This window comes from Paenibacillus sp. GM2FR (genome assembly GCF_002803325.1).
GTDB lineage: Bacteria > Bacillota > Bacilli > Paenibacillales > Paenibacillaceae > Paenibacillus_AQ > Paenibacillus_AQ lautus.
The window spans coordinates 4,549,129-4,603,979 of sequence record NZ_MKZM01000008.1; the positions used below are offsets into that span (position 1 = coordinate 4,549,129).

Annotated in this window: 59 protein-coding genes, 16 tRNA genes, 1 rRNA gene, 1 riboswitch and 1 other annotated feature; of the genes, 17 read left to right on the top strand and 59 right to left on the bottom strand. The window is 49.4% G+C overall.

Annotation, left to right across the window (positions count from 1 at the left end):
- Positions 1-93: 93 nt before the first annotated feature.
- Complete coding sequence (locus tag PAEVO_RS20730; protein ID WP_100539228.1) at positions 94-756, bottom strand: YheC/YheD family protein; 663 nt, start codon at positions 754-756, stop codon at positions 94-96.
- A gap of 221 nt (positions 757-977) precedes the next feature.
- On the opposite strand from PAEVO_RS20730, the gene PAEVO_RS20735 reads away from it, so the two are divergent.
- Complete coding sequence (locus PAEVO_RS20735; RefSeq protein WP_100539229.1) at positions 978-1,187, top strand: hypothetical protein; 210 nt, start codon at positions 978-980, stop codon at positions 1,185-1,187.
- A 176-nt stretch (positions 1,188-1,363) separates the two neighbouring features.
- Here the strand turns inward: PAEVO_RS20735 and PAEVO_RS20740 are convergent, their stop codons facing one another.
- Positions 1,364-1,723, bottom strand: coding sequence for a HesB/IscA family protein (locus PAEVO_RS20740; RefSeq protein ID WP_076324840.1), 360 nt, complete (start codon positions 1,721-1,723; stop codon positions 1,364-1,366).
- A 392-nt stretch (positions 1,724-2,115) separates the two neighbouring features.
- Here PAEVO_RS20740 and mqnE point away from each other — a divergent pair, with 392 nt between their 5' ends.
- Together mqnE and PAEVO_RS20750 are read left to right on the top strand one after the other, a co-directional pair.
- Entirely contained in the window at positions 2,116-3,222 is a 1,107-nt protein-coding gene (mqnE, locus tag PAEVO_RS20745) for an aminofutalosine synthase MqnE (protein ID WP_100539230.1), read from the top strand.
- 157 nt (positions 3,223-3,379) lie between these two features.
- On the top strand, positions 3,380-4,438 hold the full coding sequence (locus PAEVO_RS20750) for an NAD(P)/FAD-dependent oxidoreductase (RefSeq protein ID WP_100539231.1): 1,059 nt from the start codon (positions 3,380-3,382) through the stop codon (positions 4,436-4,438).
- A 57-nt stretch (positions 4,439-4,495) separates the two neighbouring features.
- On the opposite strand, the gene PAEVO_RS20755 is transcribed toward PAEVO_RS20750, so the two are convergent.
- On the bottom strand, positions 4,496-4,744 hold the full coding sequence (locus PAEVO_RS20755) for a YuzB family protein (RefSeq protein ID WP_100539232.1): 249 nt from the start codon (positions 4,742-4,744) through the stop codon (positions 4,496-4,498).
- Positions 4,745-4,826: 82 nt separating this feature from the next.
- Here PAEVO_RS20755 and PAEVO_RS20760 point away from each other — a divergent pair, with 82 nt between their 5' ends.
- Positions 4,827-5,072 (top strand): NifU family protein, encoded by a 246-nt coding sequence (locus PAEVO_RS20760; RefSeq protein ID WP_006212609.1) that lies wholly within the window; start codon positions 4,827-4,829, stop codon positions 5,070-5,072.
- A 200-nt stretch (positions 5,073-5,272) separates the two neighbouring features.
- Here the strand turns inward: PAEVO_RS20760 and PAEVO_RS20765 are convergent, their stop codons facing one another.
- From PAEVO_RS20765 to PAEVO_RS20795, 7 genes are all read right to left on the bottom strand, one after another.
- Positions 5,273-6,046: an SDR family oxidoreductase gene (locus PAEVO_RS20765; RefSeq protein ID WP_100539233.1), complete on the bottom strand. Its 774-nt coding sequence runs from the start codon at positions 6,044-6,046 to the stop codon at positions 5,273-5,275.
- A gap of 205 nt (positions 6,047-6,251) precedes the next feature.
- On the bottom strand, positions 6,252-7,094 hold the full coding sequence (locus tag PAEVO_RS20770; protein WP_100539234.1) for a MetQ/NlpA family ABC transporter substrate-binding protein: 843 nt from the start codon (positions 7,092-7,094) through the stop codon (positions 6,252-6,254).
- 68 nt (positions 7,095-7,162) lie between these two features.
- Positions 7,163-7,831, bottom strand: a complete 669-nt coding sequence (locus tag PAEVO_RS20775; RefSeq protein WP_076324846.1) for a methionine ABC transporter permease — start codon at positions 7,829-7,831, stop codon at positions 7,163-7,165.
- Positions 7,831-8,847, bottom strand: a complete 1,017-nt coding sequence (locus PAEVO_RS20780) for a methionine ABC transporter ATP-binding protein (RefSeq protein WP_100539235.1) — start codon at positions 8,845-8,847, stop codon at positions 7,831-7,833. Before PAEVO_RS20780 ends, PAEVO_RS20775 begins: the two co-directional genes overlap by 1 nt.
- Before the next feature lie 107 nt (positions 8,848-8,954).
- A riboswitch (SAM riboswitch) is annotated at positions 8,955-9,101 on the bottom strand.
- Positions 9,102-9,222: 121 nt separating this feature from the next.
- Positions 9,223-9,942: a Cthe_2314 family HEPN domain-containing protein gene (locus tag PAEVO_RS20785; RefSeq protein ID WP_100539236.1), complete on the bottom strand. Its 720-nt coding sequence runs from the start codon at positions 9,940-9,942 to the stop codon at positions 9,223-9,225.
- A 449-nt stretch (positions 9,943-10,391) separates the two neighbouring features.
- Positions 10,392-11,366, bottom strand: coding sequence for a COX15/CtaA family protein (locus PAEVO_RS20790; protein ID WP_100539237.1), 975 nt, complete (start codon positions 11,364-11,366; stop codon positions 10,392-10,394).
- 240 nt (positions 11,367-11,606) lie between these two features.
- Positions 11,607-11,951 carry a thioredoxin family protein gene (locus tag PAEVO_RS20795; protein ID WP_100539238.1) on the bottom strand — a complete coding sequence of 115 codons (345 nt, stop codon included), beginning with the start codon at positions 11,949-11,951 and terminating at the stop codon, positions 11,607-11,609.
- Between the two features lie 137 nt (positions 11,952-12,088).
- Between PAEVO_RS20795 and PAEVO_RS20800 the strand changes: the two genes are divergently transcribed.
- The gene (locus tag PAEVO_RS20800; protein WP_165789693.1) at positions 12,089-13,483 is read left to right on the top strand and encodes a DUF2515 family protein; all 1,395 of its coding nucleotides are present in this window, start codon (positions 12,089-12,091) and stop codon (positions 13,481-13,483) included.
- Positions 13,484-13,631: 148 nt separating this feature from the next.
- On the opposite strand, the gene PAEVO_RS20805 is transcribed toward PAEVO_RS20800, so the two are convergent.
- From PAEVO_RS20805 to PAEVO_RS20815, 3 genes are read right to left on the bottom strand one after another with little or no spacing between them, the layout of a single operon-like run.
- Positions 13,632-15,257: a putative polysaccharide biosynthesis protein gene (locus PAEVO_RS20805; RefSeq protein ID WP_100539239.1), complete on the bottom strand. Its 1,626-nt coding sequence runs from the start codon at positions 15,255-15,257 to the stop codon at positions 13,632-13,634.
- A gap of 56 nt (positions 15,258-15,313) precedes the next feature.
- The gene (locus tag PAEVO_RS20810) at positions 15,314-15,793 is read right to left on the bottom strand and encodes a DUF456 domain-containing protein (protein WP_100539529.1); all 480 of its coding nucleotides are present in this window, start codon (positions 15,791-15,793) and stop codon (positions 15,314-15,316) included.
- 7 nt (positions 15,794-15,800) lie between these two features.
- A complete protein-coding gene (locus PAEVO_RS20815; protein ID WP_100539240.1) occupies positions 15,801-16,547 on the bottom strand; it encodes a Cof-type HAD-IIB family hydrolase in 747 nt (248 codons plus the stop codon).
- Positions 16,548-16,805: 258 nt separating this feature from the next.
- Here PAEVO_RS20815 and PAEVO_RS20820 point away from each other — a divergent pair, with 258 nt between their 5' ends.
- Positions 16,806-17,267: an SRPBCC family protein gene (locus PAEVO_RS20820; protein ID WP_100539241.1), complete on the top strand. Its 462-nt coding sequence runs from the start codon at positions 16,806-16,808 to the stop codon at positions 17,265-17,267.
- 61 nt (positions 17,268-17,328) lie between these two features.
- Here the strand turns inward: PAEVO_RS20820 and PAEVO_RS20825 are convergent, their stop codons facing one another.
- The 3 genes from PAEVO_RS20825 to PAEVO_RS20835 all read right to left on the bottom strand — a co-directional run bounded on the left by PAEVO_RS20825 (position 17,329) and on the right by PAEVO_RS20835 (position 21,228).
- Positions 17,329-19,383, bottom strand: coding sequence for a peptidoglycan D,D-transpeptidase FtsI family protein (locus PAEVO_RS20825; RefSeq protein WP_100539242.1), 2,055 nt, complete (start codon positions 19,381-19,383; stop codon positions 17,329-17,331).
- A gap of 143 nt (positions 19,384-19,526) precedes the next feature.
- Positions 19,527-20,675: a transglutaminase domain-containing protein gene (locus PAEVO_RS20830; protein WP_100539243.1), complete on the bottom strand. Its 1,149-nt coding sequence runs from the start codon at positions 20,673-20,675 to the stop codon at positions 19,527-19,529.
- A gap of 106 nt (positions 20,676-20,781) precedes the next feature.
- Positions 20,782-21,228, bottom strand: a complete 447-nt coding sequence (locus PAEVO_RS20835; RefSeq protein WP_100539244.1) for a hypothetical protein — start codon at positions 21,226-21,228, stop codon at positions 20,782-20,784.
- 181 nt (positions 21,229-21,409) lie between these two features.
- Here PAEVO_RS20835 and PAEVO_RS20840 point away from each other — a divergent pair, with 181 nt between their 5' ends.
- Complete coding sequence (locus tag PAEVO_RS20840) at positions 21,410-22,579, top strand: MFS transporter (RefSeq protein WP_100539245.1); 1,170 nt, start codon at positions 21,410-21,412, stop codon at positions 22,577-22,579.
- A gap of 433 nt (positions 22,580-23,012) precedes the next feature.
- Positions 23,013-23,360, top strand: a complete 348-nt coding sequence (locus PAEVO_RS20845) for a toprim domain-containing protein (protein WP_100539530.1) — start codon at positions 23,013-23,015, stop codon at positions 23,358-23,360.
- Positions 23,361-23,485: 125 nt separating this feature from the next.
- On the opposite strand, the gene PAEVO_RS20850 is transcribed toward PAEVO_RS20845, so the two are convergent.
- The 3 genes from PAEVO_RS20850 to PAEVO_RS20860 all read right to left on the bottom strand — a co-directional run bounded on the left by PAEVO_RS20850 (position 23,486) and on the right by PAEVO_RS20860 (position 25,625).
- Positions 23,486-24,103, bottom strand: a complete 618-nt coding sequence (locus PAEVO_RS20850) for an SCO family protein (protein WP_100539246.1) — start codon at positions 24,101-24,103, stop codon at positions 23,486-23,488.
- A gap of 79 nt (positions 24,104-24,182) precedes the next feature.
- A complete protein-coding gene (cyoE, locus tag PAEVO_RS20855) occupies positions 24,183-25,121 on the bottom strand; it encodes a heme o synthase (protein WP_100539247.1) in 939 nt (312 codons plus the stop codon).
- Positions 25,122-25,406: 285 nt separating this feature from the next.
- Positions 25,407-25,625 carry an alpha/beta-type small acid-soluble spore protein gene (locus tag PAEVO_RS20860; RefSeq protein WP_015737431.1) on the bottom strand — a complete coding sequence of 73 codons (219 nt, stop codon included), beginning with the start codon at positions 25,623-25,625 and terminating at the stop codon, positions 25,407-25,409.
- A gap of 121 nt (positions 25,626-25,746) precedes the next feature.
- Between PAEVO_RS20860 and PAEVO_RS33915 the strand changes: the two genes are divergently transcribed.
- A complete protein-coding gene (locus PAEVO_RS33915) occupies positions 25,747-25,914 on the top strand; it encodes a hypothetical protein (RefSeq protein WP_164817467.1) in 168 nt (55 codons plus the stop codon).
- A gap of 12 nt (positions 25,915-25,926) precedes the next feature.
- Here PAEVO_RS33915 and trpS read toward each other — a convergent pair whose 3' ends face one another.
- Entirely contained in the window at positions 25,927-26,913 is a 987-nt protein-coding gene (gene trpS, locus PAEVO_RS20865; protein ID WP_100539248.1) for a tryptophan--tRNA ligase, read from the bottom strand.
- A gap of 90 nt (positions 26,914-27,003) precedes the next feature.
- Positions 27,004-27,246 (bottom strand) — a binding site (T-box leader).
- A gap of 177 nt (positions 27,247-27,423) precedes the next feature.
- Between trpS and PAEVO_RS20870 the strand changes: the two genes are divergently transcribed.
- Positions 27,424-28,407 (top strand): aldose 1-epimerase, encoded by a 984-nt coding sequence (locus PAEVO_RS20870; RefSeq protein WP_100539249.1) that lies wholly within the window; start codon positions 27,424-27,426, stop codon positions 28,405-28,407.
- A gap of 223 nt (positions 28,408-28,630) precedes the next feature.
- Positions 28,631-28,852 (top strand): alpha/beta-type small acid-soluble spore protein, encoded by a 222-nt coding sequence (locus tag PAEVO_RS20875; protein ID WP_100539250.1) that lies wholly within the window; start codon positions 28,631-28,633, stop codon positions 28,850-28,852.
- A gap of 93 nt (positions 28,853-28,945) precedes the next feature.
- On the opposite strand, the gene PAEVO_RS20880 is transcribed toward PAEVO_RS20875, so the two are convergent.
- Together PAEVO_RS20880 and PAEVO_RS20885 are read right to left on the bottom strand one after the other, a co-directional pair.
- Complete coding sequence (locus PAEVO_RS20880) at positions 28,946-29,350, bottom strand: O-methyltransferase (RefSeq protein ID WP_071222373.1); 405 nt, start codon at positions 29,348-29,350, stop codon at positions 28,946-28,948.
- Positions 29,351-29,636: 286 nt separating this feature from the next.
- On the bottom strand, positions 29,637-31,430 hold the full coding sequence (locus tag PAEVO_RS20885) for a M3 family oligoendopeptidase (protein ID WP_100539251.1): 1,794 nt from the start codon (positions 31,428-31,430) through the stop codon (positions 29,637-29,639).
- Positions 31,431-31,574: 144 nt separating this feature from the next.
- Between PAEVO_RS20885 and PAEVO_RS20890 the strand changes: the two genes are divergently transcribed.
- Positions 31,575-31,760, top strand: coding sequence for a YycC family protein (locus PAEVO_RS20890; protein WP_100539252.1), 186 nt, complete (start codon positions 31,575-31,577; stop codon positions 31,758-31,760).
- Positions 31,757-31,987: a hypothetical protein gene (locus PAEVO_RS20895; protein ID WP_071222370.1), complete on the top strand. Its 231-nt coding sequence runs from the start codon at positions 31,757-31,759 to the stop codon at positions 31,985-31,987. The genes PAEVO_RS20890 and PAEVO_RS20895 overlap by 4 nt, the downstream gene beginning before the upstream one ends.
- Before the next feature lie 78 nt (positions 31,988-32,065).
- Here the strand turns inward: PAEVO_RS20895 and PAEVO_RS20900 are convergent, their stop codons facing one another.
- The gene (locus PAEVO_RS20900) at positions 32,066-32,761 is read right to left on the bottom strand and encodes a DUF2225 domain-containing protein (RefSeq protein ID WP_243390836.1); all 696 of its coding nucleotides are present in this window, start codon (positions 32,759-32,761) and stop codon (positions 32,066-32,068) included.
- Positions 32,762-32,818: 57 nt separating this feature from the next.
- Positions 32,819-33,196 (bottom strand): globin domain-containing protein, encoded by a 378-nt coding sequence (locus PAEVO_RS20905; RefSeq protein WP_071222368.1) that lies wholly within the window; start codon positions 33,194-33,196, stop codon positions 32,819-32,821.
- A 409-nt stretch (positions 33,197-33,605) separates the two neighbouring features.
- Between PAEVO_RS20905 and ylbJ the strand changes: the two genes are divergently transcribed.
- Both ylbJ and PAEVO_RS20915 read left to right on the top strand, forming a co-directional pair.
- A complete protein-coding gene (ylbJ, locus tag PAEVO_RS20910) occupies positions 33,606-34,835 on the top strand; it encodes a sporulation integral membrane protein YlbJ (protein ID WP_100539254.1) in 1,230 nt (409 codons plus the stop codon).
- 64 nt (positions 34,836-34,899) lie between these two features.
- On the top strand, positions 34,900-35,703 hold the full coding sequence (locus tag PAEVO_RS20915; RefSeq protein WP_009591431.1) for an NAD kinase: 804 nt from the start codon (positions 34,900-34,902) through the stop codon (positions 35,701-35,703).
- A 61-nt stretch (positions 35,704-35,764) separates the two neighbouring features.
- On the opposite strand, the gene PAEVO_RS20920 is transcribed toward PAEVO_RS20915, so the two are convergent.
- Both PAEVO_RS20920 and lipA read right to left on the bottom strand, forming a co-directional pair.
- Entirely contained in the window at positions 35,765-36,304 is a 540-nt protein-coding gene (locus PAEVO_RS20920; RefSeq protein ID WP_100539255.1) for a YutD family protein, read from the bottom strand.
- 27 nt (positions 36,305-36,331) lie between these two features.
- Positions 36,332-37,225: a lipoyl synthase gene (gene lipA, locus PAEVO_RS20925; protein WP_071222365.1), complete on the bottom strand. Its 894-nt coding sequence runs from the start codon at positions 37,223-37,225 to the stop codon at positions 36,332-36,334.
- 257 nt (positions 37,226-37,482) lie between these two features.
- On the opposite strand from lipA, the gene PAEVO_RS20930 reads away from it, so the two are divergent.
- Positions 37,483-38,529: a M23 family metallopeptidase gene (locus PAEVO_RS20930; protein WP_394057295.1), complete on the top strand. Its 1,047-nt coding sequence runs from the start codon at positions 37,483-37,485 to the stop codon at positions 38,527-38,529.
- Between the two features lie 106 nt (positions 38,530-38,635).
- Here PAEVO_RS20930 and yunB read toward each other — a convergent pair whose 3' ends face one another.
- The 6 genes from yunB to PAEVO_RS20960 all read right to left on the bottom strand — a co-directional run bounded on the left by yunB (position 38,636) and on the right by PAEVO_RS20960 (position 42,909).
- Positions 38,636-39,598 carry a sporulation protein YunB gene (gene yunB, locus PAEVO_RS20935; protein ID WP_100539257.1) on the bottom strand — a complete coding sequence of 321 codons (963 nt, stop codon included), beginning with the start codon at positions 39,596-39,598 and terminating at the stop codon, positions 38,636-38,638.
- 149 nt (positions 39,599-39,747) lie between these two features.
- Positions 39,748-40,092, bottom strand: a complete 345-nt coding sequence (locus PAEVO_RS20940; protein WP_100539258.1) for an ArsR/SmtB family transcription factor — start codon at positions 40,090-40,092, stop codon at positions 39,748-39,750.
- 3 nt (positions 40,093-40,095) lie between these two features.
- Positions 40,096-40,521 (bottom strand): SRPBCC family protein, encoded by a 426-nt coding sequence (locus tag PAEVO_RS20945; protein ID WP_100539259.1) that lies wholly within the window; start codon positions 40,519-40,521, stop codon positions 40,096-40,098.
- A gap of 190 nt (positions 40,522-40,711) precedes the next feature.
- On the bottom strand, positions 40,712-41,137 hold the full coding sequence (locus tag PAEVO_RS20950; protein ID WP_100539260.1) for a DUF1801 domain-containing protein: 426 nt from the start codon (positions 41,135-41,137) through the stop codon (positions 40,712-40,714).
- Positions 41,138-41,374: 237 nt separating this feature from the next.
- The gene (locus PAEVO_RS20955; RefSeq protein ID WP_100539261.1) at positions 41,375-42,172 is read right to left on the bottom strand and encodes a TrmH family RNA methyltransferase; all 798 of its coding nucleotides are present in this window, start codon (positions 42,170-42,172) and stop codon (positions 41,375-41,377) included.
- Positions 42,173-42,246: 74 nt separating this feature from the next.
- Positions 42,247-42,909 carry a potassium channel family protein gene (locus PAEVO_RS20960; RefSeq protein ID WP_076324879.1) on the bottom strand — a complete coding sequence of 221 codons (663 nt, stop codon included), beginning with the start codon at positions 42,907-42,909 and terminating at the stop codon, positions 42,247-42,249.
- Positions 42,910-43,049: 140 nt separating this feature from the next.
- On the opposite strand from PAEVO_RS20960, the gene sspI reads away from it, so the two are divergent.
- Positions 43,050-43,286 (top strand): small acid-soluble spore protein SspI, encoded by a 237-nt coding sequence (gene sspI / locus PAEVO_RS20965; RefSeq protein WP_100539262.1) that lies wholly within the window; start codon positions 43,050-43,052, stop codon positions 43,284-43,286.
- 82 nt (positions 43,287-43,368) lie between these two features.
- Here the strand turns inward: sspI and PAEVO_RS20970 are convergent, their stop codons facing one another.
- The 27 genes from PAEVO_RS20970 to PAEVO_RS21100 all read right to left on the bottom strand — a co-directional run.
- Positions 43,369-44,949, bottom strand: coding sequence for a peptide chain release factor 3 (locus PAEVO_RS20970; protein ID WP_100539263.1), 1,581 nt, complete (start codon positions 44,947-44,949; stop codon positions 43,369-43,371).
- A 121-nt stretch (positions 44,950-45,070) separates the two neighbouring features.
- Positions 45,071-46,618 (bottom strand): glucose-6-phosphate dehydrogenase, encoded by a 1,548-nt coding sequence (gene zwf, locus PAEVO_RS20975; protein WP_100539264.1) that lies wholly within the window; start codon positions 46,616-46,618, stop codon positions 45,071-45,073.
- Positions 46,619-46,755: 137 nt separating this feature from the next.
- Positions 46,756-47,604, bottom strand: coding sequence for a YwmB family TATA-box binding protein (locus tag PAEVO_RS20980; RefSeq protein WP_100539265.1), 849 nt, complete (start codon positions 47,602-47,604; stop codon positions 46,756-46,758).
- A gap of 305 nt (positions 47,605-47,909) precedes the next feature.
- Entirely contained in the window at positions 47,910-48,560 is a 651-nt protein-coding gene (locus PAEVO_RS20985; RefSeq protein ID WP_036644768.1) for a response regulator, read from the bottom strand.
- Positions 48,538-49,611: a sensor histidine kinase gene (locus PAEVO_RS20990; RefSeq protein ID WP_100539266.1), complete on the bottom strand. Its 1,074-nt coding sequence runs from the start codon at positions 49,609-49,611 to the stop codon at positions 48,538-48,540. Before PAEVO_RS20990 ends, PAEVO_RS20985 begins: the two co-directional genes overlap by 23 nt.
- Before the next feature lie 41 nt (positions 49,612-49,652).
- The gene (gene liaF, locus PAEVO_RS20995; RefSeq protein WP_100539267.1) at positions 49,653-50,297 is read right to left on the bottom strand and encodes a cell wall-active antibiotics response protein LiaF; all 645 of its coding nucleotides are present in this window, start codon (positions 50,295-50,297) and stop codon (positions 49,653-49,655) included.
- Positions 50,298-50,467: 170 nt separating this feature from the next.
- On the bottom strand, positions 50,468-51,154 hold the full coding sequence (locus PAEVO_RS21000) for a PspA/IM30 family protein (protein WP_100539268.1): 687 nt from the start codon (positions 51,152-51,154) through the stop codon (positions 50,468-50,470).
- A 1-nt stretch (position 51,155) separates the two neighbouring features.
- Positions 51,156-51,635, bottom strand: a complete 480-nt coding sequence (locus tag PAEVO_RS21005) for a PspC domain-containing protein (RefSeq protein ID WP_100539269.1) — start codon at positions 51,633-51,635, stop codon at positions 51,156-51,158.
- 2 nt (positions 51,636-51,637) lie between these two features.
- Positions 51,638-52,315, bottom strand: coding sequence for a PspA/IM30 family protein (locus tag PAEVO_RS21010; RefSeq protein ID WP_100539270.1), 678 nt, complete (start codon positions 52,313-52,315; stop codon positions 51,638-51,640).
- Positions 52,316-52,383: 68 nt separating this feature from the next.
- Entirely contained in the window at positions 52,384-52,683 is a 300-nt protein-coding gene (locus tag PAEVO_RS21015) for a hypothetical protein (RefSeq protein ID WP_100539271.1), read from the bottom strand.
- A gap of 229 nt (positions 52,684-52,912) precedes the next feature.
- Positions 52,913-52,992, bottom strand: a tRNA-Leu gene (locus tag PAEVO_RS21020).
- 8 nt (positions 52,993-53,000) lie between these two features.
- Positions 53,001-53,077 (bottom strand) — tRNA-Arg (locus tag PAEVO_RS21025).
- Between the two features lie 12 nt (positions 53,078-53,089).
- A tRNA-Cys gene (locus PAEVO_RS21030) sits at positions 53,090-53,163 on the bottom strand.
- Positions 53,164-53,174: 11 nt separating this feature from the next.
- A tRNA-Gly gene (locus PAEVO_RS21035) sits at positions 53,175-53,249 on the bottom strand.
- Positions 53,250-53,264: 15 nt separating this feature from the next.
- Positions 53,265-53,339 (bottom strand) — tRNA-Gln (locus PAEVO_RS21040).
- A gap of 16 nt (positions 53,340-53,355) precedes the next feature.
- A tRNA-His gene (locus PAEVO_RS21045) sits at positions 53,356-53,431 on the bottom strand.
- Positions 53,432-53,455: 24 nt separating this feature from the next.
- Positions 53,456-53,529: transfer RNA gene (locus PAEVO_RS21050), tRNA-Trp, on the bottom strand.
- Positions 53,530-53,535: 6 nt separating this feature from the next.
- Positions 53,536-53,620 (bottom strand) — tRNA-Tyr (locus PAEVO_RS21055).
- 4 nt (positions 53,621-53,624) lie between these two features.
- Positions 53,625-53,700, bottom strand: a tRNA-Thr gene (locus tag PAEVO_RS21060).
- 22 nt (positions 53,701-53,722) lie between these two features.
- Positions 53,723-53,798, bottom strand: a tRNA-Phe gene (locus PAEVO_RS21065).
- 68 nt (positions 53,799-53,866) lie between these two features.
- Positions 53,867-53,943 (bottom strand) — tRNA-Asp (locus PAEVO_RS21070).
- A 30-nt stretch (positions 53,944-53,973) separates the two neighbouring features.
- Positions 53,974-54,050, bottom strand: a tRNA-Met gene (locus PAEVO_RS21075).
- A gap of 87 nt (positions 54,051-54,137) precedes the next feature.
- Positions 54,138-54,213: transfer RNA gene (locus PAEVO_RS21080), tRNA-Val, on the bottom strand.
- Between the two features lie 176 nt (positions 54,214-54,389).
- Positions 54,390-54,464, bottom strand: a tRNA-Glu gene (locus PAEVO_RS21085).
- A gap of 16 nt (positions 54,465-54,480) precedes the next feature.
- Positions 54,481-54,572: transfer RNA gene (locus PAEVO_RS21090), tRNA-Ser, on the bottom strand.
- A 5-nt stretch (positions 54,573-54,577) separates the two neighbouring features.
- Positions 54,578-54,653 (bottom strand) — tRNA-Asn (locus PAEVO_RS21095).
- A gap of 71 nt (positions 54,654-54,724) precedes the next feature.
- Positions 54,725-54,851, bottom strand: a 23S ribosomal RNA gene (locus tag PAEVO_RS21100); the annotation flags it as partial.

Consider the following 54,851-nt stretch of genomic DNA (forward strand, 5'->3'; position numbering starts at 1 on the left):
ATCAATTATAATATCGGTAGATTGTGGTTATTTTTTTATTACCCTATTAAAAAATCATATAAACGATTTCATTTGGGATTATTAAACAAAAATTCAGCCTGGTCTTGTATTAACCTCCAAAATCCAAATCTTGCCCTCGTTGTCTAATCCGTAATCAAATCCCAATTCCCCGATCCCTGGAAAATGGGATTCCAGTATCGCTATGCACTGTCTGGTTACGTGGCGCATTTCATTGCGCTTTTCCTTTGCATTAATATGGGGCAGTGACAGCCGGAGTGCAGGACCACAACGAAGCAGCGTCCCCCCTTTACAAATATTCGTCACGAAAAGCCCTGGGCTCGCGAGCCGCCCAAGCATGGCCCGGAATACCCATCTCCCTCGATCCTTGACTACCTTTACACGGTAATCCAGCGGACGTCCCTGAATTTTAGCCAGATGAATACCCTGCTGTATCATATAGCGCCGTCTCAGTCTCATTCTGCTCAATACGTATAACAGGGAATTCAATGTATCTACATGAACAGTACGCCTCTTATGGGTTACCAAGTATCCCGTTCCGTCCTTCTGTATTCGGATGACTCCGTTACCACCGGTTCCTATAATCGGCTTGATCACGACCATTTCGTGTTCGGCCAGCATTGAGACCAGGGTATCCCCTCCATACGACTGGGTAGCCGGAATGTAGGGAGCAACCTGCGGATCGGTCAGCAGCGCTTCCGTCTTCAGCCACTTGCTGGCCAGTTGTCTTCCCGCCATGCTGCTTTCGCCTCCTTTTATTCATGACATACGTTATCCTATTCCCCTATCCGCTTTTTGTCTTGGATGATTGTCCGTGATGGTATGCCTAATAATTGGGGTTCTTGTGGCCTCACGGCAGCCTCCCTTTGCAAATGATGTGATCTATCGTATAGTAAGAACAGAGCTTTGTCCGTAATACATCCATCACCAGGGATACCCATAAAGGAGGCTTTGTCACCTTGGCAGCGTTGTTTGAAATATTGTACTGGATTGCCATTGTCGGCATGTCGGTTGCCCTTGCCGCCATCACCGTTCTTATCTTTATTATGGGCTTCAAGTTCATCAAGGATAAGCGCAGAGGACTCGGAGCGGGCTGCATCGTATTTTCGCTTGTGGCCGCCGGCATGATTGTGCTGATGCTGAACGATACCTTCTTCTTTCCGGTTTGATCGGATAGGTAGAACCCAAAAAAAAGCAGCCTCCCCTTTACACGGAGTTGGCTGCTTTTTGGGTTCAAATGGCTCTAGCTAATGTTTCCCATAGCGCAAAAAAGACCTCTCCGACAAAGATTGTCGGGAGAGGTCTTTAACTGTTGACTTAGGCTTAACCCTCTAGAGCGTCCTTATTAGCAAGGCTCTTCGTTCGGTTTGCCCGCATCCGTTGCCGTACGGAATGACGAACCGCAGCCGCAAGTTACGGTCGCGTTCGGATTGTGGATGGTGAAGCCGCCGGTCATGCCGGATTCCTCAAAATCGATTTCCAGGCCGTTCAGGTATTTCAGATCGTCCTTCTCGACAACGACCTTCATATCCTGCAGATCCATATATACGTCTGCTTCCGTTTCATTATCGTCAAAGCCCATTGCATATGAAAAACCACTGCAACCGCCGGCAGTGACACCCAGTCGAAGGAACATATTGGGCGTTTCCTGTTCAGCAAGCATTTCTTTTAAACGTTCTGCAGCTGAGTCGCTGATTGTAATCATAGGTCACCCTCCTTTTCGTTCACTCTTTAAGTATACTCCTCTTCGCGAATTCGCTCAAGGTTGTTATGATGGCTTTTGATATGTAATGACAAACCTATTTTCAATTCCTCTATTTGTGTTGCTACCCCGAGGGGTCAGGTTTATAATAGGGAAGGAACATGGGCGGCAACTGTTGGATAATTGTCACATACCCCGGTTAAAAAGCGGCAAAGGTTATGGCTGGTCCACAGTTGTATATTTTTTCACAAACTTATTTAATTATTCAGCCCATTATTGATGTTTGTTGTTATACCACTATAAACGGACCGTTCCCTTAGGGGAGTGATTCACTTTATGATCGCTTTTTCTGCTGGATCTTCTATGCAGGTCAAGTGTGAACAGGAGGATTGAACATGTCCACAATTGTGACACCATTTACCGATCAGAGAATGGCCGAGATCGTTGCGAAAGTCCAAAGCGGCGAACGCCTGAATCTTGAAGACGGTGTGTATTTGTATCAAACCGATGACCTGCTGACCCTCGGGCAGCTGGCTAATGAAGCCAATTTGCGCAAGAACGGGAAAAAAGTTTACTTCATTGAGAACATGAGTCTCTATTTCACGAATGTATGCGAATCCCACTGCGCTTTTTGCAATTTCCGGAAAGATCAAGGCGAGGAAGGCTCCTATACCCTGTCCGGCGCTGAGATGATCGAGTATGTCGAGCAGCATATTCATCCCGGCATTCGTGAATTTCACATCGTTGGCGGACATAATAACCATGTGCCGTTCCAGTACTATGTAGATTCCCTGAAGGCATTGAGCGAGCGTTTCCCGGAAGTAACTCTGAAAGCCTATACCGCGGCAGAGATTGAATTCTTCACTCGCATTAGCGGACTTAGCACAAAGGAAGTACTCCAAGAACTGCAAAAAGCAGGTCTCCAATCCTTAACAGGCGGCGGCGCCGAAATTCTGTCTGACCAATATCGTCAGAAGATGAAGGTGGACAAAGCCAACGTCGATCAATACCTCGATGTTCACCGTACCGCACATAAGCTTGGTATGAAGACGCACACCACCATGCTGTACGGATCGATCGAAAGCCATGAGGACCGGATCCGCCATATGCTGCAAATTCGGGAACTTCAGGATGAAACCAATGGATTCATGGTATTCATTCCGCTGTCCATGCAGCCGAAGAATAAGAATGCAGGCATCATGCGCCGCAACTCGGCCTACGAAGATTTGAAAACCATTGCCATCAGCCGTCTGATGCTCGATAATATCGACCACATCAAAGCGTACTTCATTAATATCGGGCCGCAATTAACTCAAGTGGCTCTCAGCTTCGGCGCTTCCGACGTCCATGGTACGATCCTGAAAGAACGTATCAGCCATGCTGCAGGAGCTTTAACACCGGAAGGGCTGACACGCAAAGAGCTCGTCTGGCTCATTCAAGGCGCAGGCCGGATTCCGGTTGAACGCGATACCTTCTACAACGAGATCAAGGTTTACGAATAAGTCTTACCAGCAGGGATTTAAGCAAACGAGAGACGTTCCAAAAAACGGAAAACAGGTTAAAGAGATAATATAGCGTGGGTAACCTAAGCCGCTTCTAGCGGCGTTTTTCTTGCGAATCGGCGCTCACCTTCTTATCTCTTGAGAAAGGAAGAAATTTATGAAAAAGCTCGTCATTCTCGGCGGAGGCTATGGTGGTCTTGCCCTAATTCAAGAATTATTCAGCAGCTATCTTCCTCCGGACGTGGAGGTCGTGCTCATCGACCGCATGCCGTACCAAGGACTCAAAACCGAATATTACGCGCTGGCAGCAGGCACCGTGGCCGATACCGCCGTTCGTGTTAAATTCCCGGTGTATGACCGCCTCCAAATTGTATATGGTGAAGTCACATCCATTGATCTGGAGAAGAGGCTTGTTAACCTGACGAACAACGATCCCGTGGAATACGATCAACTCGCCATTGCTCTGGGATGTACGGACCGTTATCATGGCGTACCGGGCGCTGAAGAATTCACGTTCAGCCTGCAATCTTTCTCTGCATCCCGGGAAACCTATTTGCACCTGAACAACCTCAGACCTTATGGTCATGTTCATATCATTGGCGGAGGCTTAAGCGGCATCGAACTCGCTGCCGATCTTCGTGAAAGCCGGCCTGACCTTAATATCGCCATCTTGGACCGGGGACAGCGGGTACTTTCTTCTTTTCCTAACCGTTTGTCTGCTTATATTCATCGCTGGTTTGAGGAACACCATGTGGATATCCACAGCGGCGTTTCCGTATCCCGAGTCGAGAAGGACGCCGTGTACAATCTGGATGTGCCTATCCCAACCGACTTGGCTGTATGGACGGCGGGCATTCAGCCCGTAAAGGTCGTACAGGATCTCGATCTGCCAAAAGATCGCAGCGGACGTATTCTGCTGAACGAGTGGTATCAGGTTCCGTCCCATCCGGAAGTATACGTGATCGGCGACTGCGCAAGCCTCCCGTTCGTCCCGAGCGCGCAAGCGGCCGGGGCTCAAGCCGAGCAAGTGGGACATGTCATGAAAGCTATATGGCGTGAGGATACGCCAAAGGTATCTCCGCTGAAGCTCAAGGGAACCCTCGGCTCCCTCGGCAAACATGCAGGCTTTGGACTCATGGGCAGCACTTCTGTGCTGGGCCGGGTACCAAGGATATTGAAGAGCGGTGTTCTCTGGAAATCCAAGCGTCACTACTAGCTCCCGGTAGGTTGCAGACGCGTTGTTGCTCCTTACGGAATATGCCAGGTATCAGCGTCAGCTTTCCTCTTCGCTGTCCTGAAAGCTTTCGAGCCTAGCTTTGACAACGTCAAGCAGTTCTTCTGCCGTAGGGGCCTCGACCCATTCGCCATCCACATAAGCGAAGGGCATCAGGTAGCACTGACCGCAGCTGGTCAGACAGCCGTATTCGATGACTTGACAATCGTACTCGGCTTCAAGCGTCTGGAGAACTTTATCCGTGCCGAAATAGGAATTGCTTGTGCAAAACTCAATGATAATGGACATTGTTATAAGACCTGCCTTAAGATTGGCATTTTATTTTGCCGGTTTATGTACTATAATATAGGGAGGAAAGGAGTTGAACAAGATGAGTGAAAACACGCAAACCACTGTATATGATGAAGTGGCTGAAGTGCTTGATAAACTTCGTCCGTTCCTGCAGCGCGACGGCGGTGACGTGGAACTGGTTGACGTTGAAGACGGCATCGTTAAGCTGAAATTGATGGGTGCATGCGGCAGCTGCCCTAGCTCCACCATTACTCTGAAGGCAGGGATTGAACGCGCCCTGGTTGAAGAAGTAGAAGGCATTCAAGAAGTAGTTCAAGTATTCTAAATCTTCTTTAACTATAAAGAGTCTTGGTTCCCTCGTGGAATCAAGACTCTTTTTTTTGAGATTAAAGAATGTATAAGTTTTCAGCGAAGCGTAAGCCATTCTTTAATCGCATTTATGTGTTTTGGGGTCCCCTCAAAGTATTTGGAATAAGAATCGGAAGCATAGGCTCCACTTTGTGGAGCTATTTAGAGAATGATATGTTATTCCGGTTTAATCAACGGGCGGATCGGGTCCAGCCCGCCGGATATATCCATAATATTGCCGGTAATGAAATCCGACTTATCCAGGCATAGGTATTCGATCACTCTCGCAACGTCTTCCCCGCTTCCCGATCGTCCGCGCGGGGTCAGCCCATCTTGAATGCCTGACACTTCATCGATGGTCTTCTCTTTATTTGCTCCGCGGATGTCCCCCGGACATATCATATTCACGGTGATTCCATACGGTGCTTCTTCCACCGCAAGCGTCTTCGTAAAGGAAACCAGGCCCACCTTGGCAGCCGCGTAGGCTGAACGTTGAGGCCACGCGCGGGCTTCTCCGGCATGTCCGAAACCGAAGTGGATGATGCGTCCCCACTTTTTCTCCCGCATGGCTGGCAGAACGCGGTGGTCCAGCAGCATGACGCCGGTTAAATTGCCATTCACCATATGTACGATTTCGTCGCGGCTGTACTCTGAGAACAGACGACGCTCCCGAATGAACGGTCCCGCATTATTAACAAGGATATCGATGCTGCCCAGCCGCTCCTCCGTCTGATCGACCAATGAATACAGCTCACGTTCGCTGGCGATATCGGCTTTAATTGCAATGGATTTCACGCCAAACCCCTCAATCTCACGGGAAAGCGCCTCCGCTTCATCCTTGCTGTTTACATAATTTATGGCTAGATGACATCCCTGCCGGGCTAACGACAAAGCTGTCATTTTTCCCAAACCTGTCGCACTGCCTGTAATCAGCGCCACTTTTCCCTTCAAGGCTTTCCCTCCTTAGATGGATATCCTTCCTTCAGTATAAAAGATTTGATAAGGCCTAACAACTTGCAACCCGGCAGAGATGGGCGTTGACACAAAAAAAGAAAGGGCTTATCCTTCAAGACCGATAGGTCTCTTTTGGGATAATGCCCTTTCTTTACAAATACGAAAAATTTATATTCAGCATATTCGAGCTTTGGAACTCGAATTAGAATGCCGGGATGACGGCGCCTTTGTACTCTTCTTCAATGAAGGTTTTCACGTCCTCGGAAGTCAGCGCCTTCGCCAATTTTTGAATGGCGTCGGAATCCTTGTTGTCCGGACGAGCTACCAGCAGGTTGGCATAAGGGTTCTCTTTGTCTTCGATAAAGAGTGCATCCTTCGTTGGGTCCAGTCCCGCTTCCAGCGCGTAGTTCGTGTTGATGACAGCCAGATCCAGCTCATCCAGCATACGCGGCAGCATGGCGGCTTCAACTTCCTTGAACTCCAGGTTCTTCGGATTTTCCACGATATCCTTGGCGGTAGCTTCAAGCTTGGTTTCATCCTCGAGCTTAATGACGCCATTCTTGGACAGCAGGGTCAATGCACGGCCCGCATTCGAAGGATCATTCGGGATGGCTACAACAGCTCCATCCTTCAGCTCATCCGCAGATGTAATGGTTTTGGAATACGCACCCAGCGGCTCCACATGCACGGCGATCACGGACTCAAGATCCAGTTTGCGCTCTTTGATCTCGTTATCCAGGTAAGGCTTGTGCTGGAAGAAGTTCGCGTCGATTTCTTTGGAATCCACTTGCGTGTTAGGCAGAACATAATCCGTGAACTCTACGATTTCCAGGTTCACGCCTTCTTTTTCAAGCGCTGGTTTGACATGCTCCAAAATTTTGGCGTGCGGTGAAGGTGAAGCACCTACTTTCAAGGTTACCGTCTCTTGAGCACCGCCTCCTGTTGTTCCCCCTGGCTCAGCTGCGTTATCCGCAGGCTTGCTGCCGCACGCAGCCAGCACCGTAACCAAGGTCAAGCTGATCAATGCTAATGTCCATTTTTTCATTCTAAAAGTCTCCCTCCGAAAAAATATATTATTTATATGTTGTCTTCCTTGAAGCCTCATCAATCCCGTTATTTTCTTGTAAAATGCCGCACCAGGCGATCTCCTGCCATTTGCAGCAGCTGTACCAGCACGATCATCAACACAACGGCCAGAATCATGATCTCGGTCTCATAACGGTAATAGCCATACTTGATGGCCAAATCCCCTAATCCGCCGCCCCCGACTTGACCGGACATCGCGGTATAAGATACCAGGGTTACAATCGTGATGGTCATCCCCGCCAGCAGACCCGGACGTGCCTCCGGGAGGAGAACCCTCCATACGATTTGGCTTGTCGAGGAGCCCATGGCATGAGCCGCCTCAATCACGCCTTTATCCACTTCATTCAAAGCCGTTTCCACGAGCCTGGCGAAGAATGGGGCAGCGCCGATCACGAGCGGCGGAATGGTTCCCAGCACGCCGTACGAAACACCTACGAGCGACTTCGTAATCGGGATCATCGCAACGATCAGGATAATGAACGGAACCGAACGCAGGATGTTCACAATGAACGACAGGATCGTGTAACCAAAGCGCACCAAACCGGATGTAGATCTTGCAGCCATGTAGAGCAGCACGCCAACCGGCAGTCCGATGATGAAGCTGAACAATGCCGAAGCCCCCAGCATCCGAAGGGTATCCAATGTTGCCGTCCATATCTCTTTCCAGTCGATCTGGGTAAAATCAAGCCCGAACATTAATGAATCACCTCCACGTCTAATCCTTGTTCCAGCAGCTTCCGGATCGTATCTTCTATGGCACGCTCTTCCCCTTCGAAACGGACGATGAGCTGGCCATACGGCGTTTCTTTGATCGTGGAGATCGTGCCCTGCAGAATCGCAAAATTCACGCCCGTCTCATGAACGGTATGGGACAGAATCGATTCGTACGTTCTCGAACCAAGGAACGTAATCTGCACCGCCTTTGAAGGTCCATTCGCCTGGCCCTGAATGGCCAGCCGCAGCGCTTCGCCGCTGTCCATCTCCTGGCGGATAAATTCCTGGGTCACTTCATGCTTCGGCTTCAGGAACACTTCCGTTACCGGCCCTTGCTCCACAATGCCGCCTTGATGAATGACGGCGACCCGGTCGCATATGCTCTGAATCACATGCATCTCATGGGTAATCAGCACGATCGTCAGATGAAACTTTTTATTAATGTCCAGCAGCAGGCGCAGGATCGAATCGGTCGTCTGCGGGTCAAGCGCCGAAGTGGCCTCGTCGCACAGCAGCACTTCGGGATCGCTTGCGAGCGCTCTGGCTATGCCAACCCGCTGCTTCTGCCCGCCTGATAGCTGGGACGGGTATTTGTCCCGATGGGCCTCCAAGCCGACCAAAGCCAACAGTTCGGATACCTTGCGTTCCATTTCAGCCTTCGGCGTCTTGATCAGACGCAGCGGAAACGCAATGTTATCGTACACCGTCGCGGAAGATAACAGGTTAAAGTGCTGAAAAATCATGCCGATTTTGCGGCGTTCCGTCTGAAGCTGCTTCTTGCCAAGCGACGTTAAGTTCTTACCGTTCACCCACACCTCGCCCGAGGTGGGACGCTCCAACAAATTGATACAACGGATCAATGTACTTTTACCTGCACCGGAGTGTCCAATCACTCCGAAAATTTCTCCTTTTTCAATCGACAAATCCAATTCGGACAACGCAGTGGTTAAGGTTCCGGCTTTTCCGTACTGCTTCGTCAATTGCTTGAGCTCAATCAATCCGATAATCCTCCTTTTTCCGAAGCTTCATATCTATTTACCCAAAAGAAAAGAGCCTCTTTTTGTAGAATCAAAAAGGGCCCTCTTTACGTAAAAGTCAACGCCTTTTCTCATCTGTCAAAGCCAAGGGATATCCTGCAGCTTTGAAGGAATTAGCACCATGTCACTCCAAGCGCCACTGCGTTAAGCAATTACACGCTGGAGTCGGTTGCCGGGCTTCATCGGGCCTGTCCCTCCGCCTCTCTCGATAAGAAAACATCGATATGAAATTTTTCCGATTAATTTGATCTGATTTAATTACATTTAATGAATGCAATAGTTAGTATAGATTCTTTTCAGGTTTTTGTCAAAAGGAATTTCATGGCGATTTTGTGCCTAAGCCCTGACTCCATTTTTCCCCCAAAGCTCGTTCGTATATTTATAAGAGGCCGCCAGACTCCGGCATACCATATCGACACCTTGTTTGAGATCGTCCAGGTGCTGATCGATATCCTCCAGCTCGATCTTGTCCGACAGCCCTTGATGACGCTGCCATAAATCATCCTGCATCTCGGAATTCATGTAATGGATTTCGGCGTTGCGCCGTTTCCGAAGTGTGTTCAGCGGTGTTTTGTAACGCTCCTTGATCGCTTCCAGCTCTTTGGCCAGCTCTCCGTGGGCCTTCAGGAATTTAAACTGCCGCAGGACCGTAAAATAAGAGAAATGCGCCTTCACCTTGGAGGTATGAAGATCGTACAAATCGTTCAACACCGTCCCCAGCTTGTCAAGGATCGAGAATACCCGTATGAAGCCGTTTTTGTAAAAATACACATATCGTTGATATTCCCCTTGCTCCTGAATCGACATGTCATCGATGTAACCCGATTTGACCGATTGACTGAAATGCCTTGCCGCATTCCAGCTCTGTTCCAGCTCATCCAGGGAAACGATCAACCCCCGGGTCCAAATCTCAAGCTTGCGAAAGTCATGCGTCGGATCCTGATTTTTCTCCATTTCCTTCTGCAGCAGCCGGGTTGTCTTGACCATCGATTCGATGGCTTCCTCAAGCAGTCCGTTATTGTGCCGGGGCTGTTCCCCAAGTAACATACGAAGCATGGCGGTACCCCCTCGCGTCATCAAATTAATCTTGGTTCTTCTTGGACCGCTATTTGTCTAAATAGTGATTCCACCGCGTTCAACCGTCTTCACGTTATCCTCACGCGGGAATAACTCACCGGGGTATCCCGGTTGTGTTTCAGTTCGTTCACATAGAATGCCCACGAAACGACCAGACAACCCCCACAGAATGGAGCGACTTGAGATATTCCCTGGTTATCGGCTTCGTCAATCTTAATAAATATAAACAAATCCGCTGCCGAATCAAACCTTTCCAGTACCGCTTCGAGCGTCTTCCTTAAATCAGACAGGTTGAGCGGACGGTTAGACGGTTGGTATATCAATTCCCTCTCTATACAACAAAGCCCTCGAACGTTGGCCCGGGGACTTTGCTTAACATATGTTGCCTTACATTCGATCTCTTTGTTTCATGGTTTTTGCTTCTTTACTTATACGATCTTTTCACGAGGCATGTTGTGACCCGGCCGCATCTCAGCTTCAAGCGGCTTGCTGAGCTGCCATACCCGGACACTTAAATAACAGAGTACGCCGAATAAGGCCGAGATCAGCAGCGTGTGTCCCAGTGCGGAGAATACGTAAACCTCCTCGTTATGCATCGTTGCCATAATGAGGGCACCGCTAAACACCTGCAGCAGACAGAGCACGGTTGCCGAAATGCCCAGCATCTGTACCTCCCGGTTGTCGCGATTGCGCCAATATGCAAAATGCCCCATCACCGCCACCACGATCAGCAGCAGAAGCGCTGCCACCCGGTGCATAAAAGCGATGCCGACTCCACCGCTCAGCTCCGGGATCACTTCCCCGTTACACAGCGGCCAGCCGGAGCAGCCTTCCCGGGAATCGGTGTGGCTAACGAATGCACCAATATAAACGACGATATAGCTATACAGGGTTGTGCCCCAGACTAGATTACGGAAACCCTTGCTTACCCGAGGCAGACGTTCCAAGTCTACGGGCCCCTTCGCCTGTTCTACCCGCCGCATACCCAGAGCCAGCATGACGGAGCTCGCAAAAGCAATTAGCGAGAAGCCAAAATGCAGCGCCATAATCGCGGCCGATTGAGGCTTAACCACCGCTAGCGCCCCCATGATCGCCTGCACCACGACGAATACCGAGGTCCCGATAACATAAGCCATCAAATCCCGGCGATCCCGCTTGTACTTCCAGAACGCAATCAGCGAAGCCAGCGCCGCCAAACCCGCCATTCCGCTGACAGCCCGGTGGGAATACTCAATCATGGAGGATACCGTGTAAGCGGGAACAAATTTACCATTGCACAGCGGCCATTCCTGACCACAACCGAGTCCCGAGCCCGTCTTAGTCACAACCATGCCCCCGAAAGTCGCGCAGAACATAATTAAGCATGTTATGTAACTCAGCCATTTTAATTGTTTATCATTCACTTATCTCACCTGCTGCTCATATTCACTATTTAAACCTTTACAGGATCGCATCGTACACAGTCCACATTTCATTATACCTGATTCTACGGCTACGGTCACTTGAGCGATTGTGACAAAATGTTCAAAAATGAGAAAAACCTTCATGATGCAGGTACTTGACTTCGTAGCCCTACCTCTATCCGATATGTAAAACAACACCGCCGCCAGTTATAGATCAAGGCGGCGGTGCTATGGTCACTCTTACTTATGAATCGTACTGTATACGTCCACGGCACGCTGCAGGAAATCTTCAATCTCCTCGCGCGATTTGCGGAGTTTGTTAACGTAGCGAACCAGCTCACGTCCATCGGAATATGCAACAAAGCTGGGGATCCCCAAAATATTTTGCTGCTGACTCACGTCACCGACAGCATCGACGTCAACCTCTACCAGAGTCAATTGGTTTGAGAACTTCGTCTCAACCTCCGGCATGAATGGATCGATAAACTTGCAATCGCCGCACCAGTCTGCTTTAAATACGGCAACAGTCAGTCGCGGAGACTGGATTTCAACCTGAAATTCTGCTTCTGAAGTGATTTTTTCCATTGATTATCTCCCCTTTACGTCGAATTCCTTCACCCTTAGTGAATCAAAATGTTGAGTGGAAGTCAAATTTTAGAGCATACTGACATTATGATGTTCACAGGCTGGGATTAACCATTAGAAAGTGCAGGTGACCCCGAATGCACTCGAACGGACCCAAAGATAAAAAAAACCTGGGCAAGGATGTACGGTCATGGACGGCAACCCTTCCGCTAGCCCTGACAGAATCATGGTCGGGAATGATCGCATCGTGGAGATTCTCCTTAAAACTCCGGACAAGCAGACATGAATTGAAATGGGATCCCACAGCCGTTAGAACGATTCGCAGGCAGCTCAAGAACATTCTCTCCTCTCATCCCTATCTCCAGCAGAGCGTTTCCCCGTTTCCGTACCCTTCTATGCAAGGGTATAGCGACATTCGGATTCATGAGCCAGGTGCAGATGTTCAGCTATCTCAAGATGAGCAGGAGCTGATTCATCATATTCAAGAGGCCGCAGCCGAAGCCAACCGCAGCAATGTGACTCGTACGCAAGCCTATTTGGACTGTTATGTGTCACATCCAGAGCTGCATTGGGCCTTGCTGGCCCATATGGTCTCGCGTAATGCCGGGTGGAATATGAGCGATCTGAAGGGCGGATTGATGTCGGATCTCATGGATCCCACATTCAAGAGCAATTTGTATCGTTTCTTGGAACGCTGCAATGCGCTGATCTTCCAGGACGCCTACCCCCAGCTGCTTCTCTATATACACAGTCGAAAAAAAGGGAAGCCCCTATTTCATTTGCTCCCCCACTTTCATGTTTCATCGTTCATGACACCGTTCTGGGAGCAGTTCTGGCAGGATCAGGGCAGTTCGCTGCTTACGGTGGGTCTCATCATTAATGAACAGAATTATATTGAGGGGCGAGTGGCGAGACATCCTTTTTACCGACAGCATATTCTACAGGATCCCTTCTTTCGGATGCATGAGCTGACCCGGTTGAATCAAATCGTGTTTCCGTTGGGCCAAGTCCATCGAACGGAGTCGGGCGCAAGCCCTGCCCAAAAGCCCCTTTCCCCAGCCAGGCCACTGGCCGGACTTACCCTACCCAAGTTTGACGACCTGTCCATTCGGATCAAGGCAGGCCGTTCGCTGTATGCTTTATTATTTGGATATGAGGAGATATACCGCGCCGTGCTGGCATTCGCACGGTCCACCAAGCACCAGGGATCGCGCGCCGAATATTGGCCGGCCTTATTTACGCCGACCCTTGAGCAAGCCATGAATCATGGCCATGAGGGATTTGACCTCATCACATCGGAATGGCTCCCGGGTGGCCAACGTCTGTATAGCCCTCATCTTGAAGAGATCTGGGAGGATGAAACTCCCGAGCCGATTCCCCGGTACGACTGGTATCAGGGCCGCGCGATGTTCAGGCATATCCGTAAACCGTTACGGCCGCTACTGCCGGATATCACCCACGCCCATCGGGCCGCTCTGGAGAAAACCTCCATCGTCCATGATGTGTCTGATCCGTTCGAGCGGCGGCATTAAAATGAAAAGAGACCGTCCCGATACTGCAAGGAAGGTCTCTTTTCGGTTCTATTCACACGATAAGTGCGTGTTCAAAAAGGTCGATTTTCAGCACCAAAGCTTATGCTTCCGATGTGCGTTTTTTCAAAACGCTTCAGTGTCTATGTCTTTATCCCCGCTCCCGCATACGTGCAGGCTGCAGTCTCATAAGCGGACGGAACACCTTCTGCAAAAGACGCGGGTAACTGCTCAGCTCCGATTGGCGCAATACGCCAAACACCACCAGCAGGACAAGATATATAATGACCACGGCCACGCCTACAACCAGGCAAGTCAGCAGGAATGCCAACCGTGCCGGCATGACATCAACCATCTGAATACCGGCCAGATTCAGGCCATATCCGATTCCACCGGCGGCAAGCACCGTCAGTACGAAGCCCGTCCAGCGTTTGCCCAGGATGGAGAAGGATACAATTGCTTTAATCGATCTTATATTCAGTATCGTAATGACAAGGAAACAAAGAGCCGTACTCCCAATGATACCGTAAATCCCAAAGAACGGAGCAAGCAGGAAGCTGGCTGCAAGCTTGACCACAACCCCGATCATCACGTGAATCATCGAAAGCTTGGCCTTGCCGATTCCAAGAAGAATGGAATTTGTCGTCATCATCGTGATCTGGAAAATCGTACCGAACGTCAGAAATCCAATAATCCCGCTGCCGCCCAAGGAACTGAACAGTAAACCATTGATGGAATAGGAAGCAACGCATAGCGCAATCACCATCGGCATCCCCGTCAATATGGCTATACGCATAGCCAGCGATACTTGCTGTTCCAAATGCTCCTGATCTTTCTTCGCAAAAGCGGCAGAGATGATCGGAATGAGCGAGGTGCTGAGGGCAATGGCTAGAATCGGCGGAATTCCCGCGACGCTCTGCGCCCGGTTTCCTAATACCGCGAGGGCTGCGGTGGCTTGTCCCAGACCAACCTGCCCGATCAACAGCGGTTTCACGATGGAGCTGTCAATAAAGTTAACTGCCGGAACCGCCAGGGAAGACAGCACAATCGGTATAGACAGCGTGAATATATCCCTGTATATCCCGCCAAGCGGAATGGAGCGGTCCGCCGCCGGCATCTTGAGCTCACGATCACTTCGGCGAAGTTTTACCGTGAAGTACAGCATGACGGCAAATGCTCCGATACTGCCGAGTACGCCCCCAAAGGAGGCGCCGGCCGCGATCCAGGTATCGTCGTATCCCATCCGCAGCAGCATGTAGGCCACGCCGATCGCTGTCAGAACCCGTGCAATCTGCTCGATAATCTGCGATATGCCACCAGCCGTCATATTATTGCGCCCTTGGAAGTATCCCCGCATCATGGCGATGGCCGGGAACAGCAGCAGCGCTGGGGCGAGTGCCTGAATGGCCGCGGCCGCCTCCGGCTGCTTAGCAATATGGGTCGCATAATAAGGAGCTCCGAAATAAAGCAGCAGCGTCATAATTACACCCGCTGCTCCGGCAAAAATAAGTGCAGCATGATAGACACGCCGGGCCTCCGCAGGCTTGTTCAAAGCATGACGCTCGGATACCATTTTGCTGAGCGTGCTGGGAATGCCGGCCGTTGCTACCGTTAACAGCATTAAATATACGTTATTGGCGATCGTAAACGAGGCATCCCCAATATCATTCAGCATATGCTCCAGGGGCACCCGCTGAGCAAGGCCCAGCACCCGGGCTACCAGCGCAGCAGCGGCCAAGATGATGGTGCCTTTAATAAATGACTCTTTCTTTGACAAAACCGTACCCTTCTTTCTCCTCCAAAGCGCCTCTTACAGCGATTCCTAAGCGTCTATTAGAAAATCCAAATGAAGAAAATAACAATCATCGCGAGCTGTAAAATAACCTTCACCACAATGCTGCTGAACAATCCAATGACCGATCCGAAACCAACCTTCATGGATTTGCTCGGTCCCGAGCCTGCCAGCATTTCACCCAGAAATGCCCCGATGAACGGTCCGATAATCAATCCAAAAGCGGGAATGACGAACGGTCCGATAATCAGTCCGATGGTGCTGCCCCATATCGAGGCTTTGGAACCGCCAAGCTTCTTAACTCCCCAGGCGTTAACCGCATAATCGGCAATGAACAGCACCACCAGAATGATGGTCTGAATAATCCAGAACCATGTATTGTAATGCTCGAATGTAAAGAACCAGCCGTAAACAAACAGCGCCAGGTAAATGGCGATAACCCCCGGCAGAATAGGGTAAATCGCTCCGGCCATCCCAATGATAAACAGAGCGATGACGATAATCCAGCCCAATACGTCCATCAACATCTCACCCTTCGATCAAAATATGATCCCTGATGACCTCAACGATACCGTCCTCATTGTTGCTGGAAACCACAAGGTCCGCTTCATCCTTTACCGTCTGCTGGGCATTGCCCATAGCCACGCCGAGTCCGGCCTGCTGAATCACAGCCAGGTCGTTCAAGCTGTCCCCTACGGCTACGACCTCGGACATGCTGATTCCGAGCAGCTCGCACACCTGTCCGATTCCGGTCGCTTTGTTAACGCCGAGCGGATTGATTTCCAGGTTATCCGGCGAGGAGTTCGTGATCTCCAGTCCACCCATATCCTGCAGGCGCATCAGAATGTTGTGGCGTACCTCATGATCATTCGTGGTGTAACCGAACTTCAGCCACTCCTGATTCGCGACATCGCCGATCCAGTTCTCAGAGTTATACAATCTTTCTACTGAATACGCCCAGAACCATGATCCGGTTTCAATGGCAAGTGCGTGCATTTGCTCCACAAGCTTGCTGTCGAGCAGCGCCCGGCGGTGCAATTCATATGGCGCGCGCCATACCTCCCCGCCGTTCACCGTTACCATCGGTGTCGTCAGTTCAAGCTGCTTGGCATACGGATAAGCATCCTGAAACGGCCGGCCTGTCGAGAGGCAGACGTGAATGCCGTGCCGTACCGCCTCTTTGATCCACTTCACCGTTTCCTCGGACACCTCATGATCGTCCCGCAGCAGCGTACCGTCCATATCCAGTGCCAATAATCGATATTTATGTTTCATGGTATTAACCCCCTTACGAATCACAAGCAAACATAACGACATTTTACCACAAAAGGCAGGTCGTCAAAACATCCCTCATGAATAGCAGCCCCCAGACGGGCCAAAACGGAGAAAAAGCCTAGGATCAACTAGGATTCCCCAAGCGCTCGAACAAATCCCACGCCCTTGAAATGAATGAGCAATGTAAAAGAAAGAATATGATTTCTTTTATGCTACGATACTTACTGAAGACAACCCCGAAAGGAGTCATAAAATCATATGACCAAACTCAATGAGAAGCCCGTCGTAACGGCAGAGATGCTGATTCGAAGACCGGTTTCAGAAGTATTCGAGGCTTTCATCAACCCTGAGATCACAACCAAGTTCTGGTTTACCAAAAGCAGCGGCAAGCTTGAGGAAGGCCATCATATCCGCTGGGTTTGGGAGATGTATGGGGTACATGATGACGTGTACGTTCAACATATTGAAGTGAACCGCCGCATCGCAATCGAGTCTTCGGACCAAACCAGGACCGAGTGGGCATTCACGTCACGCGGCGATCATGAAACCTTCGTTGCCATTACCCATTCCGGATTTACAGGCAGTGCGGATGAAATGGTGCAGGGAGCTATGGATTCCATGGGAGGATACACCATGGTGCTCTGCGGACTCAAAGCGCTGCTGGAGTTTGGCGTCGTCTTGAATCTGGTAGCGGACAAGGCTCCGGACGCCCATGTGTAACAAATAAAGAAACGGCAGCCAACCCTTTGAGGGCTCTTGGCTGCCGTTTTGCTATTTCCTATTATTCGTTGGAACTGCCATCCTCATTTCCACCCTCGGTTTGTTTAGGGTGAGGCGTACCGTCGAGTCCGTAAATTTCGTCATACGCATCGAAAATTTTGCGGGCAACCGGCGCGGCACTCTGGGAACCAAAGCCTGCTTCCGGTATGACGACGGCGACGGCCAGCTTCGGATTTTGCCGTGGTGCAAAGGCGATGAACACCCCATTCTCCACCCGGATCCGAGTACCGTTTTTATAAATATCCTGCTCGGATGTTCCTGTCTTCCGCGCAAAATCATATTTAAAATCTTCAAAAGCTCGAAGTCCCTGCGTATTCATCCCTGCAATGACTTCATTCCAGTACTGCTGCGGGAATTCCGCTTTATTCAATACCTCGCGTTTGAATTCCTTGATCACATTGCCATCCTGATCCACAATCTTGCTCGCAAGCTGCGGCCGAATGCGCTCGCCCCGATTGGCAAGCGTGCTGGCATACTGTGCCAATTGGAGCGTCGTATATTTACCGGACTGTCCGAATGAAGCGTATGCCATGGCAGCCAGATAACTTCCCGCCTGCTCGATATTGGTATACTCGATGATTCCTTTATGCTCCTTCGGCAGGCCGGATTCGGTAGATACCCCAAGCCCGAATTCCCTCATGTATTCATCCCATATTTCAACGGATTTGGAGCCGTATTTGTTATACAGTCGTTCCCCGATCCAGTCAACCATAAAGGCGTTGGAAGAATGCTCGATCGCTTGTCGGGCATTCAAAGATCCATAGGCTTTACCGCCTGAGTTCCGAACTCTCGTATTATCCTTACCGAAAAATGCTGCACCGCCATCATAATAATAATCGTTAGGTCCAAACAATTTTTCATTAAGTCCAATCAATACCGTCAAAGGCTTCATGGTGGAGCCGAGCAGCACAACCGATTCCAGATTGTTCCCGGATCGACCGGAACTGTATGGAGAGATCGTTCCGTTGCCGTAATACTTCATGACGGTTTCCCAATCATCGGTTCCATTCTCCCACACATTCGGGTCATAATCCGGCATACTGGCCATGGCGACAATGTTCCCGGTATCCACTTCCATCGCTACGGCATAACCCGTTTGCGCATTCGGATGTGTTTTACCGGAAACGGTATTGGTATGAAGCCATTTCAGCTGATCGATGATCGCCTGCTGTGTAACCTTCTGAATATCCTTATGGATCGTCGTATGAATATTGTAACCCTTCTCCGGGGCGATCATGGTTGGCACCCCGTCCGCCATGTTCTGCGGATTAATTGGAATACCGATATATCCGTTTTTGCCGCGCAGCTCATCCTGGAACATCATTTCGAGTCCGTCTACGCCGACCTTCTCCTGCTCCGTGTAGATGAGTCCCGGATCCTTTTGCTTCTTGTTCTGCTCATCGATCTCCTTATATTTTTCCAGCGTCTTAATGCCGCGGAACTCTTTCAAATAACCAATCGTTTGAACGGCAATTTTGTCCGGGTTGTATTGGCGCTGGCTCTCTTCCACGACCTCGACCCCAGGATACTCGTTCTTATGCTCCATAAAGTAAGCCACTTCTTTGGTCGAGAGATCTGCCTTAATGCGTCTCGGCTCATAACCCGGCTGCTTGTTAAATTCCAGGTCCATCGCTTTGATCACATCATCCACCGTCAACTTTTCGGCTTTTGGATCACCATACTGTTCGAAGACCTTGACCATTTCCTCGGCCAGCTTTTCGATCTCCGGACGGTTCTTCTTCCCTCGTTCAGATGAACTGTAATCCTTTAACAGCGTTAAATACAGTGCTTGGGAGGGTGTCGAGTAGGCAAGCGGCGTTCCGGAAGCATCGATGATGCTGCCCCGGATCGGCTGAAGCGGGAAATTTTTAACCTGCCCGCCGGTTTCGAGCTCTTTTAGCTCAGGCCCTTCAACAAACTGCAGTATAGCAAGACGTATAATAATGACACAGAATATGATAAAAGTGCTGAAAAAAAATAGATTAACCCGCAAGTTAAACTGACTGCCGGCATCTCGTTCTTCTTGTTTGCGCTTATCCGGCCTAAACCCTTTCACGTATGCTTCTCCCCTTTATCCACAATCACATAAACCCATATTAACATAAACGCCCCCCCACTTCATCTGGAAGGGCCCTCCTGATAGGCAAGGGCGGACTTCCCTTGCTCAAAAGTCCGCCCTTCTCCATATCAACACACCGATCAAAACACTTGCTCTTTAATATGCGTCTCGTTGAAGCGCGGCGGGTTAAACCAGTTGCCGCTTTGTGCCCAGGTCGGGTCCAGCGGTATCCATCGCTTCTCTTCACTCAAGTAGACCTCATTCCAGGCATGCGGGCCATAACCGCCTTGCCCATTATATCCCCTGCCGGTTACGACCCGGACTTTCAGATCCTGAGACCGGGCCATCATGGCATACAGCCGGGCATAATCAATGCACACGCCTAATCTTGTATCGTACGTATCCTGTGGTGTCTGCTCTTTCCATATCCGCTGCTCTTCATACAGCGTCACTTTGTCGTGATCATATGCGATCCGGCTGCCAACCCAATCATAGAGCTTTCGCGCTTTCTCTTCATCGGTTGACGCGCCCTTCACGACATGGGCTGCCGTCTGCTCAATGCCCTCGGGAATCTTGTGGTCGATGACCTCATACTTCCGCTGAATGATCCCATTCAATTCTTCCTGTACCGATTGGGTAAAGACCGGCAGCTTCTCGCGGACGAGAGAACCCGACAAAGGCTCTATTACAGCCCTCGCTCCCTGCTGATAAACCGGTGAAGCCTCAACATACCGGCTAAAGCCGTGATCGGGATTCAGACTGACGTAGATGAATAAGATCGCAATGACAATAATGCTCCGCGCAGCTCCCATGATGACACCAATTCCAGCACCTGTTAGCCGGCTCAGCAGTGATGCCGAGGTATCTTTTCTCGTTCCGAAAAGTCCCAGCCTGCCTCCCATGATCAGGGAAACGAGCAGACGCAGCATAAATACGATAAGGGCGTAACTTAACATAAACAGCACCGCAAACCGCAGCAGCGGGAAATCCGCCAGCGATTTTACGGCTGTATAATAAACCTGTTCCCAGAAGCGCAGCTCCCGATTCGGTAAACTTGCGGCCGTGCCCAGCCAATCGCCTGCTTTAGGCGATAACCATAATGTAAAAGGAACGGAGATCGCAAGCCCGACCAGGCGCAGCACCGCATCCCCCAGAAAAAAAACAAGCTTCCCGGCTGACCGGGAGGCTCCGCGACTCCATCCCTGCAATAGTGAAAAAGCCACAATCAGCAGCAGCAAGATGGTGATTCCGTTCCCACTCAGCACACTATCCTTCCATGCCGACATCAACGGTATCCCCTCCTCTCCCCATGATGTCTTGTCAACCGATGTAAGCGAGCTGCAGTACTAAAAAGCTGCTGCCCTCATACATCGCTTCCGATTGCGTTTCATCTTTTTATTTCGAAGCCGTATTGCTCTTGGCATCGTCGATAAAGCTCTGAATCGTATCGTTGATATCCCACTTTCCTACCGAAACACCGCGGAACGTCACTTCAACCTCTTCGGAACCAGAATTTCCTTTCAGCTCCAGATTGGGAGCTTTAATGGAGTAGGTACCGTCCCCATTCGAAGTATATTTCGCTTCCTTCGCTTCTTTCATCATCATGTTCAGCGCTTCTTTTTTTATCGTATCCACCGTTTCTTCCTTCACCGTGGTTACAACCTCGCCGATTTTATCGAGGGAAATTCCGCTGTACACCAGCAATCCCACGATGATGAGTACGGCAAGCGCCCACTTAATAACGGTTCTCACCACATTCAGCACAATAAACAAGACAATTAAGGCGATGGCAATGACCAGCCAGTTTTGTTTGAGAAATTCAATCCAGACCTGAGTATCCAATTCAATTCACTCCCGTTCATCGTTTCAAAAACGGCGGTTCATGGCCGTCTTATTAATTATACATGATACCCCGCAATACTGTCAGCCAACCGGGTCTTTTCACAAAAAGGTATAAGCTTGCCCTTTCGAACGTACAAGTAGTAGTAACATATCAACTTTTGCCGGATAGGAGGGTGCCATATTGAAAACCGCTTTATGGCTCTATATGTTTTTGTTTCTGGCGTTTTTTGATTTGCATGCTCAGTATCCTGTACTGACGCCCTTTGCCATCTCCCTTGGCGCAGCCCCTACGTTCATCGGCTGGATGATGGGCATTTATGCTTTAACCCATCTGCCTGGCAATTTGCTTGCAGGCAATCTGATCGATCGGCACGGCAGCAGACGCTACATTATTTTCAGCTTAACCGCTGCTGGTGTTATTCTGCTGCTCCAGGCTCATGTCCAATTGCCCTGGCAGCTGCTCGTGCTCCGCTCGATCAGCGGTTTCGTCTTGGCCTTTTTGTCACCTGCCTGTCTGGCACTGCTTGCGTCACTCTCCCGGGATCCTGTTACGCAAGGCAAATATATGTCCGGTCATGGCGTGGTCCACACCCTTGCCTCTGTCTTGTCCCCGGCCGCCGGAGCTTTCATTGTAGCCAAAGCAGGATTTTCCGGTACATTCCAGAGTCTGGGCTGGCTTTTGATTTTTACCGGCTTGATGGCGTTTCTCAGTCTCCCGAAGCCTCTGTCAGCCAACGCTAAAGATAAGGGGCAGGCTGTGCCGATCAACAATGGGACACCGGCGCGGCTTCCTTTTAGTTTGCGCTTATATTTGATCCCGTTTGCTATCGCATGCTCTCAAGGAATCCTGTTCTTTGAAATACCGCTGCGGGAAAGCGGGCTGGCAAGCATTATGTCCACCGGACTTCTATTCTCCGTCATTAGTCTTGGAGCATTGGTCACATTAAGCATGCTGTTTCTCAATCGTTATGCGCCCCATATCAGAGTGGCCGTCGGCGTACTGGGGCTGGCTATTTGCTTCTACGCCCTCGCCGCCGCGCATCAAGTACCGATTATGATTATCCTGTTTGCACTCGGGCTTGCTAAAGGATTGCTGTTTCCGGCATTATCTTCACTCTTCATCGAGCTAAGCGGCGGAGGCAGACTCGGGAAAGTATTCTCATTGCAATCCATCGCCATGTCGCTGGGTTCCTTTGTAGGTCCTATTGCGGCTGGACAGCTCCGAACGGTGGTGTCCCCTTATTTTATCGCGTTTCTGATGCTGATGACCGTGCTCCTGCTGCTCCCCAAACGCAATCGTGAAGCACCTTTAACAGCCATCTCACCAGAAACCCCAATCTCAACCGTCTAAGGAAGCTGTACCGGGCTTGAGCCAGCGCCCAAAAAGATGCGGATGGGCCAATACACAATCCATATGGGTAAATCCACATAAGATACAGTGTGGCAAATGACCACGGACATCTAACCAAGGGGTGAAGTAATCATGAGTCATGTTCATCATCATAAACATTGTCATACAGGAGGCCATGGAAATTCTGTAGGGATGGTTCTTGTATTGTATATTCTGCTCGTCATCATCTTGAGCTGTTTCTACTAGAATACATGGGTTAACCTTGTTACGGCCATCCAGTGGATGGCCGTTTTATTTTGCCTGCTTTGCATGATCGGTAAAAAACAAGTTACACTATACATACACCATTCGACACAACCATCATTCGACGGCAGATCATCATTTCCCGGGGAATGCTGCCAAGGATCTCCGTATCATGACAGAGGTGAAAAAGATGCCGATATTCCTCATTGTAGAGGGCAAGAACGACCGGAGCCGACTACGCCGATTGCTGACATCGGATATAACCATCCTGTGCACATTCGGAACGTTAAACACCGCCAAGCTGGAAAGCCTTCATAAACAGGTGAAGGATCAAGAGGTGTATCTTTTTATGGATAACGACAGCTCCGGCAAAAAAATTCGCGGTGCCCTGCGCGACGTCTTTCCTGATGCCGAACACATCTATACACGCCGGGGATACGCCGGAGTTGAAGGAACGCCTGACGAATACCTGATTGCCCAGTTAGAGAAGGCCGGGCTGGAAGAGTTCATCATTTACCCGCCTCCTGCTGAGTTCTGATGAACCTTGTCTAATTTGTCCAAAATCTCATTCACAACGTATATACATCCGAAATCCCTATTTAAATAAAAAAAGGCGTCCTCCATCTTTAACGATAGAGCGCGCCTTTTGGTTTTACCTATAAATTATTCCTTAATTAAGGTCTTAATGTCCTTCACAATATCCTCGGTCTTCACTTGGGCCGGGTCTGCTGCATTATAGGTCTTCCGAATATTGTTATTCCGGTCAACCAATGCAATCGAATTGCCATGCGTGAAATTCGTCGAGTTATTGCCGAGTAGCGGGATTTTGAAAGAGTCCTGCATCAGCTTCCGCGTTTCCTCCTGATCTCCGCGCAGGAAGTACCAACCGTTATAATCCGCATAGAAACGGTCCCCGAACTCCTTAATCTTCTCTTTCGTATCGGTTTCCGGGTCAAAGGAAATGGACACGAAGTTAACCTCTTTTCCGAAGAGGCCCTCTTTCTTCAAGTCTTCCTGTATTTGCGAAAGAACCAGTGTCGTAATCGGGCATACATCCGGGCAGCTGGTGAAATAGAAGTACATGAGTTTCACCTTGCCCTTGGTATCGTCCGATGTGATCGTCTTTCCATCCACATTCTCCATGGAGTAAGCGGCAACCTCACGAACGATAGGAAACTTTTCTTTTCCGAATCCTAGCGAGTTGTACACCAGGTAAATAGCTGCTATTACGCATACAGCGAGTAGTACCCAAGTCCATTTGTAACGTTTGAATGCATTCATGACCTTCCCCGTTCTCCCTTCGTCTCAGGCAATCCCTGTTCTTGTCAGGTTTAGTGCAGCGTTAAAGCCCTTCCACCTATTAAAAGGTGGTATTGAGTATGAGAACGATCAGGCTCAAGGTCAAGTAGTTGATGGAGATAATAAATACTTTTTTGGACCAAGCTTCATCGTCCTTGGCACGGAAACCTTGGAGTGCGGCGTAGAGCCACCAAATTGCCAGAAGGAGTCCGATAACCAGAAAGAATATACCGGCATACCCATACGCGTACATCAGGATGGGGATCGGTATAAGAAGTACCAGGTAAGGGATCATCTGATACTTTGTGCGTTTAATTCCTTTTACGACCGGCAACAACGGGAAGCCTGCTGCGCGGTACTCTTCCACGCGGCGAATGCCCAGCGCCCAGAAATGCGGGGGTTGCCAGAGAAACAGTAGAGCGAACAGCAAAACCGCAGCCATATCTACGCTTCCTGTTACGGCCACATAGCCGATCACCGGAGGCATCGCTCCGGAAATAGCGCCTACCGACGTGCTCCATGTTGATGAGCGCTTTAACCATAATGTGTATACCACAACGTATACGAACATTCCAATCGCTCCGAATATACCTGCCAATACCCCTGAGAACAGGAATAACATGGCTAGTCCAACGATTCCAAGAATGATGGCATACCAAAGAACAACCTTAGGTGTCAGCCGTCCGGTTGGAAGTGAGCGATTCCGTGTACGCTCCATCTTCATATCGAGCTCTCTGTCGAAATAGTTATTGAAAACACAGGACGAAGCCATAACCAGCACGGTTCCGAGAAGTGTCATAATCATCAATCCAAATTGGATATCCCAACGCGATGCTAGCCAAAATCCGGCAAAAGCCGCTATCAAATTTGACCGGATGATTCCGGGTTTCGTCACCGTGATAAAATCTTTCCAAGTCCCCGCCTTATCGGGAGGTGCAGGCGCTGCCGAGGCAAGTGCTGCGGATTCTGAAGGAGCCTGGTATCTCAAGTGATTATCCACGTGTAAACGTTCCTCCTTGTATCTGTCGTTATGGAGGAAGTACTGCCTCCGCTATAAAGTTTATCATATCATTAGTAAAAAGTGTTTAGCAATCATTCGGAATTCGTTCCATCTATATGACAATTCAGTGACATTTGGAAGCGATATAATCTTGACGTTATGCCGTTGTTTAAGGCACAATTTGTCTATGTAGCAAAGGCGGGTGTCGAATCCTTAATATGAATACAAAGCCCGGAGCGCAATCATAGCGCTCCGGGCTTCCATACTCACGTTATGAGAAAGAGATTACAGCGTGCGGCCAGACCCTGAAAGAGCCTGTTCTGCTTGCTGTACCAAACGTTTTGTAATGTATCCACCCAGGGACCCTGTTTCACGGGAAGTATAGTTACCATAGTAACCGTCCTGAGGAATCGTTACGCCTAGTTCTTGAGCAGCCTCGAGTTTCAAACGTTGTAATGCTGCAGTAGCTTGAGGTACAACCAAATTGTTGCTGCGGCGTGCCATATTAAATATCTCCCTTCACTGAATGTCTGTTATTCCAGTGCAAGCTTGCAAACTTATTATGGCTCCTTCTTGCAGCGTTATACGTATTTTTTTAATTTTTATCTATGGAGGTTTTTTTCATATGAGTAAAGGCTTATCCCTATGGTTTGCGGTCTCTTCGATCGTCCTGCTGACCGCTTCGGCCATATCCATCAGTTACAACGGATTTCTGGCTGTCGGTCTGGCTCTACTCTCCATTCTCAACATAGGCTGGGGATTCATTATCAAATCCAAACGCAGGCCTTCTTAGGAAGAATCCTGCTTATTTAGGAGCCAGAAAGCCCATTTTGTCCTTGACGCCATCCAGTATTTGAGCTGCGGTCTTCTGTGCCTGCTCTGCTCCCTTGGCCAGAATGTCATGGATTTCACCGGTTTGGCGAATTTCGTAGTATCTGTTTTGAAGGGGTTCCAGAGCGGCTACTACAACTTCGCCAAGCTCCTTTTTGAATGCCCCGTACATCTTTCCTTCAAAACGCGCCTGCACTTCCTGCAAGGACACCCCAGCGCACTCCGAGTAGATGCTCATCAGATTGCTAACCTCTGGTTTAGCGGACGGGTCATAGACCACTTCGGCCCCGGAGTCGGTTGTAGCCCGGCTGATTTTTTTGCGGATTTGGTCCGGCGTATCCAGCATCGCAATATAACTGCCCTCCACCGGATTACTCTTGCTCATCTTTTTAGAAGCATCATCCAGCGACATAATTCGTGCGCCTACTTCTGGAATGAACGGTTCCGGAATATTGAAATAGGAACCGAACCGATGATTGAACCGTGCAGCTAAATCGCGCGTGATTTCCAAATGCTGCTTCTGGTCATCTCCGACCGGTACCAGATTGGCATTATACAGCAATATATCTGCAGCCATGAGCGCTGGATAGACAAACAAACCGGCTCCTACGGAATCTTTACCTTCCGATTTGTCCTTGAATTGCGTCATCCGTTCCAATTCGCCCATATTTACCATCGTTGTCATAATCCATCCGAGCTCGGCATGCTGAGGAACATGGGACTGCAAGAAGATATTGGCACGATTCGGGTCGATACCGGCTGCTACGTACAGTGCCGCCACCGATTCGGAGCGATCTCGGAGCGAGCTTGGCTCCTGCGGTACCGTAATGGCATGCAGATCGACAACCATAAAGTAACAATCATGCTCGTCTTGGAGCTTAACGAAATTTTTAATGGCTCCGATGTAGTTGCCCAGTGTCAAATTGCCGCTCGGCTGAATTCCCGATAATACAGTTTTCATGACTTGCCCTCCATTTATTTAAATATTTTTTAATCCAAAGTCTGCCCCGCTCCAGGGGAACATATAGGAACGCAAAAAGGCCTCACATCCGCAAGGGACGTGAGACCGTGGTGCCACCCTTATTCGCTGCAGCAACTCTAATACTTAAACTGCAGCCTTCCATTCTTGTAACGGAGAATACCCGGCCGGCATATTAAGGAATAACAGTATAATCCCTGTTCAGCCTAGCACTCAAAGGTCCATTCAGCAAAGCGGATCCACCGGTTCACATCAACCACCGGCTTTCTGAAGGATGGGCCGCACCTGCTTACTTGTCCTTGTCATCGTGTTTCAATCATTTTTGGATCACTATTACATGCAATGATAAAACTCTTGCTCTGCCTTGTCAATTCCATTTTAGAATCAAGTCGCCCAATGTTTTGAAGCATTTCTTTTACCCTTTCCGCAAAAATCTGTTATGATGTGGTTAATCGTCCAGACCATGATTTCTGTTAGTAAAGGAGCATCGATATGAATCAAGTGACCAAAGGCCAGTGGAATGGTTACGACACCTATATTTTAAACAGCGGCCGTCTTGAAGTGACTCTCCTTCCTCGTCTTGGTAACAATGTCATTGGAATCAAAGACCTTGAAAACTCACGCGAAATCCTCCGAAAACCAGATGAAAGTGAGCTTGCCTTCTATCTTCAGAAGCCATACCACTTCGGCATCCCGATGCTCATTCCGCCAGGCCGGATTTCCAAAGGCCATTTTGAGTACGGCGGAACATCGTACCAATTTGATCAAAATACCGCGAACGACAATCATATTCACGGTCTCCACCGATCACAGGCTTGGTGTGTCAGCGACATAGAGGAAGAGGATGATGGGTGCGCCGTTTCGACAGAGTTCATATCATCGGATGATCCGAAATGGATTGCCCAATTCCCAGTACCGTTGAAGCTGGAAATGACCTTCCGTCTTCAGGAGACCCGCTTCTCGCAGAGTCTTCGTGTAACGAATCTGGGTTCCAGCCCTGTCCCGTTCGGCATGGGTTACCATACGTGGTTCCTGCTTGATGGTGAACCGCAGCGCTGGACGCTGGATCTGCCTGTAGAAGGCGTTTACACCTTGAATAACGAACTGATTCCAACCGGAGATCTTTCACCGCTTGGCCATCTGGAACCTCTGAATACCGGACTCAACCTGAAGGAAGCCGACCTTGACACGATATTGAAAATCCCAGAGGACAAACCAGCCGAAGCCAGGCTTCAACGGGATGACGGTTATCAAATTCATTATTCGGCAGACCGTGCCTTTTTCAAGCACTGGGTGCTTTATACAAAAGGCGTCGCGGAGGAATTCCTCTGCATCGAGCCATATACCTGGCTTCCGAACGCACCCAATTTAAATCTGCCGAACGAAGAAACCGGACTGATTCATCTGGAACCGGGACAGACCGTGGACCTGAATACCCAGATCAGCATCCAAAAAACGTCGCCGGAGGCGGAGTAAGGGGAATTCAGCCATTCCATACGAACCCTATAATCTTTATATACTTAATGTTTCAACAAGAGCAGCCCTTTGATTTCAAAGGGCTGCTCTTGTTTGTCTAAGATAAAGGACCATTTCAGTGATACGGATAATTTTACCAACCAATGATATGCCTCAAGCACGAATGAGATTCCTAGGATTCAGTCATAATATCCACATACAACATCAAAGGAGGTGACATGACATGGCTCAAGGTCGTTCTTCTAACAATCTTGTCGTACCTCAAGCAACTGCAGCTCTTCAACAATTGAAGATGGAAGCTGCTCAAGAACTGGGCGTAACGATTCCACAAGACGGTTACATGGGTAACTATACTTCCCGTGAAACCGGTTCTTTGGGAGGTTACATCACCAAACGTCTGGTACAATTGGCTGAGCAGCAATTATCGGGTCGTTCGAACCTGTAATTCGCATCTCTTCCCTCCAGCCGTAATTAGAAAGAGGCGATCTTCTCCCCAAAGATCGCCTCTTTCGTTATATGTTCTATATGATAAATGATTTCAGGATTCCGAAGCAGCTTCGGCATATGTATTACGAGGGTACCGAATCATCAAGTTGGCCATGTTATAGTTGGATTCAAGTACAGCATCTACAACGACAATGCCCTGTCGTACCATAAATTCATAACTGATTTCGCCGTGTGTCCAGTGGCGTTTATGTTTCAGACTTTCAAGCGCCATCGTACGAAAAGAGAATTGTTGAGCTTCACTTAGCCCCTCCTCAAGTGGAGCTATGACCCCGTTTCGCCCAGCCAATGGATTATGCCGTATGCCAAATTTACCAATTACATTGTTTCGTATTTGTACAAATACTGTCCCTGAACTTAGACCTCCCAACTCTTCTTCCAGCTCTTTAAACACGATGTCCAATTGTCTAGCCAGTGATAATTGATCTAGTTTTACCATCTCTTCTCCCTCCTTTATTAGTAAATCTTCCCTATTATTAGGGCTTATGACTCATTATAGGGTAAAGGAATCAATGTATCAACAATATTCAACACATTTGGGTATTTATTACTAAAATTGCACAAATAATTTAGTTTTCGGCTCCTTTTTTGCGTCAACTTTCAATCTTTTACGACAAAAAAAGAAGCCCCAGAGGGCTTCTTCATAGGTTGGAATTTGCATGCATTGGAAGGCAAAAGTCCTCTAACAAATTCTTTCATCCCTTTTTCCGATGAAAATCAACATTTCACGCCATATGTTCTGTCATTTGCAAGAATTGTCTAATATCGGATACGCAGGAATCAGCCGCACTTTGCCAGAAATCGCGCTGGGTCAGATCCACATTCAGATGTTTCTTCGCCAGATTCTCCACGGACATTATGCCGGTGTCACGAAGCAGGGCATCATATTTATCCGCAAAGGTCGGACCTTCTTCCAATGCCCGAACGTAGAGGCCCGTACTGAACATATAACCGAAGGTGTACGGGAAATTGTAGAACGGCGTGCCCGTAATATAGAAATGAAGCTTAGATGCCCAGAAATGCGGATGGTACGATGTCAGAGCATCACAGTAGGCTTCCTTCTGCGCCTCCACCATCAATTCCGAAATTTCCTCGCTGCTGAGCAGACCGCTCTTCCGTTTGTCATAGAAGCGAGTTTCGAACAAGAAACGTGCATGAATATTCATAAAGAAGGCTACACTGTTCTGAATTTTCTCTTCCAGCAGAGCCAGCTTTTCTTCTTGGCTGCCGGCGCCCTTCACCATCGCATCAAAAACAATCATTTCGGCAAAGGTGGATGCCGTCTCAGCAACATTCATCGCATACTTCTGGTTAAGCACCGGAATTCCGCCCATCAGATGCTGATGGTAGGCATGGCCCAGCTCATGCGCAAGGGTCGAAACGTTCGAAGCCGTTCCGCCAAACGTCATGAAAATCCGGGTCTGGCCGCTGGCCGGGAAGGAAGTACAGAAACCGCCTGGTCGCTTGCCGGGACGATCCTCGACCTCAATCCAGCTCTTGTCAAACGCCATTTGCGAGAAATCCGCCAATCTCGGGCTAAACTTACGGAATTGCTCCACAATGTTAACCGCGGCATCGTCATATGAGATTTTGGTTGCGGAAGTGCGCAGCGGGGCATCTACATCCGTCCAAGACAAGCCTTCCAGACCGAGCAGCTTCGCTTTGCGGTTTAGGTACTCCACAAGCACCGACTTCGTGTCCTGGATGACAGCCCACATGGTATCCAAGGTCTCGCGGCTCATCCGGCCAATCGCGAGCGGCTCCTTCAAGACATCATCCCAGCCGCGGTTCTCGTACAGCTTCAGGCGGTAGCCGGATAAATGGTTAAGAGTATCCGCACAGTAATCAGCGGAGTCTCCCCATGCCTGCTCCCACTTCTCAAACATGGATTGACGTACTTCCCGGCGAGGATCATGCATTTTATTGAACGCCTGTCCTGCGGACAGCATAACCGTTTTACCGTCTTCCTCATATGGAATTTGGATTTTCTTCACGATGGTATCGTAGAACTCTCCCCATCCATGATAACCGTCTACGCCAAGCGACAGAGCCAGGCTCTCTAACTCAGGACTCATCTTATCTTTCGCAAGATTACGGCTTTCGTTTAATACGAAATCAAGCTCGGATACCTTATCCGTACCGGTCCAAGCGGTCCAGATCTCGTCATTCATACCACGAAGAACGTTGTCGAATTGGTTCTTAACCGATTGCAGGGTCGCGGACAACGAGGTTACCCGTCCGGATAATTGAACCGCCTTCTTGTCATTCACATTCTGCGCGGTCAGGCAGCCCACGAATGCAGAGACCTCGCGGATACGGGCATAGGCACTCTGGAACTGCTCAAGGAAGCGTTCAAGGCTGTTTGCGCCCTCCAGGGTTTCCGGAACGGTTAATGCTTTAACGGCTTGCTGAAGATTATGTACATCCTGCTCAAGAGCCTCAAGAAAGCTCACGAGCTGCGGTGAGGAAGAACCTCCGGGAAATATCGATTCCAAATCCCAAGTTTGTTGAAGTGCCATCGATCATTCATCACCTTTCTAAATAAAATATGAATTCAAGCGGAATATCATTTGTGTGGACTTAGGGAAAAGTGTATAACTATATATAACTCAATTTATGTTATCACTGCTACAACCAATTTACTGCTGGAGGAGCTAGAAGCCATGAGACCTTTGCAAATATCACCCGAGACGGCGGTTACATTGTCCAAGCAGCTGGGCGTTCCGCTGGAACAGCTGATGCATATGCCTCAGCATATATTAATGCAGAAAATTGCCGAGCTTGCCAAGAATGAGGAAGCGACTGCAACAAAAAAAGACGATGAGTCCCCATCATCGGAGAACTCATGATTCCTTTTTCCAATACTTGGCCTTATGATGTCGTTGGAAACGACGTGTATGTACACAGCTGCCCATTCTGCGGAACCGACAATGTATTGCTGCCGATGAAACCCAAAGAGCTGATAAGCGTAAGGGAAGGGAAAAAGAAGCTGCTGATCTTCCCCTGCTGTCACAACAAAGTAACCGTGCTGGACAGCGACATCGACTACTTGCTCACGGATCAGCGATTACGCTGACTTCACCGTAGAGCATGAGTTTAGCCTATACGTGAGATCCAACAGCCTGCTGACCCACCCTTCAGCGGGCTGTTGGCTTTAGGACTCCGCCTGGAGTGCCGCGTTCTTCTGCTCCCGTATCTGCTCGGATATCAGCTTCCATTGCTCTCTGGATGCGCGTATCATCGCGGCATCCATAATCTTGTCATCCTGGACCACTCTGGAGAACCATTGAACCGCCTCCTGAAACTGGCCCAGCCTGCGATGGATCTCCCCGATCAGATACAGCAACCTAGCATCATTAGCCCCTACCCCTTCCAGCTCAAACACTCGGATATAGGATTCCAGGCTATAACTCAAAAACCGCTTCTCTTGATCCTCGTTACCCTGATATCGGTACAGCCAAGCGATATGATGCAGCAGGCTGGCCACAATGCGATCCCGCTCCCCGATCACTTGCGCGCAGAGGAGAGCCAGCTTGTACGACTCCAGAGCATCCTCCAGATTGCGGGACCCGCCCATTTCCCTCTTCTCCCAGCGGCATCCTACTTGCTCGTAAAAGAGCGACTTCTGCCGTTCGTTCAATTTCAGGGTCGAGTTTTCCGTGGAGGCAAAACCGCATTCAGGACAGATCCGCACTACGTAAAAATCGGGATTCTCCGATTTATAATAAGCGCAAAAATCCGTATCTGTACGGTATGCCTTTTTAAAGCTGGGTCTCACCCTGGATGTTACATATTCATGCTCACAGTGCGCACATACCACCTTGATGGAATACAAGGGTTCCAATTTCACGCCATTCGCCATCCCTTCATTCGCCTCTAATTCCTGTTTAGATGTAGGTCTATGGCACTAAGGAGTATTCACGAAATGGTGGGCGGGGCCGGACAGACGCTGCAGCACAAAATCACGTAATTCATCCTCCACGCCAATTTCGATTAGGGCTCCTGCCATGCAGCCAAGCCATTCTTCGGCATGACGATCCGTAATCGGGAATTTCATGTGCCTGGCCCGCATCATCGGATGTCCGAATGCTTCCGAGAACAAGGCTGGCCCTCCAAAAAACTGGCTCAAGAACATATATTGCTTCTCCATCACCGGCATAATATCTTCCGGAAACAATGGGGAAAGCAGCTCATTTTGCTGCACTCTCGGATAAAACGCTTCGACGAGCGAACGTACACCCTCGGCACCCCCGAGGTTATCATAGATGCTTAAGTTCGGATTCATATCCGCTAATCTCCCATCTGTTTTTATGATTCGCTTTTGATTGGATGTACCTATCCATTATAGCAAAAAACAACAAAAAAAGGCGCTAAGCAAGGGTTAGCACCTTTTAGAACTTATTAATAACTGCGCCAGTCCTCTTCACTCTGGACGAGAGAAGCACGTATAACATAAACGAAGGCGCATACTAGGATACCTGCGACTATGCTCATGATCATCACTCCATCCAAACATAATACGAAAGATGTGCTTTGATGTTTTTTATTATAGCACAATATCCCCGAAAATAAAGCACGAATGTAACCGCTTTCTCATGTTTTTTATACTGTTTGTCCTATAACCTGCATAGATTTTTAACAACGGACCTATATTTCTATCATTCACATCGATGCCAGGGGGCGTATTCCTTATTATGACCATGAAAAAAATGGGCTGGCTCATGCTCGTGGCGGCACTGCTCAGCGTAATTGTCCTAATGGCTTTATTTCCCGAAGCGGCGCTTCAATCCGCACTCCGTGGCCTGTCGATATGGTGGGATGTGCTGTTCCCTTCCCTGTTCCCGTTTTTTGTTATTTCAGAGGTACTGCTGGGGTTTGGCGTGGTGCACCTGATTGGCACCCTCCTGGATCCTTTAATGAGACCGTTGTTTCGTATTCCGGGCGCAGGAGGATTCGTTGCAGCAATGGGATATGTTTCAGGATACCCGGTCGGTGCCAAATTAACCGCCAAGCTTTGGGAACAAAAAATGGTAAACCGGGAGGAAGGTGAGCGGCTTGTTGCTTTCACCACCTCTTCTGACCCTATATTTTTAATTGGAGCGGTCTCCATCGGCTTCTTTCATGACCCCAAGATCGGTTTGATCCTTGCCTTGTCCCATTATGGCGGAGGTTTCCTGGTGGGGTTGATTATGCGATTTCATGGCAGACATGAATCCAAAACAATAACCGACTCACTTCGTCTGTCCCAGGCTAAGACAAGCAGGCTCAGGTCTGCCCTGCATGCCATGCATGCTGCGCGCGAGCAGGATGGCCGGGACCTCGGCACCTTGTTAAGACAAGCGATACAGTCATCGCTTCAGCTTATTATCGTTGTCGGCGGGCTCGTCGTTTTCTTCTCCGTGTTTCTTGAACTCTGGACCCGCGCCGGTGTCATGCCTGCGCTAACCGAGGTTATCAGTTTGCTGTTATCTCTGGTTGGGATGCCTGAATCCTTATCCACTGCCATCGTAGGCGGATTGTTTGAGGTCACACTCGGTGCTCGATATGCCGGCGAAGCGGGAGCTGCAATTCCATTGCCATACAAAGCGGCCGCGGCTGCCTTTATATTGTCATGGGGCGGTTTGTCCGTTCATGCCCAGATCATCAGCATCCTGAACTCTACCAACCTCAGATATTTCCCTTTTGTCATTGCAAGACTGATTCATGGTGTGATTGCCGCAATCGCTGTATTGCTGCTGTGGAGAAGTGTCATGGGATCTTCGATACCGACTATGGCGCTGCCGGCTGTTTCGGATTCCGCCCTAAACGGGTATACCCATATTATGGCGGCTTTCTGCATCCTGCTCGGTTTCCTGATTGCGGTTGCGTTGTTTATTCAGATCATTCGAGGACTGCAGCAGAAAATCCGCAAATTCCCAAGGTGAACATTGTGTTCTTCTCCAAGATTGATTATCATCTTTATATAACCTTACAAAGGAGCTTATCAACTTGAGATATTATGTTCTGGACCGCGGTGACCCATTGTCTGTCGAGCTGACCCAGCAGTTTCACAAGCTGGCGGAACAGCGGGGGTTTGTGCTGGATGCAGAATCTCCGGAGATTGTGGTCTCGATCGGCGGAGACGGTACGATGCTGCATGCTTTCCATACTTTTATTGACCGTATTCCTGACCTCGCTTTTGTCGGTGTCCACACGGGCCACTTGGGATTCTATGCTGATTGGAAGGCCGATGAACTGACAGAGCTAATTGATCATATGAGCGGAGAAGGCGAACACGGCAACGTGAAGCCGCGCCTCGTCAAGTACCCCCTGGTTCAACTGGAAATTCATAAAAAATCAGGAACGTCCTCTTACATTGCCTTAAACGAATTTACGCTTAAAGGCGTTGACGGTACCGTTGTCGCGCAGATTGACATCAACGATGTAACCTTTGAAATGTTCCGAGGAGACGGGATCTGCGTGTCTACGCCGTCCGGAAGCACGGCCTATAACAAAAGTGTCGGCGGAGCGATGGTGCATCCTTCCATCGATGCTCTGCAGATCGCGGAAATCGCCTCGATTAACAATCGAATTTTCCGTACACTGGGCTCACCGCTGCTTCTGCCCAAGCATCATCACTGTGATATATTCTCGCGTAAAGAACAGCGTCTGCTGCTTACGATCGATCATGTGAATATCTCGATTGACGACCTCGTATCCGTCCGCTGTCAAGTGGCGGAACAGCAGGTCAGTTTTGCACGCTATCGGCCGTTCCCGTTCTGGAATCGTGTCCGTGATGCATTTCTTGGCTAATACTTTCCGATATCGAATAAAAGAAGAACGGCCACCTGCCTTAGAGGTGGCCGTTCTTCTTTTATTGCGGTTGTTCAGCCGGGGAATTAGGCTCCTTGGAAGGCTTTGCTTCCTTCTCCTTGGATTCCTTAGGATCACGCGGCTCGCGTCTGGATTCCTTGGCTTCACGCCGCTCGCGTTGGTCCTTATGCTCCTTGCCCGGTTTAGGTCCCTCCTGCGGGGTCTCCTTGCTTCCCTTCACTTCCCCCTCACCCTTGGTTTCCTTGGGGGGTGTTTCACGAATCTCCACAGGTTCTTTGGAATTGGCGTGCTCTTTGCTATCCTTCTGCTCCTTCGTTTTCTGAAGCACAAAGTGAGCACAGCCAAAATTGCAGTATTCGTTAATGTAATCGGACATGCTGGAGAAGGTAGAATCTTTGGCAGCTTTAGGATGATTATCCCGATAGAAACCTTTAAGCCGAAGCTGATTGTAACCCCAGTCTCCCACGATGTAGTCATAACGGTCCAGCACCTCGCTGTACCGCTCCCGGAAAGCTTCCAGATTCCAGCCGTTTCGATGGTCCTTTAACACTTCATAACTTTTGTTTCCGATAACGATCATTGAAAGCTTCCCCTGCCTTTCCAAAGGTTAAGACTGCACGGTCTCTTCCTTGTTGCGCTCTGCAGATTTCACTTGCTCGTGTGCATGGTAGGAGCTGCGCACCAGAGGACCGGATTCCACGTGACTGAATCCGCGCTTCATTCCCTCTTCCTTCAAGATCGCAAACTCTTCCGGCGTATAGTATTTTTCCACATTCAAATGCTTCGGCGAAGGCTGCAAATATTGGCCGATCGTCATGATATCGCAACCCACCGAACGCAAGTCGTCCATCGCTTCCAGAATCTCATGCCATTGTTCGCCGACACCCAGCATAATGCTGGATTTGGTCGGAATATCAGGCTGCATCGCCTTGGCATTCTTCAGCAATTGCAGTGAACGGGTATACTTGGCTTTGGCGCGTACCCGATCCGACATTCGCTCCACCGTCTCAATGTTATGGTTCAGAATGTCCGGCTTCACATCCATTACGATCTTAAGCGCTTCTTCGCTCCCCATAAAATCCGGAATCAACACTTCCACCGAGCATAGCGGCAGACGTCTGCGAATGGCTTTAACCGTTTCAGCGAATATGTAAGCCCCGCCATCTTTCAGATCATCCCGTGCTACGCTTGTTACTACGCAGTGACGCAGGTTCATCTGTTCCGCCGCTTCCGCTACGCGTTCCGGTTCCTGAAGATCCAGTTCCGTTGGAAGTCCCGTATTAACAGCGCAGAATCGGCAGGCCCGGGTACAAATATCACCCAGGATCATGAAGGTTGCCGTACGGTTAGCCCAGCATTCATAAATATTCGGACAGCGAGCCTCTTCACACACCGTGTGTAGTGTCTTGGATCGCATCATGCTTTTGATTTCTTTATAATTATCGCCAGTAGTCAGCTTGATTCGAATCCAGTCAGGTTTTGGCTGTTTGGTTTTAGACAAAGAAAAAACCTTCTTTCGAATTTATTGATGTAACTCAAGACATACCCCATCGTTTGCTGTCCCATATTATATCATGAAAACCATCATATTACTTGTTTCGCATCGATATGAGATTGATCTAGTTGCGGCATGGATAAAAATCCTTGTTTCGATTCACCCTACAGTGTAGGCATAACTGTCCGTCCTTAATTATGACAATCCAAAAGGAGGAGAAGGACACATTGAGGATTTTTCAACCATTGAGAGCAAGCAGCATCATGATTCGCTGCACGGCTGCAGCTGTGGCTGCCTTGACAGCGGCCTGCTGCATGTGCGGGCCTGTGTCCGCATCCGCCTCTATTGCGACCAGCACGGCAGACGATACGGTGAAAACAACGGATGCTAAAGCCATATTTGAAGACCGGAAGTCGTTATACGATGAGATTTCCACCGTTACCCAAATTCCTTGGTATCGCCTGGCTGCTATTGACCAGTATGAACGGACACTGACTAGAGTCCACCCCAAGGATCGCAAACATCCGGACCGGACGCTCGGAATCTTCATCCCCTCCACAAGATGGGCCGGCGCGTTAAATCCCAATCAGGAAGATGTAAATCCGACGTCGATCAGCGTGTTTTCCGGCATCGGGCTGGATGGTGACGGGGATGGCAAGGCAGATCGGAATAATGATACCGACCTGCTATATACCGTTGCAGCGAGACTTTCCCCCTACGGGCATGCTGCTGATGATTTCAGCATCGGGCTCTGGTCATACTACCAGAACACGCGGGCGGTTCAGCGCGTCATGCAATACGCCAAATTGTACGAGACCTTTGGGAAGCTGGACTTGTTCGACCATGCATTTCCTCTCCCGGTCAAAAGCAACTATTCATACCGAAGCACCTTTGGCATGGGACGCAATTGGGGAGGAAGAAGGGTTCATGAAGGAACGGACTTATTTGCCAGTTATGGAGTCCCTGTCCGGAGTACGTGTTACGGCATCGTTGAAATCAAGGGCTGGAATAAATATGGCGGGTGGCGTATCGGCATCCGTGATTTGAACAATCATTACCACTATTACGCCCATCTGCAAGGCTTTGACAAAGGGATCTCCCTCGGAGACGTCGTTACGCCGGGTCAAACCCTTGGCTGGGTTGGCAGCTCCGGTTACGGCAAGCCGGGAACCCAGGGCAAATTCCCTCCACACCTCCATTACGGCATCTACCGGGATACCGGATTAAACGAATGGGCTTTCGATCCTTACCCGCTGCTGAAGCATTGGGAAACGGAAGAAAAACGCTCGAAGAAAAAAACGCGCTCCTAAGTTCAACCCAGGGGGCGCGTTTTCTCCGTTAAGGACATACATAAATAGCAACTGAATCATGGTGCGGCTTCCATACGATAGTGCCAAAAGTGAAATTAAACAGCACTTAGCCGCCGGTGTTGTTTCCCCCCGTTTGCCCGGATAAGTCCGCTCCGCCAGGTGAAGGTTCCAGAGGTGTCGTTGTTCCGTCTGCAGGTTGGTCCGGCGTTGTTGCAGGCGGGACTTCCTGCTCCGAATGATGGCTGTTCTCATTCGTAACGGGCGGCGGTATCGCTATGCTTGGCGCGCTTGCCTTGTTCTCGCCGACGGCCTTTCCTTGACCGTCATAATAATACATCGGCACATCGCCGACCACGAGCAGATAAGAGATGGGAATATCGGTTTCCACAATCTGCGGCTCCATGTCAAAAGGAACAACAACCGCTACCTCCGTTACAATGTGGACGAATACCTCAACCAAAATCATGTTGATGCCCGCACCCTGCTGTCTTGTATCCAGTTGAACCTTTACCGCTCCCTGCGGTTCGATCTTCAATGGAATTTGTGGACCGAATGACGCGATGATCGGGCTTTTTAGCACCTGTCCCAGCGGAATTTGCTCTTTGCGCTTATGGATTTCGTCCAGCGTGCTCTGCACGACCTGCGTCGTATGGGATGTGATTTTCAAATGCTCGGCATAATTCAGCATGAATCCCGTCACTTTGCCGGAGCTATCCGTTTTCCAATTGACCAGATTATCAAAATCCTTACCCTGCGTCACCTGAGAGGTGATGGCTTTATTAATGGCTTCAGTGGCAATCTGTTTTACCCTGATTTGGGCTAAATGCATGATCGGCGGCCGCAGATTCTGCTCAATATACATAAAAAACTCAACGATCCCAAACACAAGGAGCAGAGCGCCGATCAGCCACCATTTTTTCACGCTGCGCCGTTTGGCAGCCTGAGGACGCCCCCGATGCTGTGGTACGGGCCGAAAACCTCTCCGCGGTGGTCTATAAGCTCTCCTTGGTTTGGGCCATGACAGGGACGGAAAGGATAAACGTCTGCTTCCCCATCTCTTTCGTCTCATGCTTGGTCCCCCCTATTTACGCCCCGAGGAGCATGTTTACCATGGCAAGCTCTCCTGTATAGAGGGTATGCGGACAAACAGCAAAAAAGAAGAGCAAGGATGGGTAATCCTCACTCTTCTCCCTTATAGATTCTCATTTTCAAGAAAGACTACTTGTCGTTCTTCGGATTGTCTTCTTGATCTTCCACATAATACTTCAGCATCGACAGTTTATTCTCCCAGAACCGGTCGAAATAAGCGAGCCAATCCTTTAATTCCTTAAGCGGCTCAACATCCAGCCGATAGCGGGTTTCGCGTCCAACCTTGCGGTCCTGCACAAGTCCCGCTTCCTCCAGAATTCGGAGATGCTTGGAGACGGCGGTTCGAGTCATGGAGAAGTGCCCTGTAATTTCTTTAACCGGCATTTCCTTATCACTTAACAAGCCTAGCAGCTTACGGCGTGTCGGATCCGCGATCGCTTGATAAACATCATGCTTCGGAGCAGGCTGCGACATGGATTAGGCCTCGACGTATCCCGCAAGCTTCTGAACAATGCCTGCCCAGCCGTTGTCCATACGGCCTCGTACGATATCGTGAGCTTCCCCGAACTCGGTCACTTGATCCGCTGTCCATCCGCCGTGAATGAGCGTGAATTCCGTATGATCTCCCTGCTGTACCAGTTCGAACGTAACATTCCAATCCTTGCCCCAGTTAAAAGACAAACGGTTAGGCTCGTCAATAAGCGTGACCTTGCATGGTGAATTCCCGAAAGGGCCTGCATTCAATTGAAACTCAAAGCCTTCCACCGGTTCAAAATTGTTGGGCATGAACCAAGCCGAAATCCCTTCAGCCGTAGCCACGGCTTTCCACACCTTCTCGATGGGCGCTTTCAGCACAAGCGTATGACGAATATCCGGCAGCTTGCCGTTTGATACGTTGTCCATATTTGATTAATCCCTCGCTTAGGTTTAAAATTATGAAACCATTTGGTTTCCCTTCATGCATTATAGGACACCAAATGGTTTTATGTCAAATACCAATATTCACCTTTTTATCCATTCAACACACCCTAGGGTCCAGCTTTCGTAACCAGGCAATCCATGCATCTTGTCAGCATCTCATGACTTAAACTCGCTAGGGCTGAGCAGGGTAGGTCTTGTTCAAGAAGGCGATCGATTCGCGAATCAGCTGCTTCAGGACTTCCCTATCAATGTCCGCCACTTTATTAATGTAGACGCAGCCTTTCCCGGCCGTATGTTTACCGAAACTCGTCAATAGCTCCTCCCGCTTCTCATCGCCCGGCGCAAAATACAGGCTGATTTTCGCTTTGCGCGGCGAGAAACCCACAAACGGGGCATCTCCTTCGTGTCCGGAAGCGTAGCGGTAATGGTAGGAGCCGAAGCCGATGATGCTGGGTCCCCACATCTTAGCCGGAAAACCGCTCGTCTCCTCAAAAACCTCCAACAAACGATAAGCATCCTCCCGTTTTTTCGGCGAATCCACTTGCTCTATAAACTCCACCACGCTGTGATCGGTTTCTTTGGTTTTTTGCTCGTACATTGGGATTTACTCCTTTCAAACATACCCACATTATTGTTTCCAGCCCTGACAAAAATAAAAAAACGTCATCGACGTACTTTCATAGAAGACAGACCGCATTTCGCGGAAGTTTTTCTTGCGAGATAAGGAGAGTAAGCCTCTGAAGTTTATGCTTTCTTATCTCTTAAATAAAAAAAGCCGGATATGATTAGCCATTGCTTTCTAATCACTTCCAGCCTTGTCGAGCCGCTCCTGTCTTTATTGGCCAGGGTACTCTCTTTGCCGTAAAGCCTCGTACATCAATACCGATGCCGCCATAGCCGCGTTCAACGATTCGGCTTTCCCCGGCATGGGAATACGGATGGCATCGTCCACGAGTTCCGCGACCTCAGGTGAGACCCCCCGCCCTTCGCTACCAATCACGATCCAGCTTGTCCCTTTGAAATCATACTCAAAGCAGGAACGCTTCCCTTCCAGCATGGTGGTGACCAATCTGGCACCTCGTTCCCTGGCTTCCGGCAAAATGCTCAGCAGATCGCCCTCCAGCACCGGTAGATGAAACAGGGAACCCATGGTAGAACGCAGCGTCTTAGGGTTATACAAATCCGCGCAGCCGCGTCCCAGAACCACGCCAGCAGCTCCTACGGCATCTGCGCTTCGTATGATGGTTCCCACATTCCCCGGGTCCTGAAGACCGTCCATAACGACAACCAAACCGTTCTCGCGCAGGATCAGGTCCTGCCATTGACGTGCTTCTTTGCGGACCACGGCAAACACCTGCTGCGGTGACGGCGTATCGCTGACCTTCGAGATGACGGCATGGGATACACCGATCCATTCGGCACCTTGTCCTGTATCCGATATAAAACGAAGTTCTTGGGGAATGCCCTTCTCGACATCATAAGCGACGCACTCGATGTCCGCCCCGGATGACAGTGCTTCCTGCACGAGATGAATACCTTCCACCACATACTTGTTCTGCTTGTCTCGATGTTTCTTCTCCTGCAGCTGTGACCAGCCCTTCACTCTGGCATTCTGAGGCGATAGTATCTCCATGGTTAATCCATCCGTTCTTTACTTATATACAAAACCGAGTCCAGCTCAACCAGCATACCCGCTAGTGGACAGCCTTACTTCGGATAAGCAAGCTCCAGCTTCGTTAAGTCATTCTTGTGCCCCACAATAACGAGAATATCGCCTTCCTCAATCCGGTCATCCGGACTTGGCGAAATGTTCATGTCCGCATCACTTCGAATCGCCATGACATTGCAGCCGAATCGTGCCCGAATGTCCAGCTCTATCAGATTGTGACCGACCAGATCTCCTGTAGCAAGCATCTCCATAATGCTGTAGTCGTCCGACAAATCGATATAGTCCAAAATATTTGGTGACACCAGATGGTGGGCAACCCGAAGCCCCATGTCCCGCTCAGGGAAAATCACCTTATCCGCACCGATTTTGTTCAGCACTTTTCCGTGCAGCTCATTCTTCGCTTTCACGATAATGGCCGGTACGCCAAGATCCTTCAATATCAGCGTAGTCAAAATACTGGATTGAATATCTTCTCCGATCGCTACGACAACCACATCGAAATTCCGTATGCCCAGCGCCCGAAGCGCCTCTTCATCGGTTGAATCCGCCGATACGGCATGCGTGACCATACTTGCGATTTCTTGAATGCGCTGTTCGCTCGCGTCTACGGCTAATACATCAAATCCCATGCTGCTCAATTCCTTGGCAACACTCGTGCCAAAACGCCCCATACCGATTACTGCGTACTGCTTCTTAGCCATTTATATATCCCCCCACGAGCCTAGGTCATCCATAATCATCATGATAATAGTATATCATACTGTCCCGAATACTTGAATGTAACTGCCCTGGAACGGGCACATTACACAATGACCCTTTCATAACAAGGAGGAACATGTCCATGTCCATATTGTTAGATCTAAGGCAGGCCGTCATTCATAAAGTCCACAATCAGGACGAAGAAGAGCTGCGCTCCATGATCGAGGGTTCCGTTGACGGGCCTGAAGCTGCCCTGCCGGGACTCGGTGTAATGTTTGAAATGATGTGGAAAGACATGGATGCTTCCCAGCAGAACAGCCTTGTCTCTTCCCTCCATGATCATTTGAAAACCGTTACGCCTGGCAACCTTCAAGGATAAGCCCATGGTCAACAAACAAGAACAATCCCCCAAGCTGTGAAGCTGGGGGATTGTTCTTTACATTGCATATTTATAACATCGCTTACGGAGCGGTCTCAAGAAACTGGGCGGTTGGATTCTTATCGATGGCGGTTCTCATCGCGTACTCATTTTCGAACAAGACAACGTAGTTATCCTTCTTGTCTTTGACCAGCGTTGAGTTAATCCGGAACTTGGACGGATCAATATTGTCATCCACGATCCAGCGAGCGAACTGATACGGCATCCGTTGAAGCTGGACATCAACGCCGTATTCCCCCTTCATCCGGTACTCGAAGACCTCGAACTGGAGCTGCCCGACAACCCCGAGAATGGTCTCGTCGAAACTCACGGTGCGGAATACCTGAATGGTACCCTCTTCCGTCAGCTGATCAATCCCTTTTTGATATTGCTTATGCTTCAGCGCATTCTTCACCGTTACTTTAGCGAAGATTTCCGGTGAGAACGTTGGAAGCTCATCGAATACAACTTCACGTCCCTGACTAAGCGAGTCCCCGATCCGGAAAATGCCCGGGTCAAACAGACCGATAATATCACCAGGGTATGCCTCCTGCACAATATCTCGATCCTGCGCCAAAAACTGCTGCGGCTGAGCCAGCTTGATTTCCTTGCCTACCCGAACATGCTTCACGCTCATACCGCGTTCGAACTTGCCCGATACGATCCGCAGGAAAGCAATACGATCCCGGTGAGCCGGATTCATATTGGCTTGAATCTTAAATACGTATCCGGAGAACTTCTCATCGGTTGGCTCCACCACACCGTCCGTGCTGCGGCGCGGCTCCGGCTTCGGCGCAAGCTGAAGAAAGTTTTCCAGGAAAGTCTGGACGCCGAAATTGTTAATCGCACTTCCGAAGAATACAGGTGTTAACTGACCCTGCATGACTTTCTCCAGATCGAATGGGTCTCCGGCAACATCCAGCAGCTCGAGGTCTTGACATAACTGATCATGCAGGTAATCACCTGCCATCTCCCGAATGATCGGATCCTCATAGCCTTCGACCTTCTGAACCTGAATCGTGGAATGGTCGTCGCCTTGGAACAATTCCACCTGATTCTTGACCCGGTCGTACACGCCGCACAGGTCACGCCCGGAGCCGATCGGCCAATTCATCGGTACGGAGCGGATGCCGAGAACCTGCTCAAGCTCCTCCATCAGATCGAACGGGCTGCGCCCTTCGCGGTCGAGTTTGTTGATAAAGGTAAAGATCGGAATGCCCCGCTTCGCACACACCTGGAATAATTTAATCGTCTGAGCCTCGACCCCTTTGGCTACGTCAATCAACATGACGGCGCTGTCAGCGGCCGTCAGCGTACGATACGTATCCTCACTGAAGTCTTGGTGACCCGGCGTATCCAATATATTAATCCGATGCCCTAAATAATCAAATTGCATAACAGACGAGGTAACCGAGATCCCCCGCTGCTTCTCGATCTCCATCCAGTCACTCGTTGCATGCTTGCTCGCTTTACGAGCTTTAACCGATCCAGCCAGACGAATGGCGCCCCCGAACAAGAGCAGCTTCTCGGTCAGTGTTGTTTTACCGGCGTCAGGGTGGGAAATAATCGCAAACGTGCGGCGCTTATCCACTTCCTGCTGCAGTTCATCTATTAGCTTTGCCATTTCACTTATCCCTTCGTAACTAAAGTCATGTATATCATTGTACCACAATTCATACGCAAATCATCCCCATGCGCCCTGCGCATGAGGATGATTTTTAACACGTAAATTATAGAAAATGATCTTAGTTTTTCAACCACACCACATTATCCTCGAGCTGACCGTTAACCGGCCACCAGTGGAATCCGTCTTCCTTCAACAGCTCATCTGCTTTGACAGGTCCCCACGAGCCCGCAGGATACGATTCCAGCTCGCCCTGGTTCTCTCTCCACGCACTGGCGATACGATCCACGAAGGACCATGCCGAAGCCACTTCGTCCCAGCGCGTAAAGTAAGTGGAGTCTCCACGAGCCGCGTCATGCAATAGACGCTCATACGCTTCAGGAGAGTTAATGCCCACGATGCAGCTTTGGCAGAAGTCCATCGCTACAGGAGCGATCTCGGATTCGGATCCCGGCTTTTTCGCATTTATCTTCACGTAAATGCCTTCCATCGGATTCACGCGGATGACGAGCAGGTTAGGTTCCAGGGAATGCTTTTGTCCCAAGTAAACGTTGGTTGGCATCCGTTTGAACTCGACAACCACCTCGGTTGTCTTAACCGGCAGACGTTTGCCCGTGCGGATATAGAACGGTACGCCCGCCCAGCGGAAGTTGTCCACGAATACTCTGGCCGCAAAATAGGTTTCCGTATTGGATTCCGGATTCACTTTGTCCTCTTCACGGTAAGCCGGCAGATCTTTACCGCCCGCCGAACCGTTCGTATACTGACCGCGAACCACGTTGTTCTTCACTTCTTCATGTGTGGCATACGGACGCAAGGAACGAAGCACTTTTACCTTCTCGTCGCGGATATCCTCTGCGAGCAATCGGCTAGGCGGCTCCATCGCAATCATGGTCAGCAGCTGCAGCATATGGTTTTGGCCCATATCCCTTAGAGCCCCGGCATGATCATAGTATCCGCCGCGCTCCTCGACGCCAACCGTTTCACCAAGCGTAATTTGGATGTTGGCGATATGCTTGTTGTTCCAAAGCGGCTCAAAGAAAGCATTCGCAAAACGCATGACCTCGATGTTCTGTACCATTTCTTTACCAAGATAATGGTCAATCCGGTAGATCTCTTCTTCCTTGAACACTTTACGGATCTCTTCGTTCAGCTTGGCAGCCGACTCCAGATCGTAACCGAACGGCTTCTCGATTACAAGACGGTTCCAGCCTTCTCCGTCAAGCATACCGCCCTTCATCAGGTTAAACGATACGCTGCCGAACAATTCCGGTGCAAGCGCCAGATAAAATAGGCGGTTACCCGGTATATTAAATTTCGTTTCCAATTGCTCCGTTTGTTCACGAAGCTCACGGAAACCGTCAATATTGTTAATATCTAAAGATTTATATTCAAAATGCTGTGCAAATGCATTCCATTCACTATCCTGTTCCGAACTATATCGGCAGAATTCCTGAATCGAACGATACACGTCCTCCCGAAACTCTTCCTGGGTGCGCGGACGCCGCGCCACGCCGATTACCGCAAAATCCTCATCCAGTTTTCCTTCACGATAAAGACTGTAGATCGCCGGAAACAACTTACGTCTTGCCAAATCACCAGTCGCCCCAAAGATGAAAAATACAGCTCCCGGTGTCTTCATTGTATCTAGATTTTGATTTTCAGCCATGGCTCCTCATTCTTTCTATGAATTATAGTGTATTTTTATGCATCGGCACTTAACTCGATGTGATGACATTTTAGCATATTCATTTCAAGTATGCTATCTCAATCCGCATTTTTTCATCGGAGTTTCAGAAATCATTTTCAATATTCTATTGTAATGACGGGAAATCCGATCGTTATTCTACTACTTTTCTTCATCGAATCTTCATGCACTGCGATCTGCATATGAATCGGCGTGTCGCCACTTATCACAGATGCATGCAGTGAAGGAGCCTCATATGAACGGCTTCGTGTTTTTTCATCAGCATAATCCTCTACGGAGCGAAGCGGGAACTTTTGGGCCACAGTCTCTTCTACCTGAGCCATCGTCCCATCAACGCTTGCGGTTTCCGATGCATACCCTTGAATGGACGCATTCCATGTGTTCGGTATGCCTGCTTGCTTCATCATCTCTTGAATCTGCTGCTGTAAGGCGATCATTTCCCGGGTCTGCCCAGCCGCTTCTCCGACAAGCATAGCTCTGACATAACTATGGCCCGCCTTCGTGTGGGCCCAATCCAGAAGGACGGATACACCGGAGAGCACGCCTTCTGCTTGGAACACTTCATTTCCCTGAAGCGGGGACGTCGTAATCCCCGAGAGCCCCATGGTACGAGCCAGCTGCTCAGCTGCTGTCTTAGCTTGATCTTTTGGTATGGAATTTATCATTTCACCTTGAATTTTTACCGTGAGCATGGCCGAAGCTTCCATATGCTCTTGCCCAAGCGCTGCCAGTAGCGTTAAATCGCTATCTGCAGCTACCCCGGTTCCAGTTGTTCCATCGACATCTTTTTCTCCTGTTCCACTTGAAACTGAAGTTGACGCTTCTATCACATGCGGAACCGATTCGTTTCGCTTGCTTTCCGTTGTTCCCGCAAAACCCGCCATCATACCTGCTGCCCCGCACAGCAACAACATCATCACAACGATCTGTAAACGCATCTTCCGCATGGTCAGTCACGCCTCCCCGTTCGAATCTATCAATCTAGTAAAAAGGATGGCCTCGTTACCGCAGATTTATACCTCGCTTGTTAAAAAGAGCCTTCACCGGGCTTTATGTAAACATTCTTGCTTCCCCGTCCCTAAATAAAAAAAGCTCCCGATCCGGGAGTCTTTAAGCCTGCCTCTCATGGTTACATGGATATGTTTATAACTCACGCATCGCATCATGAATCTGCTTTTGTACCACGCTCAACGTCTCAGCATCTTGGATCTGTTTATGTCACGATCATCGCATAAAAAAGAGCCGGCATTCCTTACTCAGCCAGCCCATTTTTATAAGCGTAGATGGCAGCCTGGGTTCGATCCTCTACCCCCAGCTTGCCTAAAATATTCGTTACATGAAACTTCACGGTTTTGATGCCGATAATCAAATCATCGGCAATATCCTGATTCGACTTGCCCTGCGCCACCAGTCGGAGCACTTCCATTTCCCGGTCCGTAAGGTCGTTATGCGCCGGTGCTTCATTTTGCGGATGCCGGAATCGATTCATCATCTTGGAGGCAACCTGCGACTCCAGCACCGACTGCCCGCGTGCGGCTGCACGTATAGCATCAGCTACTTCAGAAGCACGGGATGTCTTCAATAAATAACTGAACGCACCTGCTTCAATAACCGGATACATCTTCTCATCGTCCAGATAGCTGGTCAGTACAATGACCTTAAGATTCGGAAACTGATTCATCAATTGGCGCGTCGTCTCGATTCCATCCATCCCGTCCATCACCAAGTCCATCAGCACCACATCAGGATGATATTCCTGCGCTAAGCGTATCCCTTCCTCGCCGCTGCCCGCTTCACCAACCACCTCGATGCCGTCCTCTGTACCAAGCACAGCCGCTAAACCGATCCGGACCATCTCATGATCATCCACCAGCAGCACCTTAATCGGCGTTTCCATCTCCATCCCCCCGTTTACGTTCATCATTTATGAGTGGCACAACGATCTCAATTCGAGTCCCTTTACCCGGTGCTGTTATGAATTGTACCGAGCCCCCGATCTCCGTCACCCGTTCCTGCATCGTCGATAGACCGTAGGAAGTCTGTTTCTTATCGTCCAGTTCAAACCCGATTCCATCATCACGCAGCATCACCCGAACAGTGTTCTGCCTGCGGTGAATACGGATATCCATTTTCTCCGCTTTCGAGTGTCTGAGGGTGTTCGACATAGCCTCCTGGATAATACGGAACAGATGATTTTCGATCCCTTTAAGCAAATGTATGTCATCGTCCATTTCAAACGTAATTTCCATAGGTACTTTAATCCGCAATTCCTTGATCAGATCCTTCAGCCCTTGCTCCAGTGCTTTCCCTTCGAGATAAACCGGCCGCAGATGAAGAAGAAGCGCCCTCATCTCGGACTGGGCCACAGCCGACATTTCCTCGATCAGAGCCACCTGGCGCTGCGCTTTGTCAAAATCCTTATCCAGCGTCCTGCCCACAGCGGTTGCCGTCATCGAGATGGCAAACAGCTGCTGAGAAACCGCATCATGAAGCTCGCGCGCCAGACGCTGCCTCTCTTCCACAATTGCTGTTACCCTGGCCTGCTCGGCAAGCTGGGCATTGTTCGTTGATAACCGCTGCAGGGAAGACACTTGATCCTCCCAGCGTTTGCTGATCTTCACCAGCTGTTCTCCAAGCCGGCCCACTTCGTCTTCACCGATGTCCGGCATCACATCCGTAAGGCTGCCTTTTTCCCAGTTTACCAGCGTTTCCCTCACGAGATCGACCCTCCGTTTTATTCGGTATCCCTGGAAGAAGCCATAGATTGCTCCCAGCCCAATCGGCAGCAATACCAGGGTAATGCCGGCTTCGATCCGGTTCTTCCACGTCTCAAACGGTTGAAGATAACCATATGTATATAATAAATATAGGACAACCAGCATGACAACCAATCCCAGAAGGGTCCCCTCACGCATACTTCGGGTAATCATATTTGCTTTCTTTTCCGTTTCCACGGGGCAACCCTCCTGAATGGTTTACACAAAACATACGTTGATTATGTCATTCTTATATTCAAATCTCCGCCCAAATAAGAAACAATAAATTTCACTTTATATTCACTGGTCTCATAATTGGGTGATTGATACCGCACGCGGTTTAATATGCCGGTTTCCTTCCGGTCGTCCATATGAATCGAGCCAAACAGGATCGATGCTTCGATCTCCACTCCATAATAGTCCGGAATCATCAGATCAATATCCCCCAGTATCCCATGGAACATAAGGACCGTTTGGCGTTCCTCCGGAAGCGCCAGGGATAGATCCACATCCGCCTCTCCAAGCACATGCCACACACTCAGACTGCGCATCACCCACGGAGCCCGGTCCCAATCAAAGTTGGACATAAAGTTCTGCTTCTGAATGTACTTTGTCGTCGTATGGGCTCGCTTCGACTTGCCATAAAAAATACCCAGTGATATCAAGCTGATGCCGATAATCAACATGAGATGCTCCAGCAGCAGCAGTACGGCACCTACTCCGAGCAGAATGTATCCCTTCTTCAAATGGCCTTGTCTGACCTGAAGGACACCTGCGAACATGAGTATCAGGGCGACAATGGTGAAGAAACCAAGCCATCGGCCGAAAAGCATAATAATACCCAAGCTGATTAAACCAACTGCTATCCAGCGGTTTCTGTCCATGTCGCACCTCCTTGATGACCAAGATATAAGCTCGGAAAAGCCATATCAGTGAGACGTTCCCCACTGTATGGCTTTGCCTGTACTATACGACAATCTCATTCGTATAGCATATCATATGAACATGGTGTTCGAATACGGTTTAATCTTATTTTACTGACTTGCTAGAGGAATTACTCGGACTTCGAAGAATTCCCCATTTTGTTTTTCAAAGCTTGCAGTTGCTCATCCACCTTCAATTGCTTCTCAGCATCTACGGGGCTTGTGTATACTGCGTTGTTAGGACGGTATGGGGCACGAAGCACATCCGCTTCTGCTTCCATTTGCATAATTTTTTCCTCCATGCGGTGGAAGCCCATCGACGCACTGCCGCTTTCGATCGTGTGCAGGCTGCTCACTTGAGACATTTGCTTCTTCGCTTTAGCCATTTGAGCACGGGCTACGAGCTCATTACGCTTGTTGCGCATTTTGTAGAACTCGTCTTTCATTTCATGCAGCTGAGCTACAAGCTCTTTCGCTTGAGCCTCGGATTGCAGGTGCAATTCCACGTACTCGGTTTCTTTTTGATCAAAATAGATTTTTTCTTCAAGCAGCTTGCGAGCCACTTCTTCTTGACCATTTTTCAGAGCCAATTCAGCTTGAGCTTCACGTTGTGCCGCCATCTTCACAGCCTCATCGACGCGCTGCTTCATACGACGCTCGTTAGCCATTTGCTTCGCAACCGTTACCTCTGCTTCGTGAATTTCTGCCTCCATGTCGCGCAGGTACTGGTTCAACATTACGATCGGATCCTCTACTTTATCCAGCAGTTCATTCACCGATGCTTTCGTCATATCCTTAATTCTTTTAAATACTCCCATGTTATTTATCTCCCTTCTCATAGTTCGAAAGTTTTTTCTTTAATTCTTCGATTTCTTTTTGCATGGCTTTTCTCTCAATATCCTTCATCATCGCATCCAGGTCGGAATCCGCTGGCGCGTTGTTTCTTGTGCCATTGGGACGGTCATATTTGGGACCAAAATTTCCATGCTCATTAGGATAGCCTTGACGTCCATAAGCATCGTTATAGCTGTTGTAGCCTGGACCAGGGCCCGGATGATCGTTATAACGGTATCCGCCACCATGTCTTCCCTGTGGACCGTACGGATCGTGATAATACGGCTCCTTAGGTACTACAAGGGATGCAATCAGATAGATCAACAGCGTTGTACCGCCTGTGAAAAAGATACTGACTACAAATATGACTCTAAGTAGGGTAGATTCGACTCCGAAATGATCGGATATACCGCCGATCAACCCTGTGAACATTTTGTCTCGGGTGGAACGGTACAATCTAGTCATGGTTACTCCTTTCCGCTGTTATTCAGCTTCTGCTTCAGGCGGGCAAGTTCTTTTTCTAATACAGTGGAGACCGATTCACCAGCCTGTTCCATGTATTCCTGCCCCATGCGGCGTAAATCGCGAAGACTTCTGGCTTCGAGTTCCCAGTCGCTGATACGGTCTTCGAGGCGATTGAACATCTTCGGTACGTCATGGCCGCCGCCGTAGGAGCCCGTACGTTCATTCATTTTCTGCTGAAGACGAAGGGTTTCCACTCGGGCAACATAATATTGGCGTTTGCTGTATACCGTCTGATATTCCATCCGCAGCTCGCCGAGCTGCTCCTCGATTTCTTTTAGCGACTCCAGGCTTGAGGATAACAGGCCTTGATACTGCTCGATCTTTTCCTCATAGATCAGCTTCTCCTGCAATGCCAGCTTGGCAAGATGTTCTTCGCCGGCCTTCAATGCAAGCAGCGCCTGCTCTTCGCGTTTATAGCGCATGGTTTCCGCTTGATCCACCTGCTGCTTCAGCTGTCTGGAATGTACTTGGCATTGCTGCTGCAGCTTCTCAGCCTCTGCAATGTCCTGTCTGGTTGAATGTAGGAACTGGTCGATCAATCGAACCGGATCCTGGCTCTGCTCGAGCTTTTCATTCAATGTTGCTACGGTTATGTCTCTTATCCGCCGGAAAACACTCATATTGGCTTAGCCCTCCTCATCTATCATGATCTGTTGTTCATGCATGTTATTTAATGTAGTGGTTTTTATCAATAACGCGGTCTACCATTCTTCAATCGGGACACCCCGTAGATGATTAAGATAACTCCAAGGATCGGACCGATCAGCCAAGACAGTTTACCCATCAACCAGATCACACCGATACCGAGAATAACCCATCCCATCAAGGTGTTACCTCTCCGGATCCCGTAGTATCCCAACGCGACCATCAGTATTGGAATTAGAAGACTGAGCAACCATCCAAGCAGAGGACCGAATACTCCCAGGAGAACCAAGATCCCTAAACCAATCAACAGGATACTCATTCCATTTCCTTTTGAATTTCTCATTTATACACCGCCTTTCTGTTGTTTGATCGTTGTTTCATTTGTTCAACCTTATGACTCTATTCTAGGTAATTTCGAGTTTCACTAAAACGGCCTGGGGACGGTTTTTAGACCTAGACCTAAGGCGGGGCCTCCTACAGACCTACGTCCAACCCTGCACTGGATCTCTACCGATCTAGATGCAACAAAAAAAGGAATGCAGACGTTGATAGTCTACATTCCTTTTGGATGATGCCGGTGAAGGGACTCGAACCCCCACGGTTTCCCTCACGATTTTGAGTCGCGCGCGTCTGCCAATTCCGCCACACCGGCTTACATAATGGCGTGCCCTAAGAGATTCGAACTCCTGACCTTTTGATTCGTAGTCAAACGCTCTATCCAGCTGAGCTAAGGGCACATAGTTTTGTTATGGAGGCGCCACCCAGATTCGAACTGGGGATAAAGCTTTTGCAGAGCTGTGCCTTACCACTTGGCTATGGCGCCAGAAATAAAAATGGAGCGGACGACGGGAATCGAACCCGCGACCCTCGCCTTGGCAAGGCGATGCTCTACCGCTGAGCCACGTCCGCAAACATAAAAATCAATGGCTGGGGATATAGGATTCGAACCTATGCATGACGGAGTCAAAGTCCGTTGCCTTACCGCTTGGCTAATCCCCAATATGATTTTGTAATATGGGGCGATCGAGGGGAATTGAACCCCCGAGTGCCGGAGCCACAATCCGGTGCGTTAACCACTTCGCCACGACCGCCATATTGAAACACTGTGATACGATTGGCAGGGGCAGCAGGAATTGAACCCACACTAACGGTTTTGGAGACCGCTGTTCTACCTTTAAACTATGCCCCTAAAAACTGGTGGAGGATGATGGATTCGAACCACCGAACTCGAAGAGAGCAGATTTACAGTCTGCCGTGTTTAGCCACTTCACTAATCCTCCAGAATGGTGCCGGCGAGAGGACTTGAACCCCCAACCTACTGATTACAAGTCAGTTGCTCTACCAATTGAGCTACACCGGCATATAAAGTTATAAAACGTACATGGTGGCTCGGGACGGAATCGAACCGCCGACACGAGGATTTTCAGTCCTCTGCTCTACCGACTGAGCTACCGAGCCTTAAAGCTCTTCGCGAACTTTGACGGAACCCATATCGGATACTCATCTCATCCCAAAGTTGTAAAGAATGGCGGAACTGACGGGATTCGAACCCGCGATCTCCTGCGTGACAGGCAGGCATGTTAGGCCTCTACACCACAGTTCCACGAGGCATTATCGCTATCGCGATATAAATTGGTTGCGGGGGCAGGATTTGAACCTACGACCTTCGGGTTATGAGCCCGACGAGCTACCGAACTGCTCCACCCCGCGTCATTATAAGGATTGCTTGTATAGGATCCCCGAAAAGCAATCGGAATTACCTGCGAAGCATGAGCTTCACTTCTTGGGGATGATTGATGGTGGAGGCTGAGGGGATCGAACCCCCGACCCTCTGCTTGTAAGGCAGATGCTCTCCCAGCTGAGCTAAGCCTCCGTAACAAAGCGACCTTTATCATATCAAAATCTGATATAAGAAGCAAGTGTTTTTTTAAAGAAAGTGGTGACCCGTAGGGGATACTCTCACTTCGTTCGAGACTGCGAAGCCTCTGCTTACGAAGTTATCCTCCGACGAATCGACGGGATTCTCATCCCCTGATGCAATTAAGATAGTGGTGACCCGTAGGGGATTCGAACCCCTGTTACCTCCGTGAAAGGGAGGTGTCTTAACCCCTTGACCAACGGGCCTTGCTTGAAATAATAGTGGCGGAGAGAGAGGGATTCGAACCCTCGAGACGCTTTTGGCGCCTACACGATTTCCAATCGTGCTCCTTCGGCCAACTCGGACACCTCTCCATAAATGGCTCCCCGAACAGGACTCGAACCTGTGACAACTCGATTAACAGTCGAGTGCTCTACCAACTGAGCTATCAGGGAACATTATTCAATTCAAGTGATTGATCACCTGAAAACTAGATACGAAACGAAATTTGCACTTTGAAATATGTTTGGATAAGCCCTCGACCGATTAGTATTGGTCAGCTCCATGCATTGCTGCACTTCCACCTCCAACCTATCTACCTCGTCGTCTTCAAGGGGTCTTACTAGTTGGGAAATCTCATCTTGAGGGGGGCT

Excerpts from the sequence above, each read along its gene's own strand:
- PAEVO_RS20730 (WP_100539228.1), bottom strand. The coding sequence starts at position 756 with ATGGCGGGAAGACAACTGGCCAGCAAGTGGCTGAAGACGGAAGCGCTG.
- PAEVO_RS20740 (WP_076324840.1), bottom strand. The coding sequence starts at position 1,723 with ATGATTACAATCAGCGACTCAGCTGCAGAACGTTTAAAAGAAATGCTT.
- mqnE (WP_100539230.1), top strand. The coding sequence starts at position 2,116 with ATGTCCACAATTGTGACACCATTTACCGATCAGAGAATGGCCGAGATC.
- PAEVO_RS20750 (WP_100539231.1), top strand. The coding sequence starts at position 3,380 with ATGAAAAAGCTCGTCATTCTCGGCGGAGGCTATGGTGGTCTTGCCCTA.
- PAEVO_RS20755 (WP_100539232.1), bottom strand. The coding sequence starts at position 4,744 with ATGTCCATTATCATTGAGTTTTGCACAAGCAATTCCTATTTCGGCACG.
- PAEVO_RS20760 (WP_006212609.1), top strand. The coding sequence starts at position 4,827 with ATGAGTGAAAACACGCAAACCACTGTATATGATGAAGTGGCTGAAGTG.
- PAEVO_RS20770 (WP_100539234.1), bottom strand. The coding sequence starts at position 7,094 with ATGAAAAAATGGACATTAGCATTGATCAGCTTGACCTTGGTTACGGTG.
- PAEVO_RS20775 (WP_076324846.1), bottom strand. The coding sequence starts at position 7,831 with ATGTTCGGGCTTGATTTTACCCAGATCGACTGGAAAGAGATATGGACG.
- PAEVO_RS20785 (WP_100539236.1), bottom strand. The coding sequence starts at position 9,942 with ATGCTTCGTATGTTACTTGGGGAACAGCCCCGGCACAATAACGGACTG.
- PAEVO_RS20795 (WP_100539238.1), bottom strand. The coding sequence starts at position 11,951 with ATGGAAAAAATCACTTCAGAAGCAGAATTTCAGGTTGAAATCCAGTCT.
- PAEVO_RS20800 (WP_165789693.1), top strand. The coding sequence starts at position 12,089 with ATGCACTCGAACGGACCCAAAGATAAAAAAAACCTGGGCAAGGATGTA.
- PAEVO_RS20810 (WP_100539529.1), bottom strand. The coding sequence starts at position 15,793 with ATGGACGTATTGGGCTGGATTATCGTCATCGCTCTGTTTATCATTGGG.
- PAEVO_RS20815 (WP_100539240.1), bottom strand. The coding sequence starts at position 16,547 with ATGAAACATAAATATCGATTATTGGCACTGGATATGGACGGTACGCTG.
- PAEVO_RS20820 (WP_100539241.1), top strand. The coding sequence starts at position 16,806 with ATGACCAAACTCAATGAGAAGCCCGTCGTAACGGCAGAGATGCTGATT.
- PAEVO_RS20845 (WP_100539530.1), top strand. The coding sequence starts at position 23,013 with ATGCCGATATTCCTCATTGTAGAGGGCAAGAACGACCGGAGCCGACTA.
- PAEVO_RS20850 (WP_100539246.1), bottom strand. The coding sequence starts at position 24,103 with ATGAATGCATTCAAACGTTACAAATGGACTTGGGTACTACTCGCTGTA.
- PAEVO_RS20860 (WP_015737431.1), bottom strand. The coding sequence starts at position 25,625 with ATGGCACGCCGCAGCAACAATTTGGTTGTACCTCAAGCTACTGCAGCA.
- PAEVO_RS33915 (WP_164817467.1), top strand. The coding sequence starts at position 25,747 with ATGAGTAAAGGCTTATCCCTATGGTTTGCGGTCTCTTCGATCGTCCTG.
- trpS (WP_100539248.1), bottom strand. The coding sequence starts at position 26,913 with ATGAAAACTGTATTATCGGGAATTCAGCCGAGCGGCAATTTGACACTG.
- PAEVO_RS20870 (WP_100539249.1), top strand. The coding sequence starts at position 27,424 with ATGAATCAAGTGACCAAAGGCCAGTGGAATGGTTACGACACCTATATT.
- PAEVO_RS20875 (WP_100539250.1), top strand. The coding sequence starts at position 28,631 with ATGGCTCAAGGTCGTTCTTCTAACAATCTTGTCGTACCTCAAGCAACT.
- PAEVO_RS20880 (WP_071222373.1), bottom strand. The coding sequence starts at position 29,350 with ATGGTAAAACTAGATCAATTATCACTGGCTAGACAATTGGACATCGTG.
- PAEVO_RS20885 (WP_100539251.1), bottom strand. The coding sequence starts at position 31,430 with ATGGCACTTCAACAAACTTGGGATTTGGAATCGATATTTCCCGGAGGT.
- PAEVO_RS20890 (WP_100539252.1), top strand. The coding sequence starts at position 31,575 with ATGAGACCTTTGCAAATATCACCCGAGACGGCGGTTACATTGTCCAAG.
- PAEVO_RS20895 (WP_071222370.1), top strand. The coding sequence starts at position 31,757 with ATGATTCCTTTTTCCAATACTTGGCCTTATGATGTCGTTGGAAACGAC.
- PAEVO_RS20905 (WP_071222368.1), bottom strand. The coding sequence starts at position 33,196 with ATGAATCCGAACTTAAGCATCTATGATAACCTCGGGGGTGCCGAGGGT.
- ylbJ (WP_100539254.1), top strand. The coding sequence starts at position 33,606 with ATGACCATGAAAAAAATGGGCTGGCTCATGCTCGTGGCGGCACTGCTC.
- PAEVO_RS20920 (WP_100539255.1), bottom strand. The coding sequence starts at position 36,304 with ATGATCGTTATCGGAAACAAAAGTTATGAAGTGTTAAAGGACCATCGA.
- PAEVO_RS20930 (WP_394057295.1), top strand. The coding sequence starts at position 37,483 with ATGATTCGCTGCACGGCTGCAGCTGTGGCTGCCTTGACAGCGGCCTGC.
- yunB (WP_100539257.1), bottom strand. The coding sequence starts at position 39,598 with ATGAGACGAAAGAGATGGGGAAGCAGACGTTTATCCTTTCCGTCCCTG.
- PAEVO_RS20940 (WP_100539258.1), bottom strand. The coding sequence starts at position 40,092 with ATGTCGCAGCCTGCTCCGAAGCATGATGTTTATCAAGCGATCGCGGAT.
- PAEVO_RS20945 (WP_100539259.1), bottom strand. The coding sequence starts at position 40,521 with ATGGACAACGTATCAAACGGCAAGCTGCCGGATATTCGTCATACGCTT.
- PAEVO_RS20950 (WP_100539260.1), bottom strand. The coding sequence starts at position 41,137 with ATGTACGAGCAAAAAACCAAAGAAACCGATCACAGCGTGGTGGAGTTT.
- PAEVO_RS20955 (WP_100539261.1), bottom strand. The coding sequence starts at position 42,172 with ATGGAGATACTATCGCCTCAGAATGCCAGAGTGAAGGGCTGGTCACAG.
- PAEVO_RS20960 (WP_076324879.1), bottom strand. The coding sequence starts at position 42,909 with ATGGCTAAGAAGCAGTACGCAGTAATCGGTATGGGGCGTTTTGGCACG.
- sspI (WP_100539262.1), top strand. The coding sequence starts at position 43,050 with ATGTCCATATTGTTAGATCTAAGGCAGGCCGTCATTCATAAAGTCCAC.
- PAEVO_RS20970 (WP_100539263.1), bottom strand. The coding sequence starts at position 44,949 with ATGGCAAAGCTAATAGATGAACTGCAGCAGGAAGTGGATAAGCGCCGC.
- zwf (WP_100539264.1), bottom strand. The coding sequence starts at position 46,618 with ATGGCTGAAAATCAAAATCTAGATACAATGAAGACACCGGGAGCTGTA.
- PAEVO_RS20980 (WP_100539265.1), bottom strand. The coding sequence starts at position 47,604 with ATGCGGAAGATGCGTTTACAGATCGTTGTGATGATGTTGTTGCTGTGC.
- PAEVO_RS20985 (WP_036644768.1), bottom strand. The coding sequence starts at position 48,560 with ATGGAGATGGAAACGCCGATTAAGGTGCTGCTGGTGGATGATCATGAG.
- liaF (WP_100539267.1), bottom strand. The coding sequence starts at position 50,297 with ATGGACAGAAACCGCTGGATAGCAGTTGGTTTAATCAGCTTGGGTATT.
- PAEVO_RS21000 (WP_100539268.1), bottom strand. The coding sequence starts at position 51,154 with ATGGGAGTATTTAAAAGAATTAAGGATATGACGAAAGCATCGGTGAAT.
- PAEVO_RS21005 (WP_100539269.1), bottom strand. The coding sequence starts at position 51,635 with ATGACTAGATTGTACCGTTCCACCCGAGACAAAATGTTCACAGGGTTG.
- PAEVO_RS21010 (WP_100539270.1), bottom strand. The coding sequence starts at position 52,315 with ATGAGTGTTTTCCGGCGGATAAGAGACATAACCGTAGCAACATTGAAT.
- PAEVO_RS21015 (WP_100539271.1), bottom strand. The coding sequence starts at position 52,683 with ATGAGAAATTCAAAAGGAAATGGAATGAGTATCCTGTTGATTGGTTTA.